The 57032-nt window shown below is 57.1% G+C and carries 64 protein-coding genes and 1 tRNA gene (1 of these 65 running past the window's edge); 18 read left to right on the top strand and 47 right to left on the bottom strand.

Going from position 1 to position 57032, the window contains the following annotated elements; all coding sequences use genetic code 11:
* The 3 genes in view from gap to KJ970_09625 are tightly spaced (at most 17 nt apart) and all read left to right on the top strand, a layout consistent with a single transcriptional unit that may run on beyond the window.
* Positions 1-384, top strand: partial view of a type I glyceraldehyde-3-phosphate dehydrogenase gene (gene gap / locus KJ970_09635; GenBank protein ID MBU2691180.1) — the 3' portion only. 624 nt of this gene lie to the left of the window's left edge; 384 of the gene's 1008 nt are visible here — the last part of the coding sequence; its start codon lies beyond the left edge, outside the window; its stop codon occupies positions 382-384.
* 3 nt (positions 385-387) lie between these two features.
* The gene (locus tag KJ970_09630; protein ID MBU2691179.1) at positions 388-2076 is read left to right on the top strand and encodes a L,D-transpeptidase family protein; all 1689 of its coding nucleotides are present in this window, start codon (positions 388-390) and stop codon (positions 2074-2076) included.
* A gap of 17 nt (positions 2077-2093) precedes the next feature.
* Positions 2094-3065, top strand: coding sequence for a peptidase M15A (locus tag KJ970_09625; protein ID MBU2691178.1), 972 nt, complete (start codon positions 2094-2096; stop codon positions 3063-3065).
* A 58-nt stretch (positions 3066-3123) separates the two neighbouring features.
* Here the strand turns inward: KJ970_09625 and KJ970_09620 are convergent, their stop codons facing one another.
* The 5 genes from KJ970_09620 to KJ970_09600 form a co-directional block, all read right to left on the bottom strand.
* Complete coding sequence (locus tag KJ970_09620; protein MBU2691177.1) at positions 3124-3642, bottom strand: hypothetical protein; 519 nt, start codon at positions 3640-3642, stop codon at positions 3124-3126.
* Positions 3643-3672: 30 nt separating this feature from the next.
* Positions 3673-4527 carry a mechanosensitive ion channel family protein gene (locus KJ970_09615; GenBank protein MBU2691176.1) on the bottom strand — a complete coding sequence of 285 codons (855 nt, stop codon included), beginning with the start codon at positions 4525-4527 and terminating at the stop codon, positions 3673-3675.
* Positions 4528-5387: 860 nt separating this feature from the next.
* Positions 5388-6437: a glutathione synthase gene (locus KJ970_09610; GenBank protein MBU2691175.1), complete on the bottom strand. Its 1050-nt coding sequence runs from the start codon at positions 6435-6437 to the stop codon at positions 5388-5390.
* A 20-nt stretch (positions 6438-6457) separates the two neighbouring features.
* Positions 6458-8380: a flavohemoglobin expression-modulating QEGLA motif protein gene (locus KJ970_09605; protein ID MBU2691174.1), complete on the bottom strand. Its 1923-nt coding sequence runs from the start codon at positions 8378-8380 to the stop codon at positions 6458-6460.
* Positions 8377-9123, bottom strand: coding sequence for an N-formylglutamate amidohydrolase (locus KJ970_09600; protein MBU2691173.1), 747 nt, complete (start codon positions 9121-9123; stop codon positions 8377-8379). Before KJ970_09600 ends, KJ970_09605 begins: the two co-directional genes overlap by 4 nt.
* 444 nt (positions 9124-9567) lie before the next feature.
* On the opposite strand from KJ970_09600, the gene KJ970_09595 reads away from it, so the two are divergent.
* The 12 genes from KJ970_09595 to KJ970_09540 all read left to right on the top strand — a co-directional run bounded on the left by KJ970_09595 (position 9568) and on the right by KJ970_09540 (position 23211).
* Positions 9568-10758: a hypothetical protein gene (locus KJ970_09595; GenBank protein MBU2691172.1), complete on the top strand. Its 1191-nt coding sequence runs from the start codon at positions 9568-9570 to the stop codon at positions 10756-10758.
* 87 nt (positions 10759-10845) lie between these two features.
* On the top strand, positions 10846-11424 hold the full coding sequence (locus KJ970_09590; protein ID MBU2691171.1) for a DUF2147 domain-containing protein: 579 nt from the start codon (positions 10846-10848) through the stop codon (positions 11422-11424).
* Between the two features lie 215 nt (positions 11425-11639).
* Positions 11640-13511, top strand: coding sequence for an ABC transporter ATP-binding protein (locus tag KJ970_09585; protein MBU2691170.1), 1872 nt, complete (start codon positions 11640-11642; stop codon positions 13509-13511).
* Between the two features lie 25 nt (positions 13512-13536).
* Positions 13537-14793: an OprO/OprP family phosphate-selective porin gene (locus KJ970_09580; GenBank protein MBU2691169.1), complete on the top strand. Its 1257-nt coding sequence runs from the start codon at positions 13537-13539 to the stop codon at positions 14791-14793.
* 23 nt (positions 14794-14816) lie between these two features.
* Complete coding sequence (locus KJ970_09575; GenBank protein MBU2691168.1) at positions 14817-15824, top strand: sulfate ABC transporter substrate-binding protein; 1008 nt, start codon at positions 14817-14819, stop codon at positions 15822-15824.
* Positions 15821-16693: a sulfate ABC transporter permease subunit CysT gene (gene cysT, locus KJ970_09570; protein MBU2691167.1), complete on the top strand. Its 873-nt coding sequence runs from the start codon at positions 15821-15823 to the stop codon at positions 16691-16693. The genes KJ970_09575 and cysT overlap by 4 nt, the downstream gene beginning before the upstream one ends.
* A 7-nt stretch (positions 16694-16700) precedes the next feature.
* On the top strand, positions 16701-17561 hold the full coding sequence (gene cysW, locus KJ970_09565) for a sulfate ABC transporter permease subunit CysW (protein ID MBU2691166.1): 861 nt from the start codon (positions 16701-16703) through the stop codon (positions 17559-17561).
* Complete coding sequence (locus KJ970_09560) at positions 17558-19675, top strand: HAMP domain-containing protein (GenBank protein ID MBU2691165.1); 2118 nt, start codon at positions 17558-17560, stop codon at positions 19673-19675. The genes cysW and KJ970_09560 overlap by 4 nt, the downstream gene beginning before the upstream one ends.
* On the top strand, positions 19672-20370 hold the full coding sequence (locus KJ970_09555) for a response regulator transcription factor (protein ID MBU2691164.1): 699 nt from the start codon (positions 19672-19674) through the stop codon (positions 20368-20370). The genes KJ970_09560 and KJ970_09555 overlap by 4 nt, the downstream gene beginning before the upstream one ends.
* A gap of 149 nt (positions 20371-20519) precedes the next feature.
* The gene (locus KJ970_09550) at positions 20520-21173 is read left to right on the top strand and encodes a RimK-like ATPgrasp N-terminal domain-containing protein (GenBank protein ID MBU2691163.1); all 654 of its coding nucleotides are present in this window, start codon (positions 20520-20522) and stop codon (positions 21171-21173) included.
* A complete protein-coding gene (locus KJ970_09545; GenBank protein MBU2691162.1) occupies positions 21161-22039 on the top strand; it encodes a RimK family alpha-L-glutamate ligase in 879 nt (292 codons plus the stop codon). Before KJ970_09550 ends, KJ970_09545 begins: the two co-directional genes overlap by 13 nt.
* A gap of 23 nt (positions 22040-22062) precedes the next feature.
* Positions 22063-23211, top strand: a complete 1149-nt coding sequence (locus tag KJ970_09540) for a peptidase C39 family protein (GenBank protein ID MBU2691161.1) — start codon at positions 22063-22065, stop codon at positions 23209-23211.
* Here KJ970_09540 and KJ970_09535 read toward each other — a convergent pair.
* From KJ970_09535 to KJ970_09510, 6 genes are all read right to left on the bottom strand, one after another.
* A complete protein-coding gene (locus KJ970_09535; protein ID MBU2691160.1) occupies positions 23208-25499 on the bottom strand; it encodes a carboxypeptidase-like regulatory domain-containing protein in 2292 nt (763 codons plus the stop codon). The two genes, KJ970_09540 and KJ970_09535, sit on opposite strands and share 4 nt — an antisense overlap.
* A gap of 300 nt (positions 25500-25799) precedes the next feature.
* Positions 25800-25982: a hypothetical protein gene (locus KJ970_09530; protein ID MBU2691159.1), complete on the bottom strand. Its 183-nt coding sequence runs from the start codon at positions 25980-25982 to the stop codon at positions 25800-25802.
* Between the two features lie 83 nt (positions 25983-26065).
* Positions 26066-26335, bottom strand: a complete 270-nt coding sequence (locus KJ970_09525) for an RNA-binding protein (GenBank protein MBU2691158.1) — start codon at positions 26333-26335, stop codon at positions 26066-26068.
* Between the two features lie 271 nt (positions 26336-26606).
* The gene (locus KJ970_09520; GenBank protein MBU2691157.1) at positions 26607-27152 is read right to left on the bottom strand and encodes a hypothetical protein; all 546 of its coding nucleotides are present in this window, start codon (positions 27150-27152) and stop codon (positions 26607-26609) included.
* 315 nt (positions 27153-27467) lie between these two features.
* Positions 27468-27749 carry a hypothetical protein gene (locus KJ970_09515; GenBank protein ID MBU2691156.1) on the bottom strand — a complete coding sequence of 94 codons (282 nt, stop codon included), beginning with the start codon at positions 27747-27749 and terminating at the stop codon, positions 27468-27470.
* Between the two features lie 208 nt (positions 27750-27957).
* The gene (locus tag KJ970_09510; protein MBU2691155.1) at positions 27958-29454 is read right to left on the bottom strand and encodes a hypothetical protein; all 1497 of its coding nucleotides are present in this window, start codon (positions 29452-29454) and stop codon (positions 27958-27960) included.
* 350 nt (positions 29455-29804) lie between these two features.
* On the opposite strand from KJ970_09510, the gene KJ970_09505 reads away from it, so the two are divergent.
* Positions 29805-31559, top strand: a complete 1755-nt coding sequence (locus tag KJ970_09505) for an ABC transporter ATP-binding protein/permease (protein MBU2691154.1) — start codon at positions 29805-29807, stop codon at positions 31557-31559.
* Between the two features lie 59 nt (positions 31560-31618).
* Positions 31619-33397 (top strand): ABC transporter ATP-binding protein/permease, encoded by a 1779-nt coding sequence (locus KJ970_09500; GenBank protein ID MBU2691153.1) that lies wholly within the window; start codon positions 31619-31621, stop codon positions 33395-33397.
* A gap of 48 nt (positions 33398-33445) precedes the next feature.
* On the opposite strand, the gene KJ970_09495 is transcribed toward KJ970_09500, so the two are convergent.
* The 3 genes from KJ970_09495 to KJ970_09485 form a co-directional block, all read right to left on the bottom strand.
* Positions 33446-34669, bottom strand: coding sequence for a CotH kinase family protein (locus tag KJ970_09495; GenBank protein ID MBU2691152.1), 1224 nt, complete (start codon positions 34667-34669; stop codon positions 33446-33448).
* 617 nt (positions 34670-35286) lie between these two features.
* Positions 35287-37626, bottom strand: a complete 2340-nt coding sequence (locus KJ970_09490) for a carbohydrate-binding domain-containing protein (GenBank protein ID MBU2691151.1) — start codon at positions 37624-37626, stop codon at positions 35287-35289.
* Between the two features lie 7 nt (positions 37627-37633).
* Positions 37634-38104, bottom strand: a complete 471-nt coding sequence (locus tag KJ970_09485; protein MBU2691150.1) for a T9SS type A sorting domain-containing protein — start codon at positions 38102-38104, stop codon at positions 37634-37636.
* Positions 38105-38571: 467 nt separating this feature from the next.
* On the opposite strand from KJ970_09485, the gene KJ970_09480 reads away from it, so the two are divergent.
* A complete protein-coding gene (locus KJ970_09480; GenBank protein MBU2691149.1) occupies positions 38572-39651 on the top strand; it encodes a tetratricopeptide repeat protein in 1080 nt (359 codons plus the stop codon).
* A gap of 83 nt (positions 39652-39734) precedes the next feature.
* Here the strand turns inward: KJ970_09480 and KJ970_09475 are convergent.
* The 33 genes from KJ970_09475 to tuf form a co-directional block, all read right to left on the bottom strand.
* Positions 39735-39807: transfer RNA gene (locus KJ970_09475), tRNA-Asn, on the bottom strand.
* A gap of 58 nt (positions 39808-39865) precedes the next feature.
* Positions 39866-40285, bottom strand: a complete 420-nt coding sequence (rplQ, locus tag KJ970_09470) for a 50S ribosomal protein L17 (GenBank protein ID MBU2691148.1) — start codon at positions 40283-40285, stop codon at positions 39866-39868.
* Positions 40286-40298: 13 nt separating this feature from the next.
* Positions 40299-41387: a DNA-directed RNA polymerase subunit alpha gene (locus KJ970_09465; GenBank protein MBU2691147.1), complete on the bottom strand. Its 1089-nt coding sequence runs from the start codon at positions 41385-41387 to the stop codon at positions 40299-40301.
* Positions 41388-41466: 79 nt separating this feature from the next.
* Positions 41467-42096 carry a 30S ribosomal protein S4 gene (gene rpsD / locus KJ970_09460; GenBank protein ID MBU2691146.1) on the bottom strand — a complete coding sequence of 210 codons (630 nt, stop codon included), beginning with the start codon at positions 42094-42096 and terminating at the stop codon, positions 41467-41469.
* An 88-nt stretch (positions 42097-42184) separates the two neighbouring features.
* On the bottom strand, positions 42185-42571 hold the full coding sequence (rpsK, locus tag KJ970_09455; GenBank protein ID MBU2691145.1) for a 30S ribosomal protein S11: 387 nt from the start codon (positions 42569-42571) through the stop codon (positions 42185-42187).
* A gap of 38 nt (positions 42572-42609) precedes the next feature.
* Entirely contained in the window at positions 42610-42993 is a 384-nt protein-coding gene (gene rpsM, locus KJ970_09450; protein ID MBU2691144.1) for a 30S ribosomal protein S13, read from the bottom strand.
* 56 nt (positions 42994-43049) lie between these two features.
* Positions 43050-43163, bottom strand: coding sequence for a 50S ribosomal protein L36 (rpmJ, locus tag KJ970_09445; protein MBU2691143.1), 114 nt, complete (start codon positions 43161-43163; stop codon positions 43050-43052).
* 54 nt (positions 43164-43217) lie between these two features.
* Positions 43218-43436, bottom strand: a complete 219-nt coding sequence (infA, locus tag KJ970_09440) for a translation initiation factor IF-1 (GenBank protein ID MBU2691142.1) — start codon at positions 43434-43436, stop codon at positions 43218-43220.
* Positions 43408-44223 (bottom strand): type I methionyl aminopeptidase, encoded by an 816-nt coding sequence (gene map, locus KJ970_09435; protein MBU2691141.1) that lies wholly within the window; start codon positions 44221-44223, stop codon positions 43408-43410. Before map ends, infA begins: the two co-directional genes overlap by 29 nt.
* 15 nt (positions 44224-44238) lie before the next feature.
* On the bottom strand, positions 44239-44901 hold the full coding sequence (locus KJ970_09430) for an adenylate kinase (protein ID MBU2691140.1): 663 nt from the start codon (positions 44899-44901) through the stop codon (positions 44239-44241).
* A 43-nt stretch (positions 44902-44944) separates the two neighbouring features.
* Positions 44945-46258: a preprotein translocase subunit SecY gene (gene secY, locus KJ970_09425; GenBank protein ID MBU2691139.1), complete on the bottom strand. Its 1314-nt coding sequence runs from the start codon at positions 46256-46258 to the stop codon at positions 44945-44947.
* A gap of 41 nt (positions 46259-46299) precedes the next feature.
* Positions 46300-46755, bottom strand: a complete 456-nt coding sequence (rplO, locus tag KJ970_09420; GenBank protein MBU2691138.1) for a 50S ribosomal protein L15 — start codon at positions 46753-46755, stop codon at positions 46300-46302.
* On the bottom strand, positions 46745-46948 hold the full coding sequence (rpmD, locus tag KJ970_09415; GenBank protein ID MBU2691137.1) for a 50S ribosomal protein L30: 204 nt from the start codon (positions 46946-46948) through the stop codon (positions 46745-46747). Before rpmD ends, rplO begins: the two co-directional genes overlap by 11 nt.
* Positions 46905-47432, bottom strand: a complete 528-nt coding sequence (gene rpsE, locus KJ970_09410) for a 30S ribosomal protein S5 (GenBank protein MBU2691136.1) — start codon at positions 47430-47432, stop codon at positions 46905-46907. The genes rpmD and rpsE overlap by 44 nt, the downstream gene beginning before the upstream one ends.
* A gap of 122 nt (positions 47433-47554) precedes the next feature.
* Positions 47555-47932 (bottom strand): 50S ribosomal protein L18, encoded by a 378-nt coding sequence (rplR, locus tag KJ970_09405; protein MBU2691135.1) that lies wholly within the window; start codon positions 47930-47932, stop codon positions 47555-47557.
* Between the two features lie 53 nt (positions 47933-47985).
* Positions 47986-48525 (bottom strand): 50S ribosomal protein L6, encoded by a 540-nt coding sequence (gene rplF, locus KJ970_09400; protein MBU2691134.1) that lies wholly within the window; start codon positions 48523-48525, stop codon positions 47986-47988.
* A gap of 38 nt (positions 48526-48563) precedes the next feature.
* A complete protein-coding gene (rpsH, locus tag KJ970_09395) occupies positions 48564-48962 on the bottom strand; it encodes a 30S ribosomal protein S8 (GenBank protein ID MBU2691133.1) in 399 nt (132 codons plus the stop codon).
* 24 nt (positions 48963-48986) lie between these two features.
* Positions 48987-49172 carry a type Z 30S ribosomal protein S14 gene (locus tag KJ970_09390; protein ID MBU2691132.1) on the bottom strand — a complete coding sequence of 62 codons (186 nt, stop codon included), beginning with the start codon at positions 49170-49172 and terminating at the stop codon, positions 48987-48989.
* A gap of 32 nt (positions 49173-49204) precedes the next feature.
* On the bottom strand, positions 49205-49867 hold the full coding sequence (gene rplE, locus KJ970_09385; protein MBU2691131.1) for a 50S ribosomal protein L5: 663 nt from the start codon (positions 49865-49867) through the stop codon (positions 49205-49207).
* 51 nt (positions 49868-49918) lie between these two features.
* A complete protein-coding gene (rplX, locus tag KJ970_09380; protein ID MBU2691130.1) occupies positions 49919-50239 on the bottom strand; it encodes a 50S ribosomal protein L24 in 321 nt (106 codons plus the stop codon).
* Positions 50240-50258: 19 nt separating this feature from the next.
* Positions 50259-50627 carry a 50S ribosomal protein L14 gene (gene rplN / locus KJ970_09375; GenBank protein ID MBU2691129.1) on the bottom strand — a complete coding sequence of 123 codons (369 nt, stop codon included), beginning with the start codon at positions 50625-50627 and terminating at the stop codon, positions 50259-50261.
* A gap of 17 nt (positions 50628-50644) precedes the next feature.
* On the bottom strand, positions 50645-50920 hold the full coding sequence (gene rpsQ, locus KJ970_09370; GenBank protein ID MBU2691128.1) for a 30S ribosomal protein S17: 276 nt from the start codon (positions 50918-50920) through the stop codon (positions 50645-50647).
* A 43-nt stretch (positions 50921-50963) separates the two neighbouring features.
* Entirely contained in the window at positions 50964-51170 is a 207-nt protein-coding gene (rpmC, locus tag KJ970_09365; GenBank protein MBU2691127.1) for a 50S ribosomal protein L29, read from the bottom strand.
* A 42-nt stretch (positions 51171-51212) separates the two neighbouring features.
* The gene (gene rplP, locus KJ970_09360) at positions 51213-51632 is read right to left on the bottom strand and encodes a 50S ribosomal protein L16 (protein ID MBU2691126.1); all 420 of its coding nucleotides are present in this window, start codon (positions 51630-51632) and stop codon (positions 51213-51215) included.
* 26 nt (positions 51633-51658) lie between these two features.
* The gene (gene rpsC, locus KJ970_09355) at positions 51659-52318 is read right to left on the bottom strand and encodes a 30S ribosomal protein S3 (GenBank protein ID MBU2691125.1); all 660 of its coding nucleotides are present in this window, start codon (positions 52316-52318) and stop codon (positions 51659-51661) included.
* Positions 52319-52334: 16 nt separating this feature from the next.
* A complete protein-coding gene (gene rplV / locus KJ970_09350; GenBank protein MBU2691124.1) occupies positions 52335-52727 on the bottom strand; it encodes a 50S ribosomal protein L22 in 393 nt (130 codons plus the stop codon).
* Positions 52728-52756: 29 nt separating this feature from the next.
* Positions 52757-53035, bottom strand: a complete 279-nt coding sequence (gene rpsS, locus KJ970_09345; protein MBU2691123.1) for a 30S ribosomal protein S19 — start codon at positions 53033-53035, stop codon at positions 52757-52759.
* A 26-nt stretch (positions 53036-53061) separates the two neighbouring features.
* Positions 53062-53886, bottom strand: coding sequence for a 50S ribosomal protein L2 (rplB, locus tag KJ970_09340; protein MBU2691122.1), 825 nt, complete (start codon positions 53884-53886; stop codon positions 53062-53064).
* 46 nt (positions 53887-53932) lie between these two features.
* Complete coding sequence (locus KJ970_09335; GenBank protein MBU2691121.1) at positions 53933-54223, bottom strand: 50S ribosomal protein L23; 291 nt, start codon at positions 54221-54223, stop codon at positions 53933-53935.
* Entirely contained in the window at positions 54220-54846 is a 627-nt protein-coding gene (gene rplD, locus KJ970_09330; GenBank protein MBU2691120.1) for a 50S ribosomal protein L4, read from the bottom strand. The genes KJ970_09335 and rplD overlap by 4 nt, the downstream gene beginning before the upstream one ends.
* Before the next feature lie 5 nt (positions 54847-54851).
* Positions 54852-55484 carry a 50S ribosomal protein L3 gene (gene rplC / locus KJ970_09325; GenBank protein ID MBU2691119.1) on the bottom strand — a complete coding sequence of 211 codons (633 nt, stop codon included), beginning with the start codon at positions 55482-55484 and terminating at the stop codon, positions 54852-54854.
* A 51-nt stretch (positions 55485-55535) separates the two neighbouring features.
* Entirely contained in the window at positions 55536-55847 is a 312-nt protein-coding gene (gene rpsJ, locus KJ970_09320; GenBank protein ID MBU2691118.1) for a 30S ribosomal protein S10, read from the bottom strand.
* A gap of 63 nt (positions 55848-55910) precedes the next feature.
* The coding region (gene tuf, locus KJ970_09315) for an elongation factor Tu (protein ID MBU2691117.1) at positions 55911-57032 on the bottom strand (1122 nt) is incomplete at its 5' end.

Below are 57032 nucleotides of genomic sequence, written 5' to 3'. Positions count from 1 at the left end.
ACAGGCGCCGCCCGGGCAACAGCGCTGGTCATTCCCGATCTTAAGGGCCGCATGGATGGGATGGCGCTGCGGGTGCCGGTCCCGGATGGATCGATTACCGATATCGTGGCGACCCTTGGGTCCACCGTATCCGCCGATGGGGTCAACCAAGCCCTTCGCGACGCCTCCCAGGAAGACCACTTCGCCGGAATCCTCCGGGTCTCCGACGAAGCCCTTGTCTCCCGGGATATCATCGGTGATCCGCATTCCAGTATTGTCGATGCCGAGAGCACGCTTGTCCTGAGAGACCGCGTGGCTAAAGTATTGGCTTGGTATGACAATGAATGGGGATACTCCGCGAGATTGGCCGACTTCGCCCAACTCATGGTCGAGAAGGGTCTTTAACAAATGATCAAATGGCATTCCTTGGCCATTATCATCGCGGTATCCTTGGTCGCCTTGTCCATTCCCGAAGGTCCATCGGGAAATGAAACCATGGTTACTACACCGAACCTCGCGGAGATCGTGCGCGAGTCCCTGCGGCGCCGAATAGAATCCGCCGGAGTTCCTCCCCATATCAAGATTGGGGAGGAGCGGATCTACGCTTCCCTGGCGCTCCCGCGCTTCTATCAGGAAAGAACCTTTGCGCCGGCTTGGATTGATGACCGCGGAGTCACCACCGCGGCGGAGGATCTTTTGGAAGCCCTTCGCGGCGCCTATCAAGAGGGTCTCATCCCGGAGGATTATCATCTGGAGGGAATCGCAACGCGTCTCGACAAGGCGCGGACGCCCGGCGGGGCAGGCCCGGATCTCTATGTCGATCTCGAACTTCTGCTCACAGACGGGTTTCTTGTATACGCTTCCCACCTCCTTTCCGGGAGGGTCAATCCTGAGACCCTGGACCCGGAATGGATCGCCACCCGCCGGGAGGGGGACCTGGCGCAAGTCCTCGAAAAAGCGCTTCAGGGGGCGGGAATCAAAGAGGAACTGCCATCCTTGCTCCCGATGGGTCCCGGTTACAGGCGACTGAAAACCGCGCTGGCTCATTACCGCCGAATATCAGATCAGGGCGGATGGCCCACCGTTTCCCCGGGCCCCAAGCTTGAGCTGGGTTCCATTGACGGCCGTGTACAAGAGCTCCGCCGGCGTCTCGCCGCGGAAAATCTTCTGGCGGATGGAATGACCGCCGACCCCGAGGCTTTTGACGCAACGCTCCGCGATGCGGTCTTGGATTTTCAGGAGCTACGCGGCTTGGATGTGGATGGAATTGTCGGTCAGAAAACCATCGGGGCGCTCAATATCCCCGTGGAGAGGACGGTCGAGAAGATCCTTCTCAATCTGGAACGCTGGCGCTGGCTGCCGCAGGATCTGGGAACAAGATATCTCCTCGTCAATGTCGCTGATTTTCATCTGTTCGTTGTACAGAACGCCGATACCATCCTGACAATGAAAGTGGTCGTCGGGAAGGATCAACGGCGCACGCCTGTCTTCAGCGCGATGATGACCTACCTCGTCATGAGCCCCTACTGGAATGTCCCGCCGGGGATCGCCTCCAAGGACATCCTTCCCAAGGTGCAGAAGGACCCGGGTTTTTTGGCGGCGCAGAAGATCCGAGTTTACTCGGGGTGGGGCGCCGACGCACGGGAGGTGGATCCGTCGACGGTCCGCTGGGCCGGCATGAGCGCGCAGAGATTGCCCTACAGATTCCGCCAGGATCCCGGTCCGCAGAATGCGCTGGGGCTGGTGAAATTTATGTTCCCCAACAAATTCGATGTCTACCTCCATGACACACCCGCCAAGGGTCTTTTCGCCAAGGCTGAGCGTGCTTTCAGCTCCGGTTGCATCCGAATAGAAAAGCCGGTGGAACTCGCCCACTATCTCTTGAGTGATGATCCCCAGTGGACGCCTGAACAGATTGTTAAAGTGGAGCAGGAAGGACGGGAGCGGACGGTTTCTCTGCCACATCCGATCCGGGTCCACCTCCTCTACTGGACGGCATGGGTCGATCGGGCCAACCGCTGCCACCTCAGGCGGGATATTTATGACCGCGACCGCCTTTTGCTGGAGGCCCTGCGGGAGCCTCCCCCGGTCCAGTAGCTCTGGAAAGGAAGCCGATGTCACGAAGACCGGCAATATCTTTCGTGGCGTTTGTAGCGATACTTTGTGCGCCGGCGCCCGCTCCGGCATCGCAAGGATCAGCGCTTCCCTACGAAACCGGCAGGGCTGACTTCAACTTGAAGTTCAAGGGGATGAAGAATCCATACAATACTTTTGCCATTTATCTCCTCCCCAATGAGCTGGTGTCCTTCGATCTTGATCCCAAGCCCCGAAGCGCGTGGCGCCTGGAAGGAGATCTGACAGCGTCCTGCTCCAAAGACTTCTCGCTTACTTGGACGGCTCCCAAAGTCCCAGGTCTCTACCATATTCGAATCCACCACCCTGATGTCGGTGATTCCATGAGCCTCAATGTTTTTGTCATGGTCCCCTCGAGTAATGTTAAAAATGGCTATCTTAACGGGTATCGGATCGGAGATTATCCCAAGATTCCCCTTAAAAATTTAAAGATCTATGAGGCCCCCCGCGGCTTCATCGAGGTAACGCAGGAGAACGAAAAGACACTGGTTTCCCCCCACTTCAACATTGGGCAGTTCCTGTGCCATCAGGAAGGCGGCAGCCCCAAGTATGTCGTTGTTAAAGAAAAGCTGGTTCTCAAGCTGGAGCTGATTCTACGGAAGACAAACGAAGCCGGTATTCATTGCGGTACATTTAACATTATGAGCGGATACAGGACCCCCTACTACAACAAGAGTATCGGAAATGTCAAATACAGCCGGCACGTTTACGGAGGCGCCGCCGATATTTTCATCGATGCCGATCCCCTCAACGGTGTGATGGATGACCTGAACCACGATGGAGAGATTGACTACCGGGATGCGGCCGTTCTCTACGACATCGTGGATGTTCTTTACGGGAAGCCCTTCTATGAGCACTTCCTGGGAGGACTCGCCCGCTACAGGAAAACGCAGAACCATGGACCCTTCGTCCACGTCGATGTGCGGGGCTTCCGCGCGCGATGGGGCGATTGACGGCGGAAGCCTGGGATCTCCCGCCGGCCGCTTCGATCGGCCGGTCTTCGTTGGATGCCTACTTCGAAGATTTCCCCGGCACTTTGGGATTGGCATTGCTGTGATCCGCAGCAAACTTGCTCACCAGGTCGCGTGCCGCGCTTCGAATCTCGAGCATATCTTTGATGGGCGTCATGCCGATATCAAGCGCCTGCCAGGTGCTGGCCATCAGCTGCGTTTCAGGCTGGCCGGCGATCATGACCTTACGCCTGAAATCCAACCGCACGGCATAGATGCGATTATTTTCCGATACGGGTTGGGACATGATGACGAGCCTGAGGATCCCCTGATCCGGGCGGGCCTCCATCGATTCTTCGAGAGAAAGCACGCGGAGTCCGGTCGCCAGGATGGGCTCTTCCATATCCTTACGAAGAATCTCCTGAGTTAGACCGTCCTTTGCCAGTTCCTCCGGAAGGTCCTGGATGAGGACATAAACACTCTGAATGCCCTGCAACCCATCACTTCCCTGCGCCAGTGCGCCGGTCGCCGGGATCATTATCATCGCCATCGCCAGCAGGCCCATAAAAAACCGTGACATATTGACCTCCTTGAGCAGGCCTCACCAGGCCTAGCTCTTTGATTCCTCTACAACACGAACGGGGAATGGCTCCGTTACGCTGCCCGTGTACAATGTCCGGTGCGGAAACGGTATTTCAATTCCCTGGTCATCAAAGGCAACCTTGATCTCTTCTTTTATCGAGTTCATCAGATCCAGGAAATTTCCGCTGGCGCCCCACACGCAGAACTTGAACTCCAAAGCCGAATCACCGTAGCCCATGAAAATCAATATGGGCTTGGGATCATCCAGGCAAAGAGGATTTCGATCCGCGACACCAAACAAGATTCCCCTGACCTTCTCGACATTTTCCTTGTAGGCGATGCCCACTTCGATATCCACTCGCCGTATCGGAAAGCGGGTCACATTTGTAACGATCGACTTGATGATGTGTTCGTTTGGAACCCGTACGAAGAGGTTGTCGAATGTCCGGAGTTTAACCGACAAGAGATCAATAGACTGTACAATCCCCGTTGTATTTTCAACCATCACCAAGTCTCCCACAGCAAAAGGGCGCTCGGCGATGAGGAAAAGTCCACTAATGAGATTTGAGGCGGAGGTTTGGGATGCAAAACCAATGGCCACGGTGAGAATTCCTGCTGCGCCCAGGAGGACACCGAGTTGAAAACCCAGTTGGTGAAGTGCGGTCGCGAGAACGAGTCCCGTCAAAATGTAAAAGACGAGCCTTCGAACGATGACGGCCTCGTGCAGGCTCATCCGGCCCTTTATGACTTTGGCGGCCGCCGAGCTGGCAAGGCGCGCCAGCAGTACACCGATGATGAGCGTAAGCACCGCTTTGAGCAAGCTGACGAGCCGATCGGGAGTCAATATCTGACTCAAACCCAGGCTTTCCAGAAATCCGGTCATCTTCTTTCTCCGCTCTCCTACCGAATAATCCACCAAAAGCTTCTAACAGGAAGCCCTTCTCGAGTTGTTGACGCGGTTCATTCACAACTTTAGACCCTGCCGGCACATGCTTCTCACTCAGGCGGACATTGGCCTGCTCATCATCCTGCTCGCGCTCGAGAATGAGAGCATCCGTCCAAAGATGTCCAGCCGGCGTGGTGTAAAGAGAAAGGTTCTGTGTGGGCAGCTTCAGCTTTTCAAGGGACAGAGCCGATTTCGCCCTATTTATAATCGTGACGGCCGAGACGGCCCGGTGCGACCGGATGGGAAGATCCTCAAGCCGCAGGCGCGCGTTGGTCCTGCTCCCATAACACAATTCTCCAGTGATCGTCGAGGGGCCGAACCAGGTGTCGGTGGGCCGGAATGTGGCTGTTTCTTGAAGCTGACTCCAGGGCTTGCCGACGTGGATCTGGACCCATAACGCGGTGCTGACATAGAGAATGACCTCTTCACCCGGCGGTAAGAAAAGAGGAGTCGCGGGTTTCACCACAATCGGCCGATCGGCGAGTGCCGGAAGAAGCCGCAACAGCTTGGGGGTACGGCGAAAGGCAAAGCGGTTCATGGACTCCACCTCATCAGAGGTCTCGGTTCCCACCGGCTCAGCGGTAATCAAGATGTCTTTCAGCGGGTCAGGCTCTTGGTTGTGGATGATGCGCCATTCCAGGGAGCTGCGGCGAATCGACAAGCTCAATGGTCCGATTTGCCAATGCTTTCGCTCATCCACTTCAAACGGGAAATCCCCCCACCAGCGGCTTAGCTTGTCCATTCCGTTTCCCCACTTGGTGATAAAGCCCGGTCGTCTGATATTGAACTCGGTGGCCCTACAGCGTTGCCATTTCTACATTGGCGAAGTTCCTTCGGTAGTACTGCATATAATTGACCTTGCTTTCCAGCGCATCGATGACGGCGTAGGTGAAATTCACCTTCTCAAATTTCTGAGCGCTGCCCAAGCCACCCGGGCTGAAGACATTGATCTCCATCAGCCTGTCTCCGACGATATCGAGTCCCACGAGAAACATTCCATCCTGCACCAGTTTCGGGCGGACGATCTCCGCGACCTTGAGATGAACATCCGTAATCACGGCCTCTCTGAGTTTTCCGCCCGCGTGGATGTTGCTGCGCATATCGTCACCCGTGCGCACGCGCCGGAAGGCCGCATATTTTCCCTTGTACCGCAGGGGCCGGCCGTTCATGACAAAAAAGCGTGTGTCCCCCTCCGACGCGGACGGGAGGTATTCCTGCGCGATGATGTAGCCATCCCGTGTCAATGACTCGATCATCTGATTCAGATTCGCTTTGTGCTCCGGCTTCACCAGAAAGACGCCACTGCCGCCCGATCCCTGCAACGGCTTCAGAACGGCCGTCCCCCCCATCTCCTCGATAAACGCCTTGATCTCAGCGCGATCCATGGTGATGAGGGTTCGCGGTCTCACTTCCTCGGGGAACAGCTGGAAGTACATTTTGTTCATGGCCTTGGCCAATCCATTCGGGTCGTTTAGGACAATGACGCCATGCCGCATGGCGACCCGGCCAAAATTGATACCCGAGGTTTGGGCCCAAGCACGGAAGCCGGGCTCTGTTGATGGATCGTTACGCAGCATCAGGACATCTAAATCGTCCACTGTAATGCGCTCAATTCTCGAGCGCTTCTTCCCTTGAAGGTCGGCTGTTATAACCTCGGATGATTTATACTTTTTCCCGATCACCGTACGGGCGCGGGCCTTGACCTTATCCTCGGGATCCAGGGCGAAATCGCCGGCGCCCATAAACCAGGCTTCGTGTCCGCGATTGATGAGCGCCATGGCCAAGCGGATCGTTGTATACCCCGCCTGCTCCGTATCGATGTCGTTTACCATGAATCCAACTCTCATTTTCTACTCCCTTCTCTTCTCTATTTCTTCTTCATAAGATCGAGAACCGTTAATCCCCGACGCAGAGTCTCCAGCCGGGACTGGGCCATCGGTGTTTCGAGATAATGCGGGTAGAGCGGCGGGGGCTTAAGGATCTGACGTAGAAGCAGTTCCTTGATCACTCCAACATGGGTCCGCGCAATCTTACCAACGAAGAGTATCTCGAAATCGCCCTTGCTGGCAAGGTAGTTGAGAATACCCCGAAGACCCCGGAGATAGTGGGCATCCTTGGTGAATCCACCGCCTCTAAAAACGCGCATGGTGATCGTATAAGCGGTGAGGCGGCTGAATTCATACGTCCTCTCCAGGAGCCTGAAGACTTCGACGAAAGTGGCCCCATCGATCAGCGCCCGGGCCGCCATGACGCGGGCGGCAAGCACGCGCATCCTCTCGGACGTGAGGCCGCCGACAAGATATTCCGCCAGCACCGCCAAACCCTCCTGCAGTTCGTCATACCCGGGAAGGCCGGTGTAGAGCATCTTGAATGGCTGAGCCTGCCCGTTGTAGTAAGTCAGGAGGTGCGTTCCGATCTCGTGTTGTATAAGAGCGTCGGCTCGGTGCGCTGGGATCCGGGTTTCCTTTCCAACAAGCAGCTTCCCTCGGGACACGAGCAGCCCGGAGTACATTTCGTTCGAGACCTGAACCTTCGCCTTAAACTCAGGATATCTCCGTACATATCGGGCGATCTCGGCCGCCGCTTTCTCAGCGAAGGCCGGCGCCGTCAAGCCGCCCCCGGCCGACTCACCGCGGCTTCGGCGGGGCGCGCCCTCTAAGATCTCCTTGGCGACATTGACCAGCGAGGTCGATACATCGCCGTGGAGCTGGAGGCTGGCGTACATGAACTTTTTCGTTCCCAGATCATTGAGCATGGTCAGCTGGCGATCCAACTCCATTTGCTTGCCCATGAAAAGATTCAGCAGAGTCGGATCTTCTATCCGTTCCATACGGATACCATAGAGATCACGCTTCACAAGACCCGGATCTATGGTGGAGGGACGGTAGATGAAGACCGGCTCCTTCTCAAACCCTTTTCGCTGAAAAGTTTTCCACGCCTCTTCGGTGTTCATCGGGGTGACCTGGTAGAGAAAGTCGAAAGAGTCGCTGACGGCCGCAAGGGCGCGGTCTACATCCCATACAGCTTTAACAACAGCCCGCCGGCCCAGCGAGTGAAAATGGGGAGGGTGATGGGTCGTATGCTTCCGGGTGAACTCGAAAAACGCGCGATCAAGAATATGACTCAGCTGCCGCCGGAACGCCCGAAGCACCAGAGGGTACACATCCCCGCTCTCCGGGTCGGAGTAGACGGGCTTGATCTCGAGACCGAGGATGTAACCTCCGAGTTCCTGAAGGCGATGTACGGGTAAGAGCGGCATCATCCCGGGCGGTGCAATCTTTCGAGCCCCCTGTGTGGTAATGACCGCCCGCTGCTTCGCCGCCCGGAGAGCCATGAGCCCCTCTTGGAGCACTCTAATCGTCGATTCGATTTCCACATCAGGAGGGTGGAGAATTCGGAAGCACGGGATACGAGGCTGGTTATCATCCGATGCCTCAGCGCTCTTCTCCGACCACAGCTCAAGAACCAGAAAAGCCCCGAAGCGGTCGATCATCAAGGAGGCCAACCGCTCCACCAAGTTTGCGAGGTTTCTCTGGAATCGCTTTTCCCCTGGAGCGTTGAGATAGGCCGCCTCGCTCAGAACAAGCCGATCCGTCCCGTGATCGTGCCCGGCTATGGGGCGGCGATAGACACACAGGAAGGGCAGCTGGCGGTCGATGTGGATGCGCCCCCAAATGGGCAGCTTGCGGCGCACCCGTTTGTTCTCTGCCAGCCTTTGTATAACGGTTGAGATATCCCTATCCGAGAATTCCTCGAATCCCGGGTTCACATTGGGAGTCGTTCTGCTCATCCCCGAATCATCCTCGAGAGAGTCTCCTGGACCCTGGGAACGCAACTCCGAAGAGCCTCGTGAATCGCACCATGTTGCTCCCGATCCAGCTCACCGGTCCACTCGTTCATGAAGAACTTCTTGAATTCAATGGCCACAGCGCACCCCGTGAGAGGAAATGTCTTGTGAATCCAGCGCGGGAAGTGGCCGCCCTTGAATTTAACATTCTCCCGAACATCGAGCCGGCGGCCGAGAAAGTCGACTTCACGGAGGCTGGCGATAATCTGATCCACCACGGGAGTCCAATAGCTTCGGTCCATCGTTCCCGTTCCAATGTTGACCTCCGGATTCCCTTCCGGATCCGCCGGCGTCCCGTCCGGCCCGGATCTCCGATGGTTGTAGGAATGAAGATCGAAAACAACAAAGCGGTTGAACCTCTCAGCCAAACCCTCGAAAAGGTTGGTCACATCACCATAAAATGCATCATACCCGTCCAAAGACTTGTTTATCTCATCCTCCGGAAGTTCGTTCCTCCAAACCTGAAGGTTCCATGCATCCTCCGGCCAGCGGTACACGGCTCGCTCTCGGGGCCGGTTCAGATCCACCTGGAATCGGGAGTGTGTGGCGATAATCCGCGTTGGTGCCAGATCCGTCCATGAACCTGTGAAGGGATCTTCCTCCCGCAACCGGTCCTCTTCACTTAAAGCCATCAGCCTTCTCAAACCCGGCCGGATCTCATGCCCGTCGTGGACCGCCGCCGCCACAATGGGTCCGTTTCCTTTCACTATCTTCCAAATTCGCTTTTCTCTATTCACCAGCTTCTCCTCCCGCTCTCTCACAAGCTGCCCGCCAGTCCGCAAGCATCATAGCATCCTTTTGATCCCCACATCAAAAGCGCTCCGCCCACTTCGGTTTGCTGCAACAGACACACCTTCCCTTGGCCCGCGCAAATCGAAATTCCAGTGCAATGGTATTTATAAAGTACTCGATGACAATATGTTAGATCCCAGCCTGGGGAGCTCTTTTTAAATTGACTTCCTGTGTGCCTGGGATACATTCAGCCTTGGCTGCAAAGCGATTGTGGGAAAGCGATCTGTCAAGTTCACGGATGCCGCGGGGGATGTTTCAATCGGCGTCTATAAATTCCCACGGTAGAGCAGCTCCACGCTCCATGAGTGCGGAGCAAAAATCTCGGAAGGAGAACAATCATGAGGTATCTACCTCTGTTTCTTGCGACCTTATTAACCCTGTTGGTGTGCGCATCCACCCAAGCAGGAGCCATATCCTTAACCGATTACGAGTTCCCAAAGAGCACAACTCAACAGGCCTTCGTCAACGGTTTGTTCAATGCGGTCGGCAACTCCGCTGATTCGACGGAGGTTGGTTATACAATTGGCGGAACGGCCTCCTACGGTTTGAATTACCGGTCTTTGCCGTTCAGCTACGACCTCAGTATCCTGGGGGGATTCTCCCTTTCCAAAGGCATCGAAGAAGATTCCGAGTCTCAGGATGCCTTCAATATCCTGGCCTCGACTACAGCCGACAAGTATCTAAAGCAGCCTTCGAATTTCTTCGGTTTCGGCGCCGTGGAGGTCGAGTACCGGAAGCTGGCCTACCAGGATGATGCGGATGATCCACGCGTGGATGTGGAAGTCGGCGCCGGGTATGGCCGTACGATCAACGCCACCGTCCTCAAGCAGGCCATTCGAATGAATGAGGACTTCAAGAAGTACGGGGTCATTACCAAAGACATGCCGGATCAAACCCTTCTGGATGTCGCGGCCATAATCGACCGTCAGGGGGAATTCCGCAGCCAGTACGGAGCCGTCGAGTATCGAAAGTATTGGTATGAAGAGATGGAGAGGGTGATTCGTGAAAGCGGTGTCCTTGCGCATGAAGGACTGGGAGCTATCGGAATCATTCGGATCCAGGAAATCCTCGACGAGCCCACCGCCCAGCGCTGGCACGGCTGGGTGGCGCGCCTTGGCGTGGGGGCCCAGCTTTCAGATTTTGACGGTGAGAGCGGCGATCCGCGCATCTCGGGCCGCTTCTTGTGGACGAGACCGGTGGGCCTCAAATTCCAGTTCTTGAATGAGGCGACATTATCAACGGTCCTCGAGGACGATCCCGTCTACCACCTGGGTGATTTGTTCCGTGTCGACTATGAGCTATCCAATCGAATCGATTGGTACAACAGCCTGGCGCTGAACTACGAAATCCCGACGGCCGATGGTCTTGAGAATATATTGAGACTCGACCTGAAGAGCACCTATATCTTCTACATTGAGAACAGCCTGTCCTTCAACCCGGAGTTTCAGTTTTCCTACATTGATGACGGCTTCGGTGACAGCGATTGGAACTGGGCGCTGCTCGGAAGTATCAGCTACCGGTTGAAGTAAAAATTCGGTAGCATCATCTGCAGAGCAAGCTTCAGCCCCGGCGCCCCAATAGGTGCCGGGGCTCTTGAGTGATAAAGGAGAATCATCATGACGACGTCACTCACAATTCTTCTGTTCACGAGGCGGTCTCTTCCCTCCCATGCGGCGCTTCGCCGGTGCGTCTTTATCATTCTACTTGTCATTGTCCCAGTGCTCCTCACCGCAAGCATGCCGGATCGAGTCTCCGCCGGAGATGATCCGATTTTTGAACCCCATGCAATTCTTGGGATCTGGGAGACGGAACATCAGGAAGACCGATGGTCCCATGTCGAGGTTTATGAATCGGATGGCAAGATCTGCGGCCGCATCATTTGGCTGAACAAACCGGATTATGTAGAAGATGATCCCGAGGGCACCCTGGGCATGCCGCTCGTGGATCTCCACAATCCCGACGAAAGTCTCCGTGACCGGCCGCTCATCGGTTTGGAGATGATGCGCGACTTTGTGCACGACGGCAAAAACAAATGGGTTGATGGCCGCATTTACGATCCAAAGAACGGCAAGACCTACCGCTGTAAGCTAACCTTAGAGGATGAAAACCGACTTGAGTTGTTCGGTTATGTAAAAGTCGGCTTTGTAAAATTAGGCCGCAATACGACCTGGGTGAGGGTAGCCGACAACGAGTAGACGGCAGCGGGCCCGCTCAACGTCGGAAGGCACGCGAATTTTTTTGGATCAGAAAAATCCGGCATGGTTCATGCCGACTCCGCAAAAATATAACCACTTTGTCACCGCAGCGTCACCAGCCTTGTAACCGTCGCCTGATATCCTCGGCTCAGTGAATGTGGCCCGGCCAGTATTCATGCAGTGCGCTCTTTGGCGGTCATAGGAGCAGAGCCTCGATGTCTATCTCGTTGCGTCATTTGGTCAAGCAGTACCGTGATCACACCGCGGTCCATGGACTCTCCTTGGAGGTTCTCGAGGGTGAACTCTTCGTCCTCTTGGGTCCCAGTGGAAGCGGCAAAAGCACGGTTCTCCGCATGATCGCCGGTCTCACGGAGGTCGACTCCGGCTCGGTCTCCATTCGAGGCCGCGATATCACCGACCTCCCGCCGCAGGCGCGCCGCATCGGTTTTGTATTCCAAAACTACGCGCTCTTCCAGCAGATGACGGTTGCGGCCAACATCGAGTTCGTCCTGCGCATCCGCAAGATGCCCCATATCGAGCGCCTGCACCGGCGCGAGGAACTGCTCGAACTCGTTGGTCTCTCGGGACTTGGCGACCGCTATCCCCGGCAGCTCTCCGGCGGCCAGCAGCAGCGGGTCGCACTAGCGCGCGCGCTGGCTTGCCAACCCGATGTGCTGCTCCTCGATGAACCTTTCGGCGCGCTGGATCCACCCATCCGTGCAGAATTGCGAGGCGCCATCCGCAGCATTCAGCGGGAGCTCTCGATTCCGACGATCTTCGTGACGCACGATCAGGAAGAGGCGTTCGCGCTCGCCGATCGCATCGGTGTCATGCATTCGGGGCGCTTGCTGGAGGTCGGAGCGCCCGATGAGCTCTACCTGCGCCCTCAGACCGAGTTCGTGGCCACATTCCTCGGCAGCGCCAACTTGATGGTTGGAGAATGCGCCTCCGACGGCGTCCGGTTGGGACCGTTACACTTTCCCCTCAGCTCGGCCGTTGTGGAGCACAACACCCTCTACCGGCGGGTTCAGGTCCTCTTTCGTCCTGAGGATGTCGTCGTCCGCAATGCGCGCGAAGCCCTCGAGGAGCCGCTGCTGGGCGAGGCTCGGGTTGTGGAGGCAAGTTTCGCCGGCGGACACCAGCGGCTTCGACTGCAGCTGCCCAAGCTCCCCGGCGTGCGGGCCATTTCACCTCCGGCCCCCTTCGGGAGCGACTCCATGCTGATCGAGGCCACGCGGCCTCAGGACTATGCCCTGCGCTTTCCACTCCAGCCTGGCGATACGGCCTGGATCGGCGTCCGCCGGATCCATGCGCTGACACATCCCGGAATGTCGTTCCTCGTGGTGACGGATGGATCGCCGGCGGCCCATTCAGCCCTGGAGATGGGCGGACGGTTGGCCAGCCTGGCGCATGCGCGGGTGACAATGCTCGCCCAAGGCTTGGATGGGGAAGGGCTTCGGTCCGCGCTCCAGGAACTGCGCGGCCTGACCGGCTCCGATCTCCTGCAAGAACCGAGGATGAGCGCCGATCCCCTCCCAGACGCGGTTCTGGCCGAGACGGAATGGAACCCTTATGACCTGGTGGTGCACGCCCGGCCGGCCCGTGGCGTGGCGCGGCTCGCGGAGCACCTGCTCTCCATCGCCGAGCATCATCTACTGCTCGTACCCCCCGGCGCCTCCCTGCCGACCCAGGCGCTTATCTGTGTGACCGTGGGTGAGTCGGCTAAGGAAGATGTCCAATTCGCGGGCCGCCTTGTCCGGCATCTCGGCGCTGAGGCGACCATCCTCACGGTACTCGGGGACCGAACCCCGGACCCCGCTCTCGAACAGGCCCGTCGATTCCTCGCCGCGGGGGAACGAACACTCTCGCTGTGGGGAGTCCCTTCGCGGAGCGTCTTGCGCTCGGGCGAGGTGAAGGAACAGATCCTGGCCGAACTCGGCGGACGGCGGCATGACTTGGCGGTCTTAGGCGTTCCTGTCGCCGCGCGTGGACGAGGATTCGCGCTCAGCCGACAGGTTCGTGATCTTCTCGAGGAGATCAGGGATCGAGCGGTTCTTCTGGTCCGCCCACGGATCCTTAAAAAATGAAAAGTAAAGAGAATGGAGGAAATTCATGAGAATCCCTCGGGCCCTTCAAACGATGGGCATCGGCATCGCGATCACACTCCTTTGGGGGCCTCCTCCTTCGCACGGTGCTGATCCTGCCACAGTGGAAGTGGACGGGCGCGGCGTCGCGATCGTTTCAGCCGACGGCCAATATGCCTTGCGTTTGCGTGGCTACGCGCAGTTTGACGGCCGTTTCTTCGCAAAGGGAACGGACAATCTCCCCGCTCCCAACGCCTTCCTCATCCGGCGCTTGCAGCCGATCGTGGAGTACAGCGCCGGGTCGTGGGTGATGCTGCGGGTGATGCCGGAATTTGGTGACGGCAAGAGCCAGCTTGAAGACGGATATATGGATCTTCGGTTCGGTAAAGCAGGGCGGATCCGGGCGGGGCGATTCAAGGTGCCCCTTTCGGCGGAACGAATGCAATCGGCATCAGCGCTGCATCTTATCGAGCGCTCTTTGGTCTCGAACCTGACGCCGAATCGTGACATTGGAGTCCTCTGGACCGGAGACGCCGGCCTTATCTCCTACGATCTCGGCCTGTTCAACGGGGCCGCCGACGGGGCCAGCCTGTATCATGACGCCGATTCGGACAAGGAGATCCTCGGCCGCATTATCCTGCATCCATGGCAGGACCGAGGGCCGGCCTTCCTAAAAGGATTAGCAGTCGGCGTCGGAGGAACGACCGGCCGAACGCAGGGCGCCGCCAACCTTCCGTCGTATCGGACCTCCGGACAACTCAAATTCTTTTCGTATCGCGCCGCGACCGAAACAGCCTCCGGCGCTGTGGCCGATGGCGCGCGCCGCCGTCTTGCGCCGCAGATCTCGCTGTATGGCGGGCGGGCCGGCGGCCAGGCGGAGTTTGTGATATCGGAGCAAGAGGTTCGAATCGGCGATCTCACCGAGCGCCTTCAGCACCAGGCCTGGCAGGTCTCCCTCAGTGTGATGCTCACCCGCGATGCTCGGACCTATCGCGGTGTCAATCCGCACCACCCCTTCTCTCGGGCCACGGGCGCGATGGGTGCGTTGGAGTTGGTGGGCCGGCTGGCGCATATCCAGCTCGATGACGATGCCTTCCCGGCCTTTGCAGATCCGGAGAACGCGGCGCGGCGGGCTTTTTCCATGAGTGGCGGGGTGCGGTGGCACCTCGACGCCAACGTGACCGTGGCGATGGGTTACGAAGAGACCCGATTCGACGGCGGGGGCGGTGCCGGAGATCGCGATACCGAGCGGCTCCTGTGGCAGCGTCTTCAGGTTTCTTTGTAACAGGCAGCTAAGGAGGATTGGTTATGCAGCAGATCGGGGTGATCATTTTTGTATTGGCGCTGGTTGGGTCTTCTGCGGCGATCGCCGGAGACAAGGAGCTTGTTCTTCTCAACGTCTCTTACGACCCGACGCGCGAGCTGTACCAGGAGTTTAACGCGGCCTTCGCGGCCCATTGGCAGAAGGAGACCGGAAAGAGCATCCGCATTGATCAATCGCACGGCGGTTCCGGCAAGCAAGCCCGATCCGTCATTGACGGCCTGGAGGCCGACGTGATCACCCTGGCTCTCGCCTACGACATCGACGCCATCGCCCGCACCGGCCTGCTCGCCGCCGACTGGCAGGATCGCCTTCCTAACCGCAGCTGTCCCTACACCTCCACCATCGTCTTCCTAGTGCACAAGGGTAACCCGAAGCAGATCCGGGACTGGAACGATCTCGTTCGCCCCGGCGTGTCCGTGATCACACCGAACCCAAAGACATCGGGGGGCGCCCGCTGGAATTACCTGGCGGCCTGGGGATACGCGCTGCGCCAATCCGATGGAGACGAGACGGCGGCGAGGCAATTCGTGAGCCGGCTTTTCGCCAATGTTCCGATACTGGATACGGGAGCGCGCGGTTCCACCATCACCTTCGTCGAACGCGGGATCGGGGATGTCCTTCTGGCCTGGGAAAATGAGGCGATGCTGGCCATCCGGGGACGGCACGCGGATGACTTCGAAATCGTCGTCCCCTCGATTTCCATCCTGGCTGAACCCCCCGTCACCTTGGTCGACGCCGTCGTGAAGAGGCATGGAACGTATGACGCGGCCCTGGCCTACGTGCAGTATCTCTACTCTCCGGAAGGACAGAGGATTGCGGCCCGCCATTTTTATCGCCCCTGGCTGCCGGAGATCGCCCAAGAGTTTGCTTCCCAGTTTCCGCATGTGGAGATGCTCAACGTGGAGGTCGAATTCGGCGGATGGGCGCAAGCCCAGAAGCGGCATTTCGCCAACGGCGGCATCTTTGACGACATCTACGGAGTGGGCAAGTGAAGCAGCCCGGCTTAGAGCCCGGCCCGCCCCGGGAACCGGTTCGCAGGCACCGGCGTCGTTTGCTTCCCGGATTTGGCTTGAGCTTCGGCATCACGGTCTCGTATTTGTCCCTGCTGGTTCTGATTCCGCTCGCGTTTGTCTTCCTGCGGGCAGCGTCGATGGGGCCGGCGGCCTTCCTTGAAGCACTGACGGCCCCTCGCACACTGGCGGCCTATCGGCTGAGTTTTTTGGCGGCCCTGGCGGCCGCGGCCATCAATGCGGTTTTTGGATTCATCATCGCCTGGGTCCTGGAGCGATACCGCTTTCCGGGAAGGCGCCTGCTCGATGCACTCGTCGACCTGCCCTTCGCGCTGCCAACCGCTGTCGCCGGCATCGTCCTCACCGCCCTCTTTGCACGGGACGGATGGATTGGCAGGTTCCTCGAGGCAGCCGGGATCCATGCTGTCTACACCCCGCTCGGGGTGACTTTGGCCCTTATCTTCATCGGGCTGCCCTTTGTGGTGCGATCTGTGCAACCCGTGCTTCATGATCTTGATCCGACGCTGGAGGAGGCGGCGGCGAGCATGGGAGCGAAGCAGTGGTTCACCTTCCGGCGCGTGATCCTGCCCGAGCTGCTCCCGTCACTCTTCACGGGATTCACACTCGCCCTGGCGCGCGGGCTGGGAGAGTATGGATCGGTGATCTTCATCGCCGGCAATATCCCGATGCGATCGGAAATCACACCCCTCCTCATCGTGATCCAGCTTGAGCAGTACGACTACGCGGCCGCCACAGCTATCGCCTCGGTTTTCCTGGTGGCCTCCTTCGGCCTGCTGCTGGCCATCAATCTGTTGTCGCGGCAGGCGCGAAGAGCGATGCAAAGTGCCTGAGGTGAACATGAAGCTGACCCGTCACATCGTCGTCGAGCGGCACAGCCTTCCAGGGCTGGGTGAGCCACCCCTCGTGCGGCGCCTCTTGGTCAGCGCGGCCGTCGCCTTTCTTGGAATGTTTCTCGTTTTGCCGCTGATCCTCGTCTTCAGCAAGGCCTTTTCAGAGGGAGCGTCGGCCTACGCCGCCGCGCTGGCGGATCCGATGACCCTAGCAGCGGTGCGGCTCACCCTGCTGGCGGCCGTGGTCGCCGTTCCCCTCAATCTCGTCTTCGGCGTGGCCGCCGCGTGGCTGCTGACCCGGTTCACATTTCGCGGGCGGCAGCTCCTCTTAACAATGATCGATGTGCCCTTCAGCGTGTCGCCGGTCGTTGCCGGGCTCAGTTTCGTGCTCCTGTTCGGCGCCCAGGGTCCTCTGGCGCCATGGCTCACCAAAATGGGAATCCGCATCCTCTTCGCTCCGCCGGGAGTGATCTTGGCCACCCTCTTTGTGACGGTGCCCTTTGTTGCGCGTGAGTTGATTCCAATCCTGGAATCGCGGGGAACACAGGAAGAACAGGCCGCGCTCACGCTTGGGGCCGGTGGCTGGCGGACCTTCTTCCAAGTAAGCTTGCCTCCCATGCGCTGGGGACTTCTTTACGGTTGCATATTGTGCAATGCTCGGGCCATGGGTGAGTTCGGGGCGGTATCCGTCGTATCAGGGCACATTCGCGGGAGAACCAACACTCTGCCGCTCCATGTCGAGGTCCTCTACAATGAATACCAGTTTGCGGCGGCGTTCGCGGTGGCTACCATCCTCACGGCCCTGGCCCTGACAACCCTGATCCTGAAAGCGATGTTGGAGCGGTACTCGCGACGGGGGACACGATGAGCTCAGCCAGAAACTCCGTCCGGCGTCGCCTCGGACTTGGCAGTGTCCTCATCCTGGTCAACGTCGGGCTGGTGGCGGGAGCCGTACTGGTCGTGACCGCGGGCGGGAGCCAGGTTCTGCGCCGGCTCGCCGACGAGCAGGCGCTGAGCCGGGTCGAGACCGCGGGCGGGAGCGCTCTCCGGGCGGTGGAGTATGCGGAGATCGACGTCCTCACCTCAACGCGCCTGCTGGCCCAACGGCCCACTCTGCTGCAGTTGTATCACTCCTCTGACCGGAAAGGTCTCGTCGCCTTCTTGAGCCAGTTCGGCGAAACGGGCAACCTGGCGGGATGCGCCCTGGTGGACAGCTCCGGCATCGTGGCGAGCGCCGGCGCGGCGCTCGACTGGAACGCAATCCTTCTGGCGGCGGGCTCGAAGGAACAAGTCCTGTTGCAGCCCGAACCGCATCAGCCGCTCATCGCCGGCGCGGTGATTCCGGTTCGTGACGGCGATAACGCCGCAGCCGCCGTGGCCGCACGATGGCTCGACGAAGAGTTCGCGCAGATCGTGGCGGCGCAGGTCGGAGTGGAGATCGCGATCATACCGCGCGATGTCATGCCGTCCGGTTTGCGGAATGTGGCATGCCAGCGCGCCCTGGCCACGGGAAATTCCACCCAACAGTACATCGCCGACGAGGACGCCTACCTGGCTATCCTGCCGCTGCACTCCCCATCCGGCAACATCCCAGGGGTGGTCGCGGCCCATCTGTCGGCCCGGGGCGTCGCCGCCTCCATCCGTACCCTGGCGCGATCGCTCTTTCTCCTCGCTTTGTTTGTGGCGCTGCTGGCGGCGGCCGTCAGCGTTCTGGTGGGACGGCGGCTGGCGCGGCCGCTGCGTGTTCTGACGGCGGCCGCGGCTCGCATCGGACGCGGTGACCTCGAAACGCCGATCCAGCGGGAGGCTGGAGCCGAGATCGGGACCCTGAGCGGTACCATGGAAGAAATGCGTCATCGCCTCGTGGCGCTCACGGCGGAACTCCGCCAGCGGCGCGCCGAGGCGGAAGCGGTTCTGGGGGGCATCGTCGAGGGAGTCTTCACCGTCGATCGCGAGCGCAAGATCCGCTATGTGAACCCGCAGGGAGCCGAGCTTATGGGTCTCCGCCCGGAAGATATTATCGGCCGGTTCTGCGGTGACGTGCTTGATCCCGAACCGATCGATGGCAAACGCCCCTGCACAGATCGTTGTCCGATCGTACACGCACGCTTCCGCGGCACGGTCCGCGCTACCGAGCATCTGTGGCTGAGGCGCGGCGAGCGGCAACAGACCGTGGTGATCACCAGCGCCATGCCCTCCCCGGCGGGAGCGGATCCCTCCGAGGTTCTCCAGTTTCAGATGATCCGCGATGAAACCGAGGTGGAGGTGACCCGGCGCCTGCGCGATACGGTGCTGGCCAACATCTCGCACGAGTTTCGGACGCCTCTCTCCGCCCAACTCGCCTCCATCGAGCTGCTTCGCGACCGCATCGCTCGTGAGCCGGGCGCGAATTTGGAACCCCTGGTGCGCTCGCTCGAACAGGGTACTCTACGGCTGACCTGGCTGATCGACAATCTGCTGGAGAGCGTGCGGATCGACGCCGGCCAGAAGGCCATCCGGCGTCAGAGCGTCACCCTCGACACCGTGGTGGAGGACGCTCTGTCGATGACGGCGCCGCTGATCACACAGCGCGGGCAAATTCTGGAATCGGAGCTGCCCTTCCCCCTGCCGCCGATCATGGGCGATCCGCCTCGATTGGTTCAGGTCTTTGTGAACCTGCTCGCCAACGCGAGCAAGTTCGCACCGGCCGATTCCAAGATTCGGATTGGCGGGCGTGTGCACGCCGATCAGATCCAACTCTGGATCGATGACGAGGGCACCGGATTCCCGCATGGCGACGGGGATATGGTCTTCGAGCGCTTCGTGCGCTCTTCCGGTTCGGAACCGGAGGAGAGCGGGATTGGTCTCGGTCTGTGGATTGTGAAATCCATCGTGACGCGCCATGGCGGGCGCGTCACCGTCGAGCCGACGCCCGGCGCCGCTTCGGGCTCGCGCTTCTCTGTTTATCTCCCCATCAGCGACACGCCCACGGTCGAGCCATGAAGATCCTCGTTGTCGATGATGATATGACGTTGCGCGGATTGATCGCGTATGCCCTCCGCCAAGAGGGGTACCTCGCACTCGAGGCTTCGGACGGAATTATGGCGCTGAAGATGATGGACGAGGAGGCGCCCGATTTGATCATCCTGGACTTGAACATGCCGAAAATGAGTGGATTCGACGTCATTCGGAAAATCCGGGAGGATGAATCGACCACGCCCATCCTCGTGCTCTCCGTGCGATCGGACGAATCCGATCAGATCCGGGGACTCGATTTGGGCGCCGATGATTACCTGACCAAGCCGTTCAGCCCTCGCACCCTGGTCGCCCGCGTGGGGGCGCTGCTGCGCCGGGCGGGGCGGGAGCGTCCGGGGGCGCTGCAATCGGGAGAGATCGAACTTGATATCGAATCGCAATCGGTTCGGGTGTCCGGTGGAAACCCCGTGCATCTCACACATTTGGAGAGTCGCCTGCTGCATCTCCTCGTGGCGAACGCGGAGCGGCCGCTGAGCGCGGAGCGCATCACGGGACATGTCTGGGGGTACTCCGGCCAGGGGGACCGCCAGCTTCTTAAACAGCTCGTCCGCCGGCTGCGGCAGAAGGTCGAGAGCGACCCCGCGCAGCCTCGCTACATCATCACGGCGCCCGGAATCGGTTACATCCTTCGCGGGAAAGGGGGAGATCCCCCGCCGTCTTAAGCGATCCCCAATCTTGAACGAGCTTGCCGGTGGTTCAAAGTTTATGATACATCTCACCCACATGGATCGTAAGCTGGGCTGGCGGATGCCGGATGACCGCCACCGCCGGATGACCGCGCGCGGTCATCTCGTCAAGAAGTGAGGCAAGCATGTCATCGAAGATCTTTTCCGCCGCGGCCTTCCTCAAGAGCGCCAAGGCGGCTGATTTTATCGCCCGGCACCCGTCGGGGAACGGCCTGCTCAATATGGCGGGCGCCTATGATTACCTCGAGGCGCCCTATTATGTATCGCAAGATCACGAGCTTGAAGGCCGCACCGTCCATCCCACCTGCCGAGAAATCCTGGATGCCTATGTCACACCGCTCCTCTTGGAAAAGGCGAAATTAGCCGGTGTGCCGACCCCCGAGTTCTACATTACCAACGGTTACTTCGAACCACCCGTGGTGATTGATCCCATCAACCCCTTCATGAGCCGCAGCCGTACGGTCATGAAACACGGCCGCGAAGAGTCCATCGCCAGGTCCATGACGCGCAACTTCACCTACGCCATCTGCTGCCAGGATATCCCCCCCGGCGGGCAGGTTCGGCGTTTCCGCTCTGTTTTGGGATGGAGTTCATCCCCGCGCTTCCGGTCCATCTCGCGTATCGTATGGGAGCTGTTTCACATTCCCCTTGCAACGGTTCGCGTCATTGTCACAGCCGAAGCGGGAATTCTTTTAAGCGATGTTTCCCAGTTGGAATTGACCAAACTCACCGAACAGGAATTAACTCACCTGGATGGGCGGATAAAATGGGGAATCTAGGTCTTTATGTAGAACGATCCACCATCTCGAATTCACATGAGATGGGATCCCTGATGCGATTTGCCCAGGTCGCCCAGCGCCTGGGGCACCGGACGGATTTCCTGTTCCGGCCCGATATGTACAAGATCCCCGATTGCAACGCCCTCTTTATCCGGGCCGCCACGGATCCGCTCAATTCGGCCTATGTGGCGGCTCGCACGGCGCAGATGCACAACATCCCGGTCCTTGATGATCCCGATTCCATCTACATCTGTTGTGACAAGGTAAATATGTATCATCATCTTCGACGGGCCGGCGTGTCCATGCCGGAGACGGAATTCGTCTCCGAGGCGGAAGTGACGGCCGTGCATGGCAAAGATCTCTTCGAACGCTTGGGAAATCCCCTGGTGCTCAAAGCGCCTCACAGCAGTTTCTCCCTTTACGTCGAGCGCGCCAAGACGGTGGAGGAATACCTGTCGATCGGCAAGCGCTTCATGCGCCGCGCCGACCGCATCATCGCCCAGCGCTTCGTACCCTCGCAGTTCGATTGGCGTGTCGGCATCCTCGGCAACCGGCCGCTCTATGTCTGCCAGTACACAATCCCCAAGAAGCGTTGGAAAATTCTGACCTATATGCCCACCGGGCCGGCCATTCAGGGACCCGTTAAGTCGATGAGCCTGGCGGAGGCTGATCCGCACCTGCTGGAGCGGGCCTTACAAGCGGCCGCCGCTATCGGGGAAGGACTCTATGGTGTGGATCTAAAGCAAGTGGGCGATGATTACATCGTTATTGAAGTCAATGACAATCCCACGATTATCGCCGGTGACGAGGACAAGAAGGCGCCGGATGTCTATGAGAAGATCATCCGTTTCTTGATGGAATCCTAGTGTGCTCCCCGCAAAACAGCCTGATGATACGATTGGCTTCACAGCGGGATCTGGATATCTTGGTGCGTTTGGAACACCTGGGTTTTACGACCGATCGTTTCAATCGCCATCAGATAGAGTACCTGCTCACCCGTTCCCATGGGACTCTTCTGGTAGCAGAGGATGGCCATGGTGTTGTGGGCGCGGCTTACCTGCTATGGCGCAAGACACAACGCAGCGGGCGTTTGTACAACTTGGTTGTGGATCCAAGCCGCCAGGGGCAGGGTTTGGGCAAACGGCTTCTTGAAGAATGTGAATGGGAAGCCGCTTGGCATCATTGTGCTGAACTCTCGCTCGAAGTCCGGCAGGACAACCGCCGGGCGGTGGAATTCTACGGGCAGCACGGCTACCGCTTGAGCGAGAAACTCAACGATTACTACGAAGACGGCGCCACCGGTCTGCGCATGTTTAAGACCCTCGATAAAGCCGTAGCGTCCGAGCTGCGCCTGCCCATCCCTTATCACTCACAAACGCTGGATTTTACGTGCGGGCCGGCATGTTTGATGATGGCGTTGAAGTATTTCCACCCGGATGTTCCATTGACGCGCGCATTGGAACTGAACCTATGGAAGGAAGCCACGCTGGTCTTCATGACATCCGGGATCGGCGGCACAGGCCCCTTCGGCCTGGCTCTGGCGGCTCAGCGCCGCGGACACACCACGCGGGTTTTACAATCAAAGGACCAGACGCCGTTTTTCCTCTCTGTCCGCAACGAGTACAAGCGTTCCGTCATTCGCCTTGTCCACGAAGATCTGCGCCAAAAGGCCCTGAGGAGCGGGGTGTCGATGGCTTATTACGATTTCCCCCATGCGGATATCATCAGCGCCGTGTACCGCGGCATGGTCCCGGTGGTATTGGTCAGCACCTATCGCTTGACGGGTGATCGCGCTCCACACTGGCTTGTGATGACCGGTTTCGATAAAGGATCCGTCACCTTTCATGATCCCGATGTGGCGAGTTACGGCGGCGATGCGGACCGCGCCCAGAATATCCGCGTGGAGCGGGGTGAATTTGATCGCATGCGGCAATACGGCAAGGAACGTTATAAAAGCGCCATCCTGATAGGCCCTCCTGTTCTGCCCTCCGCCGTGGCGCCAGACGGCGGCGATCATCCCAGAGTTTCACCTTGCTAGCGGTTGTTGTTCTTGAGGCTGAATCCGATCCATCCCGGCATGGTGCTTCCGGTCCAGCGAAAGGCCGTCGCCGTAATCGTGAGCACGGTTGATTGATAATATTTTTCCACGAATGAGATACCCACCACCGCCGGCGCAATTTCCTCCCGGTGGAGATCGAAATTGGCGAACCAACTGCCCGGGGTTTGCGTGTCGATCCAGGAGAGGGGGATCCCCTCAATAACCATGTCACTCTCCCGCGTATGGGTCAGATCTCCCTGGAATCTTTGCCACTCGTCCATATGGCATTCCAGTCGGGTCAGGGTCCTGCCATCATTACTGAAGGTCGCGCTGCAGATAATCTCTTCGCCGCTGACGGTATCAAAATAGGCACTGGAATCGGCGTAGACCCATGTCAACTCGTTGCCGGACCAGGACGCTTCATGCACCCTCTGATATCCAGTGGTGAAGAGGTCAACTTCCATACCTCCGTTATCCAGATCGAATTCACCATTGCAGCTGATGGCTCCGATCCAGGTCATTTGTTTCAACTTGTCCAGTACCGAATCCTGGAGTGTGAGCGCGCCGATGGAGATCTTTTGACTCGTCTTAAGGTTCGGATCAACCGTGAAGGCAAATTCCTGGGTGGTCGATCCGGTGGTGACCCTGATCCAATGTGTTCCCGGGAAGATACGGGGCAGTGTAAATTTTCCGTCACTGCCGGTTGTAACCGGCTGGAGCGGCGCCATGTACTCGCGGTTTCCGCTGCTTGTCGTTTTGCAGACCGCTTGCACCTGGGCCCCCGGCACGGGATGCGCATTTTGATCGAGGACGAACCCATCGCCATGATACGACCAGCCGCTGCGCTCCATGATCGCCGGCAGGAGATCCTGCTTGCCGCTTTGGGCCAGGTAGTTTCTGATTGCCGGCAGCAGTTCATTGACGCTGGTCGGCTTGCTGCCGAAGAGCACACCCAGAAGATCGGCATGGCCCGCGGCGACGACGGGTATATCTTCAGTTGCTCCGGAAAGACCTTTGATAGTGCTGCTGCCGGTGTGAAGGCGCGCCAGAAGACAGGTTGCGTAACCCTCCAGCGCCGGCAAATCGAAGACTTCGGGAGATTTCACAAAGAGGACGTGCGGTTCCTCAACATCGAGAGACCTGAGAATATTGCCATTCATTAAATAGTCCACATACATGGCATATTCCTCCAGCATCGGCCGGGAGGCGTGCTCATCCCCAATATCATGCGTCGCGAGCAACTGGCTGTCTGAAAACTGCTCAAAGGGATCGTCACCAAAAAAAACGTGGGTGAAATAGTGCCCGACCTCGTGCGCTATTGTCGCTTCGGTCGCCATTTTCGGACCTTGGTATACATAACTCAGCATCGGATAGAGCCGCCGGTAATAGCCGGCGACATAGGTTGTGTGGTAATGGAACGCCGAGTAGGCGCTGATATCATCTGTCGGAAGGACCGCCCACCCTCTCATTGCCAACCGGCCGGATGTCTCTGTCGTCGCATGGGACTGGAGATTCGCCGGAAGAAAATGGATCAAATCCCGGATTGTCCACCGGGTGATGAGCTTGAAATTTCCCAAGATCATCCAATCCGGATCGTCGCGATTGATGATATGGCGGACGAAGTAATAGGAATGGATCGGCCGCTGGTATTTCGAGCCCGGTTCGGAAGGAAGTCTGCCGCCCCAAGGGTCTTCCAAGGCGGCGGGAAGTAAACCGGCTTTCCCTTCTGGGCGTCCCGGGCGCACAAGTGGGAAAACCGCGGGATTCGAAGTGCTATCCTCCGGCATCACCGGCCACCAAAGGTCCGCGTCGCCTTCCCCATCCGCAGGGCTGACATCGGGAAATCCGTAGACCCAGAGGAGCGGTACCTCGTTGGTTCCATACGCCTGATGCCATTCGAGCTCTTCATCGCCTGTGTATTCGACCCAGAATCCTTCTCCTCCCATGGGAGGCTCCAGAGCAGCATCAACAATCCTCGCCACCGAGAGAGATCCATCTCCACCTTCTGGAAAAACAAAAGAACCGCTGGAGATCGAGTCTGTGACGGCCATCCCCGGTCCCACGGCCACCGGATAGACCGCAACGGGGCCGGTCGTGAATCCGTCATGCGGAGTTTCAACCGGAACCAACCGCTCCCTATCGGAACAGGATTGAAGAAGCGCCCCGAATAAAGTTATACAAAGAACAGCCGCGGCCTTTCCGACACCTCCCCGTAAAAAAGCGTCGGCGCTGTCAGAGAAGGAAGATTTGGACCGGATGGATTGGTGGAATGCGAATGGACATCTCATGGCTGCTTTCCTTCGAAAAAAGATGCCTCAATGAACCGAAAACGCCGGGAGGGATTCCTGCCGGAATATAGAGAACGCCCGCCCGGATGACCTCACCTCCCGCCCGCAATGCCGGGCGGATGAGACGAAGAGAACCAATCAAGGCAAGCGCTATCTGCCTATATTCTCGCCCTTCCCCCTTCCCAATGACAAGAGGGAAAAATGAAGGAACACGGGCGCCCCGAATCGGACGCTTCGTCTCCAAGCCGGATGAGCTGTCGCCGGTCTTCGCCCCACGGGGCCGCCACGGCGCGCCGACTCTTATCTTTTACTTTCGAATTCCATATCAGAGATTTCGGTGTCAATATCAGTGGTTTCGGAATCAATAGATCCGTCTTCGCTCACTTTCTTTGCAAGCTTTCGCACCCGTTTATCCTCAGCCTTTTTCTCTTTCTTCTGCTCTTTTGATCGCTTGTCGAAACTATAATTATTGCGCCGTCCCATGATCCTCCCGAAATGGATGATAAAGCGGAATACCCGCCGAGGGTGAGCCACTGGCCCTCCCCTCGACGGGTACAATGTTTCGGTTACCAGCGGCTCTGCTGGGGCCGATTTTCGCGTGGTTTGGCTTCGTTGACTTTGAGATTCCGACCCCCGAGCTCACGCTCGTTGAGGGCGCTTATTGCGGCGCTTGCTCCATCGCCCATCTCGACGAACCCAAATCCCCGTGGCCGTCCTGTATCACGATCCGTGATCAGTTTGACGGTTTCCACGCTTCCGTGTTGGGAAAACAGCTCGCGGAGACTCTCTTCCGTAGCGCTGAACGGCAAATTACCGACATAGATCTTCTGTGTCATTTTTCCTCATTCTGCATTCACCTTCCGGTAAACGCATATATTTACTCTAACTTTAGGGAAAATCGTTGAGAACTGAACTCTGGAAGGGAAGGTGGAAGCCGTCTCTTCAGGAAAGAAATCATCGAGTCGCCCGGGTGGGAAAATCCCATCCCAGGGCATTATAGCTGCACTTCCTGATAAAGTTCCAGAAAAAGATCAAAAACCGGCTTGGGGGGGGGCTTGCTATCCGGGCGGACGGCCCTTCCCGCCATCAAACCAGCCTTCTCAATGATCAACGCAAGAGCGTCATCCGGGTCTGGCGCACAGAGTTGCCGCTCTGGAGGCGGCAAATGTAGAGGCCGCTTGCCACGGGTACGCCGCGAGCGTTCGTTCCATCCCAATTGACCACGCATTCACCGGGCGGCGGGGTGACGCGATACCAGCGTGAAGGTGTTGGGTCATGTAAAGTGCACTCATCGTCGGAAACCTGGATCTCGCCGTCAAAGGCGAGCCAGGCGCACGTATCGGGGGATTCGTAGACGGTCCTCTCCAGATCGGCGGCATGAAAGCGGATGGTAACCTCCGCAGGATCGTCAAGCAGGTTGAACAATACATCCTCTGACCACCTCACAAGGCGGTAGGGTGAGGAAACATTCATAAGAAGATGCGCGTAGGGAGGGATCTCGTAGTCCAGGTACTGAGATGGATTGCCGCTGAGGACGTCCTCGGCCGCGCACACGATATTGTACGCCTCACGCGCAGAGACATAGTGCAAGCGATAGTTAACGCCGTCGTTGGAGGAAGAGCAGTAGATCGCCCCAAGGTTCGCAACCGGCACAAGCCAATTGGATATTCTCGGGCTTTCCGTACGATCTCCGGTCGGCGTCGTCCTGCGCGTGGAAGAGAGTGTTCCTTACGCTTGGATTCATCGTGCCCCAGGCTGGAAACTTGAAGTCCGCGTAACATCCAAGCCGCTTCAAAAGCGTGAGTTCGGTATTGACGCCACAATCTGTGGGTGGATCCCCACGTGAATTGTCCAGCGCCCACATGCCGTGGATGAAAGCAAAAGCCGTGGCGGGTTGGGATGCTGCCGTCAGAGCGATTCCGTAAGGCTGCAGACCCCCAATATACTCAGACATGCCGGTCACGAAGCTCAGTACATTCTCTTCCGGTGATCCCTGTTCACCGTGATGGACATGCAGGTCGATTTCGCCGAACCCATCAAAACATAGCTCCAGCAGAGGCCGCAGCTGCCTTTCGTCCGGTGGGCTCCAGGGTTACCGAGGGCGCCATTACGCTGGAACCATGTATGTCGAAGCGGCCGCCCATCGGAGTCTCGATGGCGATCAGCGAAAGGGCGGTAGTTGTCAACCCAGAACTGGACCCGGTCAGGATTCCCGTTGAGGTTCGGTTCCCAGTGGTCAACGAACAACACAATGATCTCCCTCGGCTGGCCAACCACCTTGCTGCCGGAGGCGATAACCAGAGCAGCACACATAGCATCAACAATCTCAGTTGTTGCATGATGCAGCTCCTCCCGCGCTCTTCAGAACCAATCCCTTGCACTCGCCATCATGGCCCACTCTCGTGGATGACGCGTCCGGCGCGGCGGAGATTCCCGCCGTACCGGACGCCTCCACCCTCTAAAAAATGTGCACGTTGTCGCCGGCGTTGCCGGTGAAGCTGTTCGAGCCCTCAAGCGTCGCGGGGTCGGGGTATTCACCACCGCCCAGCGAAATACCATAGCCGGCGCTGTGGTTGATCTCGCAGTCCGTGATCGAGGGCAGCGCGTCCTCGATCGCGATACTCTCGAGCGCACCAACAACGCCGCCGCCGTACTCGATCACGCAATGCTTGAGGCGGCACTGCGCGTCGACCGAGGCGCCGCTGATATAAATATGCCGCCAATCGCCCGGTTGCGGGTTGGCTTGCTCGCTGGTGAAGGTGATCGGATTGGCGACCGTACCCTCGGCAATCAGACCGGCGGAGATCGTGTACCCGACATGCAGGTACGCGTCGAGACCGAACTGGATCACCGTGCCGGGTTCAATCGTCACCACCGCGGTCCCCGTCTGGCTGCCGATGCCCACACCATGGCCTTCCGGCACGCGATAGGGCACGCCGTGATGGCGCCAGGTACCGCTCGTTTCAACGATCCCATAGTACACGGTGATGGCGTTCTTGCCGGCCGCGTTACCGGTGAAGCTGTTACCGGCGCCCAGTTCGCGCACATATTCCGGTTCTACCTCGAGCGGGTAGTCGGCGCAGCCGGTGATGGTGTTGTTCGTGAACGCCGCCATGTGGGATCCCTGCTGGGAAAAGGCGATCCCCTTGCCGGCGCTGTGCTGGATCGTCGAGTGGTCCATCTTCACGACCGCGCCGAAATCGAGGAGGAGCGCCTGCTCTCCGTCGCGGCCGGCATACTCGATCGTGCAGTAGCTGAAGCGCGTAGTGGGGAGGGTGGCGTCGTGGAAAGTGAAGCCGAACCAATCACCGGGCGCCGCCGGGGATTCGTTCGAAGTGAAGAGGATCGTCGAATCAGGCTTGCCCACAGCAATCAGGGCGCCGTCACCCGCGCCACCCCAGCCACAGACGAAGCCCTTATCCGCCTCGATGCGCACGATGCAGCCGGGCTGGATGGTGAGGGTGGCGCCGTTCTCGATGCCGATCGACTCGGTCACGATGTGCGGATTGCAGCAGGCGCGCCATGTCTCGTTGGCGTCAATGTTTTGGGCATGGTAAGTCGGACCGGTCGGGCAGGGGCAGATCGTGACCATCACCGAGGCATCGGCGCCGTTACCCGAGGTGTCGAGCGCCCGGGCGCGCAGCGTGTGCGCGCTGCCGTTCGCGAGGCCGGTCGCGTCCCAAGTGTACACATAGATATTCGCCGCTCCGCTGGCGTCCTCCCCGATCTTCGATCCGTCAACGTAGAATTCGACCTTTGCGATCTCTTCGTTGTCGGTCGCCTGGGCGCTGATAATCACGTTACCGGCCGGGACGGTGGCGCCGGTGACCGGCTGGAGGATGGTCACTGCGGGGTCGGTTGTGTCGACTGTCGGCTGCGTTCCGCTGTCGCCGTCACCGCAGGAGACGAGGCAGATGGCAGCAAGCATGCTGGTAAAAATGAGTTTCCTGGACACAGATTGATCTCCTTCACTTTGGGTCAAACTCGGGGCCTTTCGTATAGGTCACGCTGGCGGGGCTCAGAGTCGTCATCCGGACGCCAGACGGAAACATTGGGGATGCTACGCCGCGTCGACACCCGGGACAATAGCCAAATGATGGGTTGGGTCAAGAAGGGGCGCACCATAGGAGCCACAACCGGCAGAAATTTTTACCGTCGCCGGGAGGGTTTGACCTTACCGCCACAATGTGGACAGAATAACTTGAAGGGACAGCGGCGGCCGCCGGATCGGTGGACGCTACAACGGCGTCGTGCGGCCGATCCTGGCTGCGCTGCCATGGGCTCTTCAGCGGGCGCGCTTCTTTTATGAAACATGTATGCAGCCTTCTCCGCTTCGTGCAGCCCTACTGGAAGCGCAGCCTGATCTCCCTGGTCTTGCTGATTGCCGTCATCTTCATCGATCTGGCGATTCCACGCCTTATACAAAAGATCATCGATCACGGCATCATCGCGAAAAACATGCAAGTGGTCCTCTCCACGACGCTGGTGATGCTCGGCATCTCGGTCGTCCAGACCTTCTTCGCCATCGGCAACAACATCCTGTCGGTGCAGGTGGGCGAGAGTGTGGCGCGCGACTTGCGTGAGGCGGTTTTCTTAAAGATCCAATCGTTTTCTTTCGGCAATCTCGATCGCATGAACACCGGTCAGTTGATGGTGCGCCTATCCAGTGATACGACCGTGTTCCAGCGGCTGGTGCAGGTCTTTCTCCGCATCGGCACGCGGGCTCCCCTGCTGATGATCGGCAGTCTCATCCTCATGTTCAACACCGATAGCCGCCTGGCACTGATGATGCTGCCCATCCTAGCCGCTGTCACTGTGGTGATTGCGTTCTTCGTCGCAAAGATGGAACCGCTGTTCCGAAACGTTCAGCAGAAAATGGACCGGCTGAATACGGTCCTGCAGGAGAACATCGCCGGCGTGCGGCTCGTCAAGGCGTTTGTACGCGCCGACCATGAAGGCGAACGCTTCGAGGTTTCCAATGAGGGATACACTCAGTTCTCCATCAGGGTGATGCAATTCATGTCCACGCTGTCCCCGGCTATGAGTATCTTCGTCAATCTGGGGATCGTGGCGGTCATCTGGCGGGGCGGGATACAGGCCATCGACGATAGCATCACCGTCGGGCAGTTGGTGGCTTTCATCAACTACCTGCAGAACACGCTCGGACCACTGACCATCATGGTCATGCTGGCAAACGTCACGGCGGCGGGAACGGCCTCGGCTGAAAGAATCAACGAGGTCCTCACGACGGTTCCAGAGGTTAAGGATACAACACAGCCGTTGGCGCTGCCGGACATCTCCAATCCCCGCATCATTTTTGAGAATGTCAGCTTCCGATACAGCGGTTCCTCCGAGAAAGAAGTGCTGCAGGGAATCAACCTCGTGGCCGAACCGGGTCAGATTGTCGCCATTCTCGGCGCGACCGGGTCGGGCAAGTCGTCATTGGTCAACCTTGTTCCGCGCTTCTACGAAGTCGCTTCCGGCAGGATCACGCTCAATGGCGTAGATATCCGTCAGATCCAACAGAAGACACTGGTGGAGCAAATCGGCATCGTCCCGCAGGAGACGATTCTTTTCTCCGGCACGGTGCGCGACAACATCGCCTATGGACGCCCGAAGGCGAGCGAGGCGGATGTCGTGGCCGCCGCCGAGGCGGCGCAAGCGCACGATTTCATCCGCAAGTTGCCGCAAGGCTACGATACGCATATTGAGGAACGTGGCGTCAATCTTTCAGGCGGACAGAAGCAGCGCATCGCCATTGCCCGCGCCTTGCTGACGCGCCCTTCCATCCTGATTTTAGATGACGCCACCAGCGCGGTCGATGTGGCGACCGAGACGAAGATCCAAGAGGCCCTCAAATCATGGATGCACGGCCGGACCTCGTTTATGGTCGCCCAGCGCATCAGCACCGTACTGAACGCGGACAAGATCATTGTGATCGACAGCGGGCATATCGCCGCCGAAGGCACGCATGAACAATTGATGCGATCCAGCCCGATCTATCAGGAGATCTATGCATCCCAGCTGGGGACGGGACCCCAAGCAGAGATGGCGGATTAGGTATGGCCGAACGCACAGAAAATTCCCCACGCGATGACCTGAGCAGGATCCGCTCCGCAATGGGCCGCGGCCCGATGCGGCCCGGCCGGATCGAAAAGGCGCGCGCCCCGCGGCGGGCGTTGCTGCGCCTGATTTCCTATCTGCGCCCCTATGCGGCGACCTTATCGATCGTGTTCGTCTTCGTGCTGGCCACCATTCTCTTGGGACTGCTGGAGCCGTACCTGATCGGCGTTACCATCGATAAATATATCAGCACCAAACAGGTCGCCGGATTGGTCCGCACGGCCATCCTGTTGCTTATCGTGTTTCTACTCGACAACGGCTTTCAGGCTATTTCCAGCTGGATGATGGCGCGCGTATCACAGGATGCGCTCAAGCGCGTGCGCCGTGATCTGTTCACCCACTTGCAAACCCTCTCCCTTCAGTTCTTCGACCGCCACACCGCCGGTGAGCTGATGAGCCGCCTGACCAACGACATCGAGGCCATTAATCAGGCCGTCTCACAGAATGTGGTCTCGCTGGTCGCCAGCACGCTCTCAATGATCGGGATTCTGATCGCGATGTTTCTCCTCAACCATTGGCTGGCCCTGGCTTCCGTGGTCGTGCTGCCCATCATGTTCTGGTTCACTAATTTCGTTGCCCGCTACACCCGCAAGGGTTTCCGCGAGCTTCAGAAGCAACTGGGAAACCTCACGGGCGTCGTGGAGGAAACGATCAGCGGCCAGCGGGTCGTGAAGGCATTCGGGCGCAGTGACAGCGCCATCGAGCATTTCCGCCGTGACAATCAGGACGTCTACAAGGCCGGGGTATACGCCAACAGCTACGCCCTGTCGCTCATGCCCTTGACGGGTGTGCTGGGCAACTTCTTCGTCATCGTGCTCGTCGGTCTCGGTGGCTGGCTCACCCTGCGCGGCCTGGCAACGATCGGCATGATCGCCGCCTTCATCACCTACGGACGCAACTTCATCAATCCTCTGCGCCAGCTCGCCAATATGTACAACTCGATCCAGGCGGCTCTGGCGGGAGCGGAACGCGTCTTTGAAATTATGGACACACCGTCAGAGACCGACGCGACAGACCGTCCGGCCCTTGCGGCGGTTCAGGGCGACATCGGCTTCGAGAACGTGAGCTTCGGCTACCTTCAAGAAACACAGGTCATCAAACATATGTCTCTGGCGGCCAAAGCCGGACAAGCCGTGGCGCTGGTGGGGCCGACGGGAGCAGGGAAAACGACGCTGATCAACCTGCTGATGCGCTTTTACGAAGTGGAGGCGGGGCGGATCACGATCGACGAGCGCGACCTGCGCGACATTCCCAAAGCGGACCTGCGCCGCGAACTGGGGCTGGTGCTGCAAGACACCTTTCTGTTTTCCGACACCGTCATGGAAAACATCCGCTACGGGCGGCTGGCCGCCAGTGACGACGAGGTTATACAGGCCGCGCAACTGGCCGATGCCGATCCCTTCATCCGCCTGCTGCCGCAGGGGTACCAGACGAAGCTCTCGGAGCGCGCCGGCAACCTCAGCCGGGGACAGCGGCAGATGCTATCGATCGCGCGCGCGATCCTGGCCGATCCGGCTATCTTGATTTTGGATGAGGCCACCAGCAGCGTGGACACGCGCACCGAAATCCGGATTCAGAAGGCGCTGCTGCGCCTGATGGAAGGTCGTACGAGCTTTGTCATAGCCCATCGTCTGAGCACTATCCGTGATGCCGACCAGGTGATTGTGATCAACGACGGTGAGATCGTCGAAGAAGGAAACCACCGGCAGTTGCTCGACAAGAAGGGATTCTACTACGATTTGTACATTAGCCAGTTCAAGGGGCTTGCGATTTGATTTCTTCGTGATTCGCCGGGACAGACCGCGCTCGTGATCGCCATCCGATTATGGGCAGGGCGTCGGAGCCGCCAATTCATCTTGTAATCTCTGGACACGGGCGATGATGGCTTCCCGTATGCCTTCCACTTTGTCGGCGGGAAGGGATGGGCCGAGGAGACTCTGCGCCGCATCGAGGCGAGCCATGAGCCAGCCTTCAGAGCCCGTGTCGGCCAGGAACGAGTCGAGGATGGCGCGGTATCGCTCCATGTTGCCGGGGTCTTGAAGGAGTTTGCCGGATAGGTACCCTACGGTTGGACTGCACACTGAAAGGTCATCCCTTTCCTGGCTTCCGTTCATGTCCCACGGGAGCATGGTGAAGCGGCCGGGGGTTGCCTCGTAGAGATAGTAATTGTGTCCGGTGTTTGGATAGTAGTCGCCCGAACCGAGAGCCACATTGCCGGCCATGTAGGTGAGCACACCCTCCACATCGAACACCCCGGCGATCTCTTCCAAAGAACCCGAGCGCAACACCTCCAATGCGTTGAGCAGGGCCGCATGATCCGTCCCCTCGGGCCATTGGTGGCCGATGTCGGGATAGTCAGCGATGTTCGATCCCCTGTACTCCAGCGAACCCGTCGCCTGCTCCGGCTTGTAGAGGTCACCATAAGGCCGGCTGAAGTGGCGCTCGATGAAGCCGCCATCGACCTGCTCGACCAACACATACACCCCAAGCGCCTCGCCGTTCACCGTCACCTCGGCGAAGGAGGTCCGCGATGCGGCCACGCCGTACTGCCTCCAGGCTTCGTAGCTGAGGTAATCCCGCAGGATCGGCAAGGTCGGACCGTTGAAGTTGGTGTGGAGATTGAGCTTCTTAAGTCCGTCCAAGGTCGTGCCGGCCACATAGCGATTGAAATCGAGCTTGAGGGGAAAGCCATGCCCCTCGGCCAGCTGAATGGAGATGTGACCCTTCAATCGCAGACCGACATCACTTCTCAGTTCCTCGCCGTCGAATCTCGCCCGCGCGTGGAAATAGGGATATTCGGAGTTGTCGTTCACATAGGCGGCAGCCTCGTCGATGATCGACTGCCAGTCTTCCGCGGCGAGTTCCAGCTCAACCTGATGAACAAGTGATTCATCAAAGACCCTCCCTCCCGCCAGACTCGATGCCGTAGAACCGCTATCCTGGCCCCCACTCAGGGGGGATTCCTTTGTACAACCGGCACCCAGGGAGATGAAGAGCAAGGCCGACAAGACGAGGCCCTTTGAGGAACAGGCAACACGAGTGATCACGGCGACTCCCCCATTCAGCGACATGAACGGCACTCAAAGATTGTCTTGCAGGAGCACTGGGATTCTAAATCTAATGCACACAGACAATCAACCGATCCACTCCGAATCATCGGGCGCGGAGCTCGGTTTCTCCTCAAGAAATCATTCCGCCTCTCTGTTTTGGGGATGAAATCCACCCGCAATGCTACCAAATAACATCAAGTCTCCCAATATAATAGGGATCCCATCTGGTATTTCGACCAAACTAACGACAAGCATGAGTATGGTCATTGCCCGGCAGTGGGCCGTTCTAACGCATCTCGTTTTAAGGGTCAGCATGAAAAGAAGATCTCCTGCGCCGGCTGTAGCAGAACTTGTGTTCTCCGACCTTTCCCGCTTCGAGAGATGGAATATCCTGCCGTTTCTGGACGGATACCGGTGAAGGTACGTTCGAGCTCTTCTATCTGCGCAATAAGGAAAAACAGGAGATCGATTTTCTCATCGTTCGCGACAGTGTTCCCTGGCTCCCGGTGGAAGTTAAATTGTCCGAGACGATCTTATCCCCCTGAAACACGTCCGCATATTGGGACATTACGTGACTCGCCGGCAGGAATTCCGTCGTGATCGACGCAACGGTATCAGAAATTGACGACCTGTACGGTTCCGCTGGAGGTAAAGGTAGTCCGCAGGGTCCCACCGGAATAGGTTCCGCCGGTGTACAATCCATCCTGCTCCACGCCCGTGCAGCTCCCGCCGGTGTAGACCCGGTAGGTGGTGCCGCTGTTCAAGTCATCCGATGAGAAGAGGATCGCCGCGTAGCGGTACGCCGGCTCGAATGTGAAAAGGCTTTCGCCGCTCGTGTCCTCGATGTGGAAAAGGGTTCCGGCCGTGAAGGTCTGGTTGGTGCGCAGCAACACCGACCTCTGGGCGGATGAGTTGCTGGGTACCTCGACCATCGGCGAATTGCGCTGTGAGACCACCAAGAGACCGCCGTTTACGAGAAAGCTCCCGTTGACGTCCACGCCGACCTCGGGATCGTTGGGCGGCCCGTGGACGATGGTCGTCCCACCGTTGATCGAAAGGTTCCCATTGCTATCGATGCCATCACCGGCGGGGGCATTCAGGTGGACGTAGCCGTCACTGATGGTCAGGTTGCTGCCATCATTGAACTCGCCGTCAACGCCATAGGTGGCGTTCAAGCCGTCATCGGTCGAGGTGAGATGAATCTCCCCGCCGTTGATGAAGAGGTTCGGGGATTCGAGCCCCTCTACTGAGTCCACGATGTTGATCATTCCACCGTTGACCTCGAGCCAGGTCTTGGACTTGATCGCATCGTCCACCGTCGAGATGGTGAGGTTTCCATTGTCGATGATGATCATGCTGTCGACTGAGGCGGCCTTCGCCTCGGCGTACTCCCCCCCACCGATGTAGATTGGTGATCCGGTGGTCGTGATTTGCAGCGCGGGGCCGGCCTCCGCGGTGCCGATGGTGAGGCCGCTGTCTCCCGAGATCCCCTTGCCGCCGGAGCCCGAGTGGGAAAGGGTCACCGTCCCACCGCTCAGCACCAGGTCGCCGTCCGCATTCAGGCAGGGACCGTGATAAGCGTCCGGTTCGCCGAGTTCGTTGGTGTAAGCGCCGCCATTGCCGCTGGAAGTGATGTCCACGCTGCCGGACTGGATAATGATGTCGCCGTCGCTGGAGATACCCCGCCCGGCCGCGCCGATGGTAGTGATGGTCAGCTGACAGCCGTCCACCAGGGCTTGGTTGTCGGCCTTGATCCCCGTGCAGTAGGATGGTTCGTAGCCGGAACCGGAGGCCTCCAGAACGACGCCGCCCGAGGTCGCGATAGTCACCCCGCCACCCGTGAGCTGGACGTTCAGCGCAGCGAACCCTTTGGACTGATCACCCTCAACAGTAAGGTCGACCGTGCCGCCCGTGACCAGGATCTCACTGTCGCACTTGATGGCTTTCTTGTCGTCGGCCTGGTTGAGGATCGTGAGGTCGCCGTCCGCGACCTCTATCGGGCCCACACCCGCGTCGACGCCGTCGCTCTCTGAGGAGACTTCAACGGACCCACCCAGCTGGAAGTAACCCTCGTTGGTGTGGATGCCGTCCTTGACCGCGCTCTGGATCATAATGCTTCCGCTGTGGACGTCGATGTAGTCATCGCTCCCCAACCCATGCTGGTCGCTTCCCTGCCCGTGAATGTTCAAACTGCCGAAGCCCGTGAAGATCAGCTGCCCCTCGCTGAAGAATGCCGCCTTCTGGTCCTCGCCGGCGGGCGGATCCGCATAGGTTACGCCGTCGGTCAGGGTGCTGGTGGTGCTGTTCACCAACTCCACGGTAATCTCTTCGTCGGCCTGGATGTTGATCGCGGGGCCGTCGATGTTGTTGATCTGGACACCGTTCAGCTGCAGTGCGAAGTCTGCGTCTGAATAGATCTTGAACATGCCGTCCGTGGTGATCCCATACAGCGCATATGTAATATTTGGGATGCCGGCGGTCGATGTGGCGGTCACGTCGGCTCCCACCACGTCGACCGTTACACCGACGCCGTCCAGAGGGTTGAACACGATCGCGGTCGTGCCGCTGTAAGTGATGGAGACCGTGTTCTCCATCCCATTGACAAAGGTCATGCTGTCGACCTCCGCCAGGTTGAACAAACTCGTGTCCATCCCCTGATAGATAGTCATCTGCAGGTCGTCGGTAAAGCTCACGCTATCGATCTCGAACACGCGGAATTGGCTGACGCCGCTTTGGGTGTGGATACGGAGTATATCATTGAAACTCCGCAGACCGTCGCCCGGTGCGAAGGGCGATGGCGATTCGTGCGGGATAAAAGTAATGCTGTCGATCTCGGCCAGGTTGAACTGGTCCACTTGGTCATCCAGCCGGATGACGTTCATTTCCTGCGCCTGAACGGACAGGGCCCCGGCCAGCGCACAGAGAGTGAACAAAGCGAATCTCTTCATCATCATCTCCAATTCACCTGACCAAGATTAGCCGCCGGGTAAGGTTCTGCCCGCCGGATTCCACCGAATAGAAGTACATCCCGCTGGCGACCCGCGCTCGGTTGGCGTCCGTGCCGTCCCAGGCCACCCGGTGCCGCCCTCCCCCTTGGGTCTCGCGCACCAGTTCCCTGACCTGGGCGCCCTTGACATCGAAGATGCGGACCGTGACATCCGCTTCGGCCGGGATCTCGTATTCGATGGTGGTAGAAGGAGTGAAGGGATTCGGATAGTTCTGCAGCATCAGGATCGCGCGCGCGACGGCCCCAAGACCCGTGGAGTCTTCCACTCCCATGGCGATTCCCGAGAACTCGATGCGCTGGATGTCGTCGAGTGAAATGATGACGGATTCCCCGTTGGCGAGATGGATCTTCATATCATAGCTTTGGCCGAGAACGCTCGAGCTAAGAAAGAGGAAGATGCCGGCGAACAACGCGTGTCTTCTCATGGCTCACTCCGTACTTCCGTGGTAAGCGGGGGGGTTAATATTGACCTCGGTTCATGTTGACCCACCAAAATAATCGTAGTGTGATTTTACTTCAAATACCCCCCTCTTGTCCATGGCCCCGGCGCCACTCCGCTTGTCTTGACCCTTATTCACCCTCTTTGAAGGGGGGATTAGCCAAATCTTATCGAGACGCTTTCATCGAGGCTCATGGTGATGCTCTGTTCGACAGTGAACCGCTTCCTGGGCATGAAGATACCCTTAAACGGGATCCTCCTCGACCAATCCGCCACCCTTGATCATCTAAAATATATCTTGGTAACAAAAATCGACTGTAATCGTATTCTTGGACATAACGGGGCGAGGTCAGGGCTTCCGATGACGGTGACGGAGTGTAAAGAGAGAACATCTGGCGAGGTGAAATCGTGAAACCGAAGAATCTCAGGATCGCAGCTGCTGCAACCCTGCTCATGGCCGGGGCCGGAACTCTGCTTCTCACGGTAACCGCAACCCAGGCCTGCACGGGGTTTGTCTTCAAATCCGGAGAGATCGTTTATGCCGGAGGCAACGAGGACTACGATTTCAAGGAGTTCAATATCTGGTTCGAACCTGCTGCCACCGAAGATGAGTATGGCTCCGTATTCATCGGGTATGAAATCGCAGAGGGCCGATACTTCCCCTTCCATGGCCTTAATACAGCCGGCCTCTACTATGACTCCTTCGGGAGCGGTCCCAAGGACCTTACGGAGATGAGGAAGCTCCCGCAATATGACGGTGAGCGCGAGTTGTTTGAGGATGTGTTGATGAAGACCGCAACCGTGGAAGAAGCCATAGAGTTTCTTAGCGGCTACTACCATGAGCTCTATGAGCAGAACATGGCTCTGTATGGCGATGCTGCCGGCAACGCCGCGGTCAAAGAAGGTGACGTCGTGGTAAGAAGCGATGATGACGACTTCGTTCTCACCAACTTCATGCTGAGCAAGACCGACAAACCACTGGAGGCGTGTGACCGCTATCGTATGACAACTGAAATGCTCGACGCGGGTGAGCCTAGCCTGGAACTCGCCCGGGCGATTCTCTCCAACACCCACAACGAAGGCCGGAACGCAACGAAGTATAGCGTCATATGCGACCTCACCAACCAGATCATGTACATATACTATTTCCATAACTTCGAGGAGGTGTATGTCTTAAATCTGAAGGAAGAGTTGAAGCAGGGTCGGCGCCGATTCCCTCTCAAAGACCTCTTCTCAGAGAATTGGCAGGAGAAAGTGTGGACGGTGGAATATGGACCGAGGGAGCCGGATGAAGAAGCCGAAATCAACAGATTGGGATACGCCCTTCTCGCCCATGACCTCGTCGATGCGGCCATTCAGGTCTTCACGGCCAACACCGAGCACTACCCCAACTCCTGGAACACTTGGGACAGCTTGGGAGAAGCATACCATCTCAAAGGGGACAGGCAGAAGGCCGCGGAGTATTATAAGAGGTCCGTGGAGCTGAACCCAGACAATACCAATGGGAAGAAGATGCTGGAAGAACTGGAGTGACAGCCGGTTATACCCTTTACAAACCTCACCCTATCTAAAATCACAACAAACAAGCCGCCTCATCTCGAGGCGGCTTCTTGCGGCTCCCCGGGTAGGACTCGAACCTACGACCCTGCGGTTAACAGCCGCATGCTCTACCAATTGAGCTACCGAGGAATTTTTCCTAAAACACCATACAGTCTTAAACCCTATACCACATTGGGATCAAACCATCCTACTTTTTCTTCTTGTCGTCCTTGTCTTTGTGCTTCTCTTTCGCGGCGGCAGCCAAGACTTCGCCGGCGCCAACCAGCTCAAGAATGGCGATTTCGCCCCCGTCCCCTCTGCGGCGCCCCACCTTAACGATCCTTGTGTATCCGCCCGGACGTTCTGCGAATCGCGGGGCGACGTCATCAAAGAGCCGTTTCAACACGCTCTCATCCTGGATGTAGCGGGCGGCCAGACGCCGGCGGCCCAGGCCGCCACGCTTGGCATAGGTGACCAAACGCTCAGCGAGATGTCGGCTTTCTTTTGCCTTTGTCGTCGTTGTTTGAATTCTCTCGTGACGGAAAAGCTCCGTTACCAGATTGCGTTTCAGAGCCCGGCGGTGATCGGCCGTTCTACCGAGCGCTTTTCCTGACTTTCTATGCCGCATGGTGTTCTCCCTATCATTCCTCAGTCACAACCGGTTCAGGCCCGGCATCTGCGTCGGTATATGGATCAATATCGACATCGGAGTCATCGTACTCATCCACATCTTCATCCCAGTCCGATGATTTCGTGCTGGAACCAACACCCAGATACTTCGAAACATCCATCGAGAAATGGAGTGATTGATTCTGCAACATCTCCTTGATTTCTTGAAGTGATTTCTTTCCGAAATTCTTATACTGAAGCATCTCCGCTTCCGATTTTTGTACAAGATCGCCAAGTGACGCGATCTTGGCCGAGCGGAGGCAGTTTCCGGATCGCACGGATAGCTCCAACTCCTCGACGGGACGTTCCAGCAGGATCTTGATCCGGGTGAATTCCTCGTCCACAACCGTTTCTTCCTCTTCCTCGAAGGCTTCCTCAAACTTGATAAAGAGGTTGAGGTGATCCCGTAGGACCTTGGCAGCCATCGCCAACGAGTCCTGCGGCAGGATCGATCCGTCGGTCCAAATCTCAATCACAAGCCTGTCGAAATCAATTCTTTGACCGATTCGTTTCTTCTCAACCGTATAATGTGCTCTCGTTATAGGAGAAAAAACAGCATCCATCGGAATGGATCCATCCGCCCGGTCACGATAAACTTCGGCCGGAGTATAGCCGCGCCCGGATGAGACACGAACCTCGATTTCGAGTTCGATATCATCGCTCACCGTGGCGATATGCTGTTCCGGATTCAAAACCTCTATTTCTTCTGCGATTTCGAGATCACCCGCGGTGATAACGCCCTGTCCCTTCCTGCGGAAGAAACCGGTACGCGGTCCATCACCCTTGTGCTTGAACCGGACCTGCTTGAGGTTCAGGACGATTTCAGCGGCATCTTCTACAACTCCGGGAATGGCATTAAACTCATGCCGCGCACCTGCGATCCTGCACGCGGTCACCGCCACACCTTGCAGTGAAGACATGAGCACGCGTCGGAGTGCGTTGCCCAATGTGAGCCCAAATCCCCTCTCCAATGGCTCGACAACAAACTTGCCATAGGTAGCGGTGGATTCTTCCTTGGCGTGCTCGATACCTTCCGGCATCTGCAGGATTTTCCATTTCATGACGCCTTTGCCTCCACCCAGATTGTGAGATGTTTAAAGTTTGATCCTTCTGTGAATGTACAGCCCATCGACACGATCCCTACTTCGAGTAGAGCTCGACGATCATCTGCTCATTCACTGGAATCTTGACCTCATCCCGCGACGGGAGTTGAAGAACCTTCCCGGCGACCTCTTTGTCCATCACATCAAGCCAGGGCTGATCTTCGGTGCGACGACGGTTTTCCATCGTTTCCTTGATCTCTTTGCGAAGTTTGCTCTTCTCCCGAACCGATACGAGATCACCAGAGCGCACCTGGTAAGATGGAATCGTCACAACCCGGCCGTTCACCTCTATGTGACGATGCCGGACGAGCTGCCGTGCGTAGCTCCGTGAAGGAACCATACCCAACCGGTGGACGACATTGTCCAATCTCGATTCGAGGATCTTCAGCAATTCCTCGCCGGCGCGGCCCTGCCTCATTGAAGCGATCTGGAAATACCGCCGGAATTGACGCTCAAGGATGCCATAGATCCGCTTGGCCTTCTGCTTCTCGCGCAACTGCAGGCCGTAGGACGTCTCTCGCGTGCGTCGCCCGCGCCCATGCTGTCCCGGGGGAAAACCCCTGGACTCCACGGCGCATTTGTCCGAATAGCAGCGCTCACCTTTGAGGTAAAGCCGGATCCCTTCACGCCGGCACAACCGGCAGCGGGCATCACGATATCTAGCCATGAAACCTCCGATTTAACCCATTCAATTTATGCAGCCGGCTTACACAGCCGGCTTAATACAGCGGTCCTAATCGACCGGCACAAAGATATTATACTCGCCGCCTTTTTGGTGGGCGGCATCCATTGTGAGGAATCGGCGTCACGTCACGGATTGCCGACACCTCGAGCCCAGCGGCTGAGAGACTACGAACCGCCGCTTCGCGGCCCTGTCCCGGTCCCTTCACCCAAACCTCAACGCGCCGCAGTCCGAAACCCATCGCTTCCTTCGCGGCTTCGCCGGCGGCCATCTGCGCGGCGAACGGAGTGCTCTTGCGAGAACCCTTGAAACCAACCTTTCCGCCGCTGGACCAGCTGATCACGGCCCCAGTGGGATCCGTGACGGAAATGATTGTGTTATTGAAGGTCGCTTGGATATGAACGCAACCATTGGCTCCGACTTTTCTGTCTTTCTTCTTATCCCTACGGGCACGCGCCATGAACTATAAACCTCCGCTCATTTTGGAGTCCCAGATTATTATTTCCCCGGTTTCGTCTTCTTGACCACGGGAGCACCTTTTCTAGGGCCCTTGCGTGTTCTGCTGTTCGTATGGGTCCTCTGCCCCCTGCAGGGGAGACCACGGCGATGCCGGATACCACGATAACATCCGATATCCATCAGCCGCTTCACATTCATGCCTTTCTCGGTGTGCAGAGTCCCTTCCACGCGATATTGGTTCTCGATTTCAGTCCGCAACCGAGCGGCTTCATCCTCGGTAATTTCGCTCATCTTTTTATCCACAGAGATTTCCGTCGCCTCGGCGATTTTCCTGGCGGATGTCGGCCCGATTCCGTAAATATAAGTCAGAGCAATGACGACCCTTTTATTGTTTGGAAGATCCACTCCCGCGATTCTTGCCACGAACGACCTCCTTAGACCTCAAACAAAACCCTAAGCACTCCAGCCCGACAGGATTCTCAACCCTGCCGCTGCTTGTGCCGTGGGTTCTTACAAATCACGCGGATCACACCGTGCCGCTTGATGATCTTGCAGTGCTCACAGATCTTTTTGACTGATGCACGAACCTTCATTTCTCTATCTCCAGCTTTTCAAAGAACCGCACCTGGATTCTCTAAGGCTTATTCCTACTTATAGCGATAGACGATTCTTCCGCGGGTCGGATCGTAGAGCGAAAGCTCCACGGTGACCTTGTCTCCCGGAAGAATCCTGATATTGTGAATCCTCATCTTTCCGGCCACATGCGCTAAGACAATATGGCCGCCTTCAATTTCGACCCGGAACATCGTATTCGGCAACGGTTCGACTACTTTCCCTTCAACCAATACGGGTTCTTGCTTCGGCACGAGCTTTTTCTACCTCCTCGGTAAAAGACCCGAATTTGGAACTAAGTGTTAAGACCTCCGGACCGGTTTCCGTTATTGTGATTGTATGCTCAAAATGTGTCGAAAGGCCACCATCCTTGGTTACAACCGTCCAACCGTCTTTCAGCGTCTCCACCGCGAAGCTTCCGGCATTGACCATCGGTTCCAAGGCCAGAACCATCCCCGCCTTCAAACTGGGTCCCGTACCGGGCCGTCCATAATTCGGAACCTGCGGATCTTCGTGCAGCTTTTCGCCGACACCATGACCGACAAGATCCCGTACGATCGAAAAGCTGTGCATCTCAACCCGGTTCTGAATGGCGGCTGAGATATCACCCAGCTTATTGCCGATCCGCGCCTGCTGGATTCCCTCGTAGAGGGCCTCGCGCGTGACCTGCATCTGCAAGATCACCCGATCCTCCACCTCACCAACAGCAAAGGTCTTGGCCGCATCACCGTGGTAACCGTTTTTGTAACAGCCGATATCCACGCCGATAATATCACCGCTCTTGAGCTCCCGCCCTTTGTCAGGGATCCCATGAACGACAACATCATTGATCGACAAACAGGAGCTGGCCGGATAACCATGATATCCCTTGAACGAGGGAACCCCTCCCTCTGACAGGATATACTCCTCAATCATGGCATCGAGCGTGTCTGTCGTGATGCCGGGTCTAACGGCTTCTTCCGCCAGATCCAAAGCTCCGGCGACGATGCGCCCGCTTTCGCGGATCTTCTCAATCTCTTCCTGTCGCCGCAAAAAAATCATTCATCACACCCGGGTTCAACCCTTTAAGGTATCCAGAATGCGATGGTAAATCTCATCGACATCACCGCTGCCGCTGACCCGGCGGAGAATACCGCGTTTTTCATAATAGTCCGTTAGCGGCTCGGTGCTGGTTCTATAAACGCTCAACCGGTGCCGGATTGTCTCCGGAACATCATCGCTCCGTGTGATGACCTCCCCACCGCAGGCATTACAAATACCTTCTTTGTTTGGCGGATCGGAAATCGCATTGTAGACCCGCCCGCAGCCCTTACAGATTCGACGGCTGGAAAGGCGGGCGACAACGACCTCTTCATCCACATCGATTTCGACAACCCTTTCGATCGCCATCTCCAATTCGTCGAGGATGCCATCAAGGGCTTCCGCCTGCTCCACAGAGCGGGGAAATCCATCCAGCATAAATCCATCACGCGCATCGGGTTTGGACATCCGGCTCCTGACCATCGCAATGATCAGGTCGTCGGGCACGAGTTGCCCCGACTCGACATATTTCTTAGCCTTCGATCCCAGCGGCGTTCCTTCTTTGATTTCCGCTCGCAGAAGATCTCCCGTACCGAGAACAGGAACACCCAAATCACCCTTTAGGCGCTCGGCATGCGTTCCTTTTCCGGCGCCCGGGGCTCCCAGTAGGATGATCCGCTTTTTATAATCTTTAGCCATAAACCTCGAAGCACTCTCGGTTAGGCCTCGGCCAGACCTCGAATTATCTCCTCGCCCTCAGTTTCCCCTTCTTGAGGAAACCGTCATAGTGTCGGATCAACAGGTGCGACTCAATTTGCTGTAACGTATCGAGCGCCACACCAACAATGATCAATAAGCTGGTTCCACCAAAGTAGAATGGAACACCCAGTCTCTGGATCAACATGTCCGGAAGGATAGCAATCAAGGCCAGATACAATGATCCGGGTAGTGTGATCCTGGTCATAATCCGGTCGATATACCGCGCTGTTGTTTGTCCGGGGCGCACACCGGGAATAAATCCGCCATACTTCTTCATATTGTCAGCCAGATCCTGAGGATTGAGGACAATGGCCGTGTAGAAGTACGAGAAGAAAATGATCAACAAGCCGTACATAAAACTGTAAACAAAATCACCCGGTCGGAAAATCTGAACCAGCGACTGCATCCCTTCACTGCTGGGAAAGAAACTAGCCAGCGTCCCCGGGAAAACAACGATGGACTGGGCGAAGATAATCGGGATCACACCGGCGGTATTCACACGCAAGGGAATATGCGTGCTTTGCCCGCCATACATTCGTCGCCCGACAATTCGTTTGGCGTATTGCACCGGGATTTTTCGCTGCGCCTTCGTCATCCAGACCACAAAACCGGTTGAGGCGATCATGAAGATCACAACAAAGATCAATGTAAATATGCTGAGCCCACCGCTGATCACCAGGCGCGTCGTATTAATAATGTCATTCGGGGAGCGGGCCACGATACCGATGAAAATAATCAGTGATATGCCGTTGCCGATGCCCTTCTCCGTAATCTGCTCACCCAGCCACATGACAAAAACGGTACCCGTGGTCATGGTCAGCATGGTCAGCAGGCGGAAGGCAAAACCGGGGTGGGTCACGATCGGAATATCGCTGCGGCTGTTGAGGCTCTCTAAAAAGATAGAGATCCCGAACGATTGAACGAGAGAAAGGAGGACCGTTCCGTAACGGGTGTACTGGGTAATCTTCTTCCGGCCTTCTTCACCCTCTTTCTGAAGCCTCTCAAAATAGGGAATCACGGCGCCGAACAACTGAAGAATAATCGAGGCGCTGATGTACGGCATGATTCCCAGAGCAAAGATCGTCGCCTTACTAAAATTACCCCCGACAAAGAGATCGTAGAGACCCAAAAGCGTGCCCTGGGCTTGTGACTTAAAATAAGCCGCCAGCGCACCGCCATCCACGATCGGGGTCGGGATGTGCCCACCCAAACGGTAGATCACGAGAAGTAACGCCGTCATGAGAAGCCGGCGCTTCAGCTCCGGGATCTTGAACATCGATTGGAACGATTGCAGCATGTGCAGCTCCCGCCTTAAGCGATTCCCTTATCCCCTGGCCGTCAAGATGACGCGCCGCCGATCAGTTCGATTGATCCACCGGCATCCTCAATCTTCTTCCGCGCCTGCTTGGTCACGGCATCGACTTTAACTTTGAGGCCCTTGGGAGCCTCACCGGTGCCGAGAAGCTTGACGGGAAGAAAGGCGGCTCTCACGAACCCCTGCTCCGCAAGGATTATCGCATTCAACTCCTGTGCTGTATCCCAACCCCCGAGACGCGCCAGATCGACAATCTGGAATCTCCTCCGGGTCAAAGGCGTAAATCCTCGCTTCGGCACACGCCGTTGCAAGGGCATCTGTCCGCCTTCAAAACCAGGACGCGTCCCACCGCCGGCACGGGCCTTCTGACCCTTGTCCCCCCTGCCGCACCTGACGCCGAGATTCGAGCCGCTTCCGCAGCCGCGGCGCTTCCGATTGCGACGCGATCCATGTGCCGGTTCCAGACGATCAAGCTTCATTGCCTTCTCCCTCAACCTCCTCAACCGCGAGGAGATGCTTGACTTTAAAGATCATCCCTCTGATCTGAGGCGTGTCTTTTTTCAGTACGGGATTGTGAAGCCTGCGAATACCAAGAGCCTTGATCGTTCGCTTCTGCTTCTCGGTCCGGTCAATCGCGCTTCGTATCTGCGTTATCTGCAACAGGTTGCTCATCTTCCATCTTCCTTTGCAGCCCAAGCAGGCTGCTCACAGACTTCCCGCGTCGTCGAGCGACTTCTCTGGCGGACTTCAAACGAAGGAGCCCTTCCAGTGTCGCTTTAACCATATTGTGTGGATTCGTCGTGCCCAGACATTTTGTTAAAACATCCTGCACGCCGGCTACCTCGAGCACGGCGCGAACGCCGGCTCCGGCAATCAATCCGGTACCCGGTGAACAAGGCTTCATCATGACACGACCGGCGCCATGCGCTCCGATCACAACGTGCGGGATCGTGCCGCCGATAAGCGGGATGGCGATCATCTCTTTCCGGGCGGCGTCATTGGCCTTGCGAATGGCCTCGGCGACTTCTTTCGCCTTGCCTAATCCAACGCCGACCTTGCCTTTGCGATCCCCAACGGCGACGAGAGCCGTGAAACTGAACCGCCGGCCACCCTTGACGACCTTGGCCACACGGTTGATATGAATGACTCGATCAATAAATTCGGGATCAACTCCCCGATCTTTGTCATTTCTCTTGTCCTGTCGATTGAAGCCACCAAATCTCAAGGAACCATCCTCCTATGCTCGCTATTTAGCGCCGCGATACCGGATCGAGAAGCCTAGAATTCCAATTTTCCCTCTCTGGCTCCCTCAGCGACGGCTTTGACGCGGCCACAGTAAATACAACCTCCGCGATCGAAACTCACATTTTTTATTCCCCGCTCTGAAGCCATTTTCGCAACAAGTTTCCCGACTTCTTTGCCGGCTTCGATCGGCTTTATGCCCGCTACAATTTCCCGGATCGCCGGCGACAAGGTCGAGCATCCAAAAAGCACGACTCCCTTATCGTCATCAATGATCTGGGCGTAGATGTGCTTCAAACTGCGGACAACGCACAGCCGCGGTCTCTCAGCCGTCCCATGAACACGTTTCCGGATCCTGCGATGCCGGCGGGACCGTGCTTCTTTCCTCTCCAGACGACGCAAACTAACAGCCATCTCAACCTCTCCCAAACCGCCGTTCTTAGCTGCCTGCGGCGGAATGATGTGGATCAACCCGCGCTCTTACCGGCCTTCTTGCGGACCTGCTCGCCTTCATACCGGATTCCCTTTCCCTTGTACGGATCGGGTTTCTGAATGGCACGAATATTCGCGGCGGTCTGTCCGATGACCACTTTATCTATACCGCTGATCTTAATTTTTAGCGGACGATCTGTAACTTCAGCTGTCACGCCATCCGGTACCGGGAATACGATAGGGTGGTTATATCTCAAATTCAGTATGAGATTCTTCCCTTCCATCTGGGCGCGATAGCCGACACCGATGATCTCCAAAACTTTCGCATAACCTGCGGTGACACCCGTGATCAAATTCGCCACATGGCTCCGGTTTGCACCATGAAGAGCCCGCCCCTCATTTGTCCCCAAGTTGTCTTCCACAAATAGCGTCTCGCCATCCCGCCGGATATTAATCCCCCGCGGCAATGTCCAAGTCATCTCCCCTTTGGGGCCCTTGACATTAATCCGCTGTCCTTCCTGCCGGATTTCGACGCCCTTCGGAATTTCAATGGGCAATTTGCCGATCCGAGACATATTGTAAAACCCCCGAGAATCAGTCGCGCGAAAGTTCGTTACCAGATCTTGGCAATAACCTCGCCGCCAATACATTTCTGCCGCGCCTCTAGATCGGTCATGACGCCATGGGACGTAGAGATGACACTGACACCCAAGCCTGAACGAACCCGGGGTGCCGAAGCCGCGTCCACATAGACCCGCCGACCGGGCTTGCTGACCCGTTCGAGCCCCTCAATGGCATTCCGCTCATCTTCTTCATAACGAAGATAAATACGCAGAACCCCCTGAGGGCCCTCTTCTATCTTCCGATAACTCTTGATGTAGTTCTCCCGAACCATGAGTTTCAGAATCGCTTCCTTGAAATTGGAAGCGGGCACATCCAAACGTTTGTGCTTGGCCATGCCGGCGTTTCTGATCCTGGTCAGCAGATCCGCAATAGGGTCGCTCCAACTCATTTGCATCCCTTTCCCTGATTCATCCTACCAGCTGGCTTTCACAATCCCGGGCAATTCGCCCTTAAGCGCCAGCTCCCGAAAACACAACCTGCACACACCAAACTTGCGCAGATAAGCCCGAGACCTTCCGCATCGGTGGCAGCGATTGTAACCCCTAACGGCGAATTTCGGTTTTCGCTTCCATTTCTCAACCAGCCCTTTACGAGCCATGCTTCATCCTCCAGATCACGAGTTCAGTGAACTCAGCGCTCTCTGAAAGGCATACCCAATGCCTTCAGAAGCTCGTACCCTTCCTCGTCGGTTTTTGCCGAAGTCGCCAGGGTTATATCCATCCCGCGGATCTTTTCGACCTTGTCGTATTTCACCTCGGGGAAAATGATCTGCTCTTTGATTCCAAATGTATAATTTCCTCGGCCGTCGAACGAACGCGGCGGCAGACCGCGGAAATCTCGGATTCGCGGAATGGCAATGGAAATTAATCGTTCCAGAAACTCATACATTCTTACGCCGCGAAGCGTCACCATGCACCCGATAGGCACCCCGGCCCTGAGTTTGAAGTTGGACACGGCTTTTTTTGCCCGGCGGACCGAAGGTTTCTGTCCGACAATCGTTTCAAGATCCTTCTGAGCGGCTTCGAGAAACTTCGCATTCTGGACCGCGTCTCCAACACCCATATTGACACAAATTTTTTGCAGCTTGGGGATCTGATGAACATTTTTGTACTCAAAGCGCTTCTGAAGGATACCTAGGATCTCTGTTGAATAAAGAGCCTTCAGCTTTGGTACCGCGACAACCTGCTTCTCAACCGGCGCTTTCTTCTTATCATCAGATTTCTTTGCAGTCGCATCTTTCGCGTCTGCTTTTTTGCCCTTTTTCGCTGCTTTCTTCGCCTCTCCGTCAGCCATCTTTCAGCTCCTGCCTCAAGCTCCGAATCGTGTGTTATGCCAAGACCGGCCTTACGGCTTTTCCAAGGATTCTCCGCCTCTCGCGGCGATCCGCTCCGTGCCACCGCCGGGAAGCCGGCGGATCCGGACCCTGGTGGGTTTCTGCGTTCTGGGATCTATCATGGCCACCTTTGAAATATGTATAGGGGCTTCCTTTTCGACGATCCCGCCCTGCTGTGTTCCGCCTTGTCCTGCGCGCGTGTGTCTCTTTATAAGGCGAACCTTTTCCACCACCACGGTTCTGTCATCGGGAAATACACGTAAAACCTGGCCGATCCTGCCTTTTTCGGCTCCGGAAATGACAATAACCGTGTCGCCCTTACGGATTCTCATGACTTAATCTTCCTCCACGTCAGACGACTTCCGGCGCCAGGGAGATAATTTTCATATACTTCTTCTCCCGCAATTCCCTCGCTACCGGACCAAAAATCCTCGTTCCTCGGGGCTCGCCAGCTTCACTGATCAAGACGGCCGCATTCTGGTCGAAGCGTATATAACTTCCGTCTCTTCTCCGGATCTCTTTCTTTGTCCGAATAATTACGGCTCTGGCAACATCACCCTTTTTGACATTGCTCCCCGGCAAAGCATCTCGGATGGCCACGACAATCGTATCACCAGGACGGGCATATCTCCGTCGTGTCCCCCCGAGTACCTTTATACAGCGGGCTTTCCTGGCGCCGGTGTTATCCGAGATGGTCACCATGGATTGCTGCTGAATCATCTCCTGCCCCCTTACCCCTACTTCGTCTCAACTTCACTTTCCGCTTTGGAAAGGATTTCGACAACTCGCCACCTTTTCAATTTGCTATAGGGCCGCGTTTCCATAATCCGCACAGTGTCGCCCATCTGGCATGCGTTTTCTTCATCGTGGGCGTAGTACTTCTTATCCAACGAGATGTACTTTCCATAGACCTTATGCGGGACACGGCGCCGCTTTGACACGACGACTGTTTTGTTCATACGGTTGCCGACAATAACGCCTTCGACCGTTTTCCGCTGTCCTCTTATAGCCATCTCAATCCCTCGATTTCAATCGGCCTGTAATCTATCGCACTCGTCACTTCACTGCGGAAGCGCTGAGTTTGCGGATTCCCGTCCGGTGCTCATGAAGGAGCGTCTGAACACGGGCCATGGCCCGCCGGACCTCGCGTATCTTCACCGGATTATCCACCTGCTTGAGAGAATTCCTGAATCTGAGATTAAACAGCTCTTCCCTCAATTGACCCAAGAATGTCTCCAGTTCCTCAGGGGGCATCTCTCTCATTTTTGCTGCACGATATTCCTTCACGCCGTCATCCCTCCCAGCCTAGACAACTTCGGTATGCCGGGTGACAAACCGGGTTTTAATGGGGAGCTTGCTGGCCCCAAGAAGCAGCGCGTCCTTCGCCGCGGCTTCCGGAACTCCTTCGAGCTCAAACAAGATACGTCCGGGCTTGACAACCGCGACCCAACCCTCGGGAGCACCTTTACCCTTGCCCATCCGTGTCTCCGCGGGCTTCTTGGTAATCGGTTTATCGGGAAAGATCCGGATCCACATTTTTCCGCCTCGTTTGACACGGCGGTTAATTGCGACACGCGCAGCTTCGATCTGCACATTTGTAATCCAAAACGGTTCCATTGCCTTGAGCCCATAGTCTCCGAAAGCGAGGCTGGAACCCCGATGCGCGGCGCCGGTCATCCGTCCCCGCTGCATCTTCCGGTACTTGGTCTTTTTCGGCATTAACATTTTTCAGATCTCCCCTGGATCTCGTCCTAGAATCGCCGACCCGGCTTCTCTTCAGTTTCAGTACCAAACTTTTCACCCTTAAAGATCCAGGTCTTAACTCCGATGGTCCCAAATGTTGTAATGGCCGTTGACGTGGCGTAATCAATATCCGCCCGTAACGTATGCAAGGGAACCCGCCCCTCACGATACTGTTCACGGCGCGCCATTTCAGCCCCGCCCAAACGGCCTGAGCACTGAATTTTGATTCCCTTGGCGCCGGAACGCATCGCATTCGCCATCGTTCGCTTCATAGCCCGCCGGAAAGAAACCCTCATCTCCAGTTGCTTGGCCAATTGATCCGCAACCAGCTGAGCATCGGCATCGGGATTCTCCACCGATTTGATATCGATGGTGATCGTTTTGCTCGTCAGGTGCTGCATCTCGTCACGGAGCTGATTGACCTGGGCGCCGCTTTTTCCGATAACCATGCCCGGCTTGGAGGTAAAAATCGTTAAATCGATTTTGTCCTTCTGCCGCTCAATCGTTATTTTGCTGATACCGCTGTTGGCCAGGCGGCTCTTTAGATATTTGCGGACGATGAGATCTTCCCGGAGATAGGTCGCGTATTCCTTCTTCGCGTACCAGACCGAGTCCCACGTGCGCGTGATACCGAGTCGGAAACCGATAGGATTGGTCTTTTGACCCACGTTCAATCCTCCAAGCTTATTTGGCGTTTCCCGCCTTTTTCGATTTCTTAGAAACCTTGGCTTTAGTCCCGTCTTCATCAGGGCTGACGACGATACGAATGTGCGAGTAGCGCCTCAAGATCCGATTGGCGCGGCCACGAGCCCGCGGCATGATCTTCTTCATCGTCGGCGCGGCTCCAACAACAGCTTCTTGTACATACAGCGACTCGATAGCGACTTCCGAATCCGCCTGCGTCATATTGCTCACGGCGGATTTGAGCACTTTGCCGATCGTCTTGGCGATGGGTCGCTGCGTGTACTGCAGAATCTCTTCCGCCCTGTCAACCGGCAAGCCCCGGATCAACTCAAGGACTTGATTCGCCTTCCGCGGTGAAATCCTGACGTACCTGGCTATGGCTTTTGCTTCCATCCAGCTGCCTCCCCCTATTCGGGGTTCCTCTAGCGCCTTACCGTCTTGTCCGAGCGCGCGTGACCCCTAAATGTCCGGGTTAATGCGAACTCGCCGAGTTTATGACCAACCATGTTCTCCGTGATATAAATCGGAATAAATTTGTTTCCATTATGGACAGCCAAAGTATGACCGACAAACTCCGGAGTGATGGTCGATCTTCTGGACCAGGTCTTTAGAACCTTCTTTTCCCTCGTGTTATTCAGCTCCTCGATCCTTAGTTGGAGCTTCACATCTACGAAGGGTCCCTTTTTGATGGAACGAGCCATCCTTAAATGCTCCTCTTAAAGCCGGATCAATTAGTGCGCCGCCGGACGATCAGTCGATCCGATGGCTTGTTACGGCGTGTCTTGAAACCCTTGGTCGGTTTTCCCCAAGGAGTTGTCGGATGACGCCCTCCTGAGGATTTCCCTTCACCGCCGCCCATCGGGTGATCCACCGGATTCATGGCAACACCACGCGTCGTGGGCCGGCGGCCGAGCCAACGAGACCGGCCCGCCTTTCCAATGACAATGTTTTCATGATCCGGGTTGCCGACCCTGCCGATAGTGCAGTAACAACTTAATTCGAAGATTCGCACCTCGCCCGACGGCAACTTGACTTGCGCCTTGCCGCCCTCTTTCCCGAGCAGTTGGCAGCCACTGCCGGCGCCTCGCGCCACCTGTCCACCCTTGCCGGGGGAAAGCTCGAGATTGTGAATCGTCGTTCCAGGCGGAATCTCCACAAGGGGCAATGCATTCCCGTCCCGGAGTTCCGCGCCTGGTCCCGCTTCAAGGACATCCCCGATCTTCACGCCGAGAGGAGCGATAATGTAAGATTTCTCCCCGTCGGTATATTGAAGAAGGGCGATACGAGCTGACCGATTCGGATCGTATTCAATAGCGATGACCCTCGAGGAGATCCCTCGCTTCTTCCGCTTGAAATCGATGATCCGATATCTGCGTTTATGCCCGCCTCCGCGATGCCAGGCGGATATGTGCCCATGATTATCCCGTCCGAACGACCGCTTCAGCGGTTTTATGAGAGATTTCTCGGGTTTCTTCTTCGTCAGCTCACTAAAGTCAGCGACGGTCCGAAACCTCAGTCCGGGGGTAATCGGTTTGAATTTCTTTAGAGCCATTCCGTTGAACCCTCCCGCCGTAACGGGTGTTTGCGTGAAATGCCTACTAGACGGTATCGAACACGTCGATCGTCTGCCCTTCCTTCAACCCGACGACGGCCTTCTTCCACTGGCTGGTATGCCCCGTGAAACGACCAAGTCTCCGGGGTTTGCCGGGGAAGACCATTGTTCTCACCGAGACGACGTCCACCGAGAACACTTCTTCTACGGCCTGCTTGATCTCGATCTTATTTGCACGCGAGAGGACCTCAAAAAAGTATTGGTTTCCCTCTTCGCGAATTTTAGAGCCCTTCTCAGTAATGAGGGGTCGGATGATGATCGTGCGCGCATCGGTCATAATTTTTTCGCCTCCGCCAATTTGCCCAAGGCTCCTTTTGTCATCAAAACCTGGTCGGTGTTTACCACGTCATGGCAGTTCATCCATTCCCATGTTGTCACGCGGAGTTTGGGGAGGTTGCCCGTGGCCCGGAGGACCATCGGGTCATATTGTTCAATCACCAACAGACAGCGCTGGCCCTCGAAACCCATCGACTTCAACATTTGGAAGGCATGCCGCGTCTTTGGCTCCGGCAGAGAAAGATCCTCAAGGATCCCCAATTGCTGAGCCTTGGCCTTGGCGATCAAAGCCGACCGCAGGGCCTGCCGGCGCATCTTGCGATTCAAGGTCACGTTATAGGACCGCGGCTTCGGCCCGAAAGCCCGCCCGCCGCCAACCCAAATCGGGGATCGTGATGTTCCAGAGCGAGCCCGGCCGGTACCCTTCTGCCTCCAAGGCTTGCGGCCTCCGCCTCGCACCTCTCCCCGGCCTTTCACCTTGGCTGTCCCTTGACGCTGGTTGGCCAGATGACCCTTGATCACTTCATAAATGAGGTGCTTTTTCACGGGTCCGCTGAAAATATCTTCCGGCAGCTCGACATTTCCAAGTTCTTTGCCGGAAGGGGCAAAAATCCTTGCCTCCATGATAATTACCTCTTCGCCATTCTCCCGGTGGACCGGACCATGATGATTCCGTTCCTTGCGCCGGGTACCGATCCCTTGACCATGAGAAGATTGCGCTCTGTATCAACACCAACAACTTTCAAATTTTTGATGGTGATCCTGGCATTTCCCATCTGCCCCGGGAGCTTCTTCCCCTTCATGACATGACTGGGATACGCACTAGCGCCGATCGATCCAGGGGAGTCATGGGTTTTGCAACCATGGGTTTCCGGGCCGCCATGGAAGCCGTGCCGTTTCACAACACCTTGAAATCCCCGTCCTTTGGATCTCGCGATAATGTGCACCAGCTCGCCCACTTTAAACATTTCGACCGAAAGCGTGTCACCGGGTTTGTGGGCTTCCGGCTCACATCGAACTTCCATTAGATGGCGCGATGGCGGAACACCCCATTTGTCAAAATGCCCGCGACGGGGTTTGTTCATTTGTTTGTCTTTGATTTCCCCGTAACCGAGCTGAACGGCACTGTACCCATCTACTTTTGGAGTTCGCACCTGCGCGACCCGGCAGGGGCCCACTTCCAGTACTGTTACCGGATTGAGCTCTCCCGTCTCCGAGTAGATTTGGGTCATTCCGATTTTCTTACCGATCAAAGTATTCATCCTAACGACCTCGTTTGGAATCTCTCTCGTGGTTTAGACTTGAGAACTTCCCTAGTCGGATTTTATCTCGATATCCACACCAGCCGGCAACTCAAGCTTCATCAAAGACTCCAGGGTCTGTTGATTCGACTGAGTAATTTCAATAAGCCGCTTGTGGACCCGGATTTCGAACTGCTCTCGTGATTTTTTGTCCACATGCGGCGACCGGAGCACGGTGTAGACCGACCTCTTGGTCGGTAATGGAATGGGACCCGCTGTGATAGCCCCTGTCCGGCGAGCCGATTCAACGATATCCCGTGCCGAACGATCCAGGATCTGGTGGTCGAAAGATTTCAACTTGATCCGAAACTTCTGGCCCCTCACCATTTCACTCCTTATAACCGGCCTTTCTCTTACAAACACATCAGAATCATACCGGGTTGACCATTACTCAATAATTTCGGTGACGACGCCGGCACCCACCGTGCGACCGCCCTCACGAATCGCGAACCGCAGCTCCTTCTCCATGGCGATCGGGGTGATCAATTGCCCTGTAATCTCAACATGATCGCCCGGCATCACCATGTCCCGGCCCTCGGGCAACGTCACATTACCCGTCACATCCGTCGTCCGGAAATAAAACTGCGGCCGATAACCATTGAAGAACGGCGTATGTCGACCGCCTTCTTCCTTCTTCAAAATGTAAACCTTACCCTTGAAATTCTTGTGGGGCTTGATCGACTTCGGCGCCGCCAACACCATCCCGCGCTCGATGTCCTCTTTCTCCAAACCGCGCAACAAAATACCCACGTTGTCGCCGGCGACACCCTCATCCAATACTTTCCGGAACATCTCCACGCCCGTGACCACGTATTCCTTCGTCTCTGTGATCCCGACACGCTCGATCTTCTCGCCAACCTTCACCCGGCCCCGCTCCACACGCCCCGTCGCCACCGTACCGCGTCCCGTAATTGAGAAAACATCCTCTACGGGCATCAAAAACGGCTTGTCAACATCGCGCTTCGGAACCGGAATATACTCATCGAGCGCCTTCATCAATTCGGGAATGCTCGCCGTCGCCGCATCATCATCCGGATGCTCCATCGCATTCAACGCGCTCCCGCGAACCACGGGAATATCATCGCCGGGATACTCATACTTCGACAACAACTCCCGAACTTCAAGCTCCACCAGATCCAACAACTCCGGGTCGTCAACCATGTCCACTTTGTTCATGTAGACAACGATGAACGGCACGTTCACCTGACGCGCCAGCAATACGTGCTCCCGCGTCTGCGGCATCGGACCGTCCGCGGCGGATACGACCAAAATCGCTCCGTCCATCTGCGCGGCGCCCGTGATCATGTTCTTGATGTAATCGGCGTGCCCAGGACAATCAACGTGAGCGTAATGACGATGATCCGTCTCATACTCGACGTGCGCTGTCGCAATCGTAATACCTCGCGCCTTCTCTTCCGGCGCTTTATCAATACTGTCGAAGGAACGTACTTCCGCCTGCCCCGTCTTCGCCAAATACATCGTGATCGCCGACGTTAGTGTTGTCTTTCC

This window comes from Candidatus Eisenbacteria bacterium, assembly GCA_018831195.1.
Taxonomy (GTDB): Bacteria; Eisenbacteria; RBG-16-71-46; order CAIMUX01; family JAHJDP01; genus JAHJDP01.
This window is presented reverse-complemented; position numbering and strand designations above follow the sequence as displayed.

Excerpts from the sequence above, each read along its gene's own strand:
- KJ970_09500 (MBU2691153.1), top strand. The coding sequence starts at position 31,619 with ATGGGCCGCGGCCCGATGCGGCCCGGCCGGATCGAAAAGGCGCGCGCC.
- rpmD (MBU2691137.1), bottom strand. The coding sequence starts at position 46,948 with ATGAGCAACCTGTTGCAGATAACGCAGATACGAAGCGCGATTGACCGG.
- rpsQ (MBU2691128.1), bottom strand. The coding sequence starts at position 50,920 with ATGGCTATAAGAGGACAGCGGAAAACGGTCGAAGGCGTTATTGTCGGC.
- KJ970_09485 (MBU2691150.1), bottom strand. The coding sequence starts at position 38,104 with ATGAGAAGACACGCGTTGTTCGCCGGCATCTTCCTCTTTCTTAGCTCG.
- rplV (MBU2691124.1), bottom strand. The coding sequence starts at position 52,727 with ATGGAAGCAAAAGCCATAGCCAGGTACGTCAGGATTTCACCGCGGAAG.
- rpmJ (MBU2691143.1), bottom strand. The coding sequence starts at position 43,163 with ATGAAGGTTCGTGCATCAGTCAAAAAGATCTGTGAGCACTGCAAGATC.
- KJ970_09605 (MBU2691174.1), bottom strand. The coding sequence starts at position 8,380 with ATGAGCAGAACGACTCCCAATGTGAACCCGGGATTCGAGGAATTCTCG.
- KJ970_09555 (MBU2691164.1), top strand. The coding sequence starts at position 19,672 with ATGAAGATCCTCGTTGTCGATGATGATATGACGTTGCGCGGATTGATC.
- rplN (MBU2691129.1), bottom strand. The coding sequence starts at position 50,627 with ATGATTCAGCAGCAATCCATGGTGACCATCTCGGATAACACCGGCGCC.
- rplC (MBU2691119.1), bottom strand. The coding sequence starts at position 55,484 with ATGAATACTTTGATCGGTAAGAAAATCGGAATGACCCAAATCTACTCG.
- rplO (MBU2691138.1), bottom strand. The coding sequence starts at position 46,755 with ATGAAGCTTGATCGTCTGGAACCGGCACATGGATCGCGTCGCAATCGG.
- rpsH (MBU2691133.1), bottom strand. The coding sequence starts at position 48,962 with ATGAGTTGGAGCGACCCTATTGCGGATCTGCTGACCAGGATCAGAAAC.
- KJ970_09560 (MBU2691165.1), top strand. The coding sequence starts at position 17,558 with ATGAGCTCAGCCAGAAACTCCGTCCGGCGTCGCCTCGGACTTGGCAGT.
- cysW (MBU2691166.1), top strand. The coding sequence starts at position 16,701 with ATGAAGCTGACCCGTCACATCGTCGTCGAGCGGCACAGCCTTCCAGGG.
- KJ970_09550 (MBU2691163.1), top strand. The coding sequence starts at position 20,520 with ATGTCATCGAAGATCTTTTCCGCCGCGGCCTTCCTCAAGAGCGCCAAG.
- KJ970_09545 (MBU2691162.1), top strand. The coding sequence starts at position 21,161 with ATGGGGAATCTAGGTCTTTATGTAGAACGATCCACCATCTCGAATTCA.
- KJ970_09525 (MBU2691158.1), bottom strand. The coding sequence starts at position 26,335 with ATGACACAGAAGATCTATGTCGGTAATTTGCCGTTCAGCGCTACGGAA.
- KJ970_09615 (MBU2691176.1), bottom strand. The coding sequence starts at position 4,527 with ATGACCGGATTTCTGGAAAGCCTGGGTTTGAGTCAGATATTGACTCCC.
- KJ970_09530 (MBU2691159.1), bottom strand. The coding sequence starts at position 25,982 with ATGGGACGGCGCAATAATTATAGTTTCGACAAGCGATCAAAAGAGCAG.
- KJ970_09630 (MBU2691179.1), top strand. The coding sequence starts at position 388 with ATGATCAAATGGCATTCCTTGGCCATTATCATCGCGGTATCCTTGGTC.
- rpsS (MBU2691123.1), bottom strand. The coding sequence starts at position 53,035 with ATGGCTCGTTCCATCAAAAAGGGACCCTTCGTAGATGTGAAGCTCCAA.
- KJ970_09610 (MBU2691175.1), bottom strand. The coding sequence starts at position 6,437 with ATGAGAGTTGGATTCATGGTAAACGACATCGATACGGAGCAGGCGGGG.
- KJ970_09575 (MBU2691168.1), top strand. The coding sequence starts at position 14,817 with ATGCAGCAGATCGGGGTGATCATTTTTGTATTGGCGCTGGTTGGGTCT.
- rplX (MBU2691130.1), bottom strand. The coding sequence starts at position 50,239 with ATGAGAATCCGTAAGGGCGACACGGTTATTGTCATTTCCGGAGCCGAA.
- KJ970_09580 (MBU2691169.1), top strand. The coding sequence starts at position 13,537 with ATGAGAATCCCTCGGGCCCTTCAAACGATGGGCATCGGCATCGCGATC.
- KJ970_09390 (MBU2691132.1), bottom strand. The coding sequence starts at position 49,172 with ATGGCTCGTAAAGGGCTGGTTGAGAAATGGAAGCGAAAACCGAAATTC.
- KJ970_09535 (MBU2691160.1), bottom strand. The coding sequence starts at position 25,499 with ATGAGATGTCCATTCGCATTCCACCAATCCATCCGGTCCAAATCTTCC.
- rplR (MBU2691135.1), bottom strand. The coding sequence starts at position 47,932 with ATGGCTGTTAGTTTGCGTCGTCTGGAGAGGAAAGAAGCACGGTCCCGC.
- rplB (MBU2691122.1), bottom strand. The coding sequence starts at position 53,886 with ATGGCTCTAAAGAAATTCAAACCGATTACCCCCGGACTGAGGTTTCGG.
- map (MBU2691141.1), bottom strand. The coding sequence starts at position 44,223 with ATGATTTTTTTGCGGCGACAGGAAGAGATTGAGAAGATCCGCGAAAGC.
- KJ970_09480 (MBU2691149.1), top strand. The coding sequence starts at position 38,572 with ATGGCCGGGGCCGGAACTCTGCTTCTCACGGTAACCGCAACCCAGGCC.
- rpsD (MBU2691146.1), bottom strand. The coding sequence starts at position 42,096 with ATGGCTAGATATCGTGATGCCCGCTGCCGGTTGTGCCGGCGTGAAGGG.
- KJ970_09585 (MBU2691170.1), top strand. The coding sequence starts at position 11,640 with ATGTCTATCTCGTTGCGTCATTTGGTCAAGCAGTACCGTGATCACACC.
- KJ970_09540 (MBU2691161.1), top strand. The coding sequence starts at position 22,063 with ATGATACGATTGGCTTCACAGCGGGATCTGGATATCTTGGTGCGTTTG.
- secY (MBU2691139.1), bottom strand. The coding sequence starts at position 46,258 with ATGCTGCAATCGTTCCAATCGATGTTCAAGATCCCGGAGCTGAAGCGC.
- KJ970_09620 (MBU2691177.1), bottom strand. The coding sequence starts at position 3,642 with ATGTCACGGTTTTTTATGGGCCTGCTGGCGATGGCGATGATAATGATC.
- KJ970_09625 (MBU2691178.1), top strand. The coding sequence starts at position 2,094 with ATGTCACGAAGACCGGCAATATCTTTCGTGGCGTTTGTAGCGATACTT.
- rplQ (MBU2691148.1), bottom strand. The coding sequence starts at position 40,285 with ATGCGGCATAGAAAGTCAGGAAAAGCGCTCGGTAGAACGGCCGATCAC.
- KJ970_09505 (MBU2691154.1), top strand. The coding sequence starts at position 29,805 with ATGAAACATGTATGCAGCCTTCTCCGCTTCGTGCAGCCCTACTGGAAG.
- KJ970_09490 (MBU2691151.1), bottom strand. The coding sequence starts at position 37,626 with ATGATGATGAAGAGATTCGCTTTGTTCACTCTCTGTGCGCTGGCCGGG.
- rpsK (MBU2691145.1), bottom strand. The coding sequence starts at position 42,571 with ATGGCGCGTGCCCGTAGGGATAAGAAGAAAGACAGAAAAGTCGGAGCC.
- KJ970_09335 (MBU2691121.1), bottom strand. The coding sequence starts at position 54,223 with ATGACCGATGCGCGCACGATCATCATCCGACCCCTCATTACTGAGAAG.
- KJ970_09430 (MBU2691140.1), bottom strand. The coding sequence starts at position 44,901 with ATGGCTAAAGATTATAAAAAGCGGATCATCCTACTGGGAGCCCCGGGC.
- rplF (MBU2691134.1), bottom strand. The coding sequence starts at position 48,525 with ATGTCTCGGATCGGCAAATTGCCCATTGAAATTCCGAAGGGCGTCGAA.
- rplD (MBU2691120.1), bottom strand. The coding sequence starts at position 54,846 with ATGGAGGCAAGGATTTTTGCCCCTTCCGGCAAAGAACTTGGAAATGTC.
- rplP (MBU2691126.1), bottom strand. The coding sequence starts at position 51,632 with ATGTTAATGCCGAAAAAGACCAAGTACCGGAAGATGCAGCGGGGACGG.
- KJ970_09465 (MBU2691147.1), bottom strand. The coding sequence starts at position 41,387 with ATGAAATGGAAAATCCTGCAGATGCCGGAAGGTATCGAGCACGCCAAG.
- KJ970_09595 (MBU2691172.1), top strand. The coding sequence starts at position 9,568 with ATGAGGTATCTACCTCTGTTTCTTGCGACCTTATTAACCCTGTTGGTG.
- rplE (MBU2691131.1), bottom strand. The coding sequence starts at position 49,867 with ATGGCTGACGGAGAGGCGAAGAAAGCAGCGAAAAAGGGCAAAAAAGCA.
- KJ970_09590 (MBU2691171.1), top strand. The coding sequence starts at position 10,846 with ATGACGACGTCACTCACAATTCTTCTGTTCACGAGGCGGTCTCTTCCC.
- rpmC (MBU2691127.1), bottom strand. The coding sequence starts at position 51,170 with ATGAGAGAGATGCCCCCTGAGGAACTGGAGACATTCTTGGGTCAATTG.